53 protein-coding genes and 1 pseudogene (2 of these 54 running past the window's edge) are annotated in these 57,671 nt (G+C 34.2%); 21 read left to right on the top strand and 33 right to left on the bottom strand.

The window, feature by feature from the left end; all coding sequences use genetic code 11:
• A protein-coding gene (locus tag AC5ZCW_RS04420) for a glycosyltransferase (RefSeq protein ID WP_496118210.1) crosses the window boundary here: on the top strand, positions 1 to 870 show its 3' portion. It extends 327 nt beyond the left edge of the window; the window shows 870 of its 1,197 coding nt (coding positions 328-1,197); the start codon falls outside the window, past its left edge; the stop codon is at positions 868 to 870.
• Here AC5ZCW_RS04420 and AC5ZCW_RS04415 read toward each other — a convergent pair.
• The 3 genes from AC5ZCW_RS04415 to AC5ZCW_RS04405 are packed head-to-tail and all read right to left on the bottom strand — an operon-like array spanning position 856 to position 3,970.
• Positions 856 to 2,001 carry a glycosyltransferase gene (locus tag AC5ZCW_RS04415; RefSeq protein ID WP_496118208.1) on the bottom strand — a complete coding sequence of 382 codons (1,146 nt, stop codon included), beginning with the start codon at positions 1,999 to 2,001 and terminating at the stop codon, positions 856 to 858. The genes AC5ZCW_RS04420 and AC5ZCW_RS04415 overlap by 15 nt on opposite strands.
• A 46-nt stretch (positions 2,002 to 2,047) precedes the next feature.
• Positions 2,048 to 3,118 (bottom strand): glycosyltransferase family 4 protein, encoded by a 1,071-nt coding sequence (locus tag AC5ZCW_RS04410; protein WP_496118206.1) that lies wholly within the window; start codon positions 3,116 to 3,118, stop codon positions 2,048 to 2,050.
• Positions 3,119 to 3,148: 30 nt separating this feature from the next.
• Positions 3,149 to 3,970 carry a DUF6492 family protein gene (locus AC5ZCW_RS04405; RefSeq protein WP_496118204.1) on the bottom strand — a complete coding sequence of 274 codons (822 nt, stop codon included), beginning with the start codon at positions 3,968 to 3,970 and terminating at the stop codon, positions 3,149 to 3,151.
• A gap of 141 nt (positions 3,971 to 4,111) precedes the next feature.
• On the opposite strand from AC5ZCW_RS04405, the gene AC5ZCW_RS04400 reads away from it, so the two are divergent.
• Positions 4,112 to 5,272: a lycopene cyclase family protein gene (locus tag AC5ZCW_RS04400; protein ID WP_496118202.1), complete on the top strand. Its 1,161-nt coding sequence runs from the start codon at positions 4,112 to 4,114 to the stop codon at positions 5,270 to 5,272.
• A gap of 153 nt (positions 5,273 to 5,425) precedes the next feature.
• Positions 5,426 to 5,836: a BrxA/BrxB family bacilliredoxin gene (locus AC5ZCW_RS04395; RefSeq protein WP_111284876.1), complete on the top strand. Its 411-nt coding sequence runs from the start codon at positions 5,426 to 5,428 to the stop codon at positions 5,834 to 5,836.
• A 165-nt stretch (positions 5,837 to 6,001) separates the two neighbouring features.
• Here the strand turns inward: AC5ZCW_RS04395 and AC5ZCW_RS04390 are convergent, their stop codons facing one another.
• The 3 genes from AC5ZCW_RS04390 to AC5ZCW_RS04380 are packed head-to-tail and all read right to left on the bottom strand — an operon-like array spanning position 6,002 to position 11,699.
• Positions 6,002 to 7,369: an efflux transporter outer membrane subunit gene (locus AC5ZCW_RS04390; protein WP_496118199.1), complete on the bottom strand. Its 1,368-nt coding sequence runs from the start codon at positions 7,367 to 7,369 to the stop codon at positions 6,002 to 6,004.
• Complete coding sequence (locus AC5ZCW_RS04385) at positions 7,362 to 10,535, bottom strand: efflux RND transporter permease subunit (RefSeq protein ID WP_281634292.1); 3,174 nt, start codon at positions 10,533 to 10,535, stop codon at positions 7,362 to 7,364. Before AC5ZCW_RS04385 ends, AC5ZCW_RS04390 begins: the two co-directional genes overlap by 8 nt.
• Positions 10,536 to 10,553: 18 nt before the next feature.
• Positions 10,554 to 11,699 carry an efflux RND transporter periplasmic adaptor subunit gene (locus AC5ZCW_RS04380; RefSeq protein ID WP_496118197.1) on the bottom strand — a complete coding sequence of 382 codons (1,146 nt, stop codon included), beginning with the start codon at positions 11,697 to 11,699 and terminating at the stop codon, positions 10,554 to 10,556.
• A gap of 259 nt (positions 11,700 to 11,958) precedes the next feature.
• On the opposite strand from AC5ZCW_RS04380, the gene AC5ZCW_RS04375 reads away from it, so the two are divergent.
• The 6 genes and pseudogenes from AC5ZCW_RS04375 (at position 11,959) to AC5ZCW_RS04350 (ending at position 18,581) form a co-directional block, all read left to right on the top strand.
• Complete coding sequence (locus AC5ZCW_RS04375) at positions 11,959 to 12,921, top strand: polyphosphate kinase 2 family protein (RefSeq protein WP_198855146.1); 963 nt, start codon at positions 11,959 to 11,961, stop codon at positions 12,919 to 12,921.
• Positions 12,922 to 12,984: 63 nt separating this feature from the next.
• On the top strand, positions 12,985 to 14,658 hold the full coding sequence (locus tag AC5ZCW_RS04370) for a SulP family inorganic anion transporter (RefSeq protein WP_496118196.1): 1,674 nt from the start codon (positions 12,985 to 12,987) through the stop codon (positions 14,656 to 14,658).
• A 163-nt stretch (positions 14,659 to 14,821) separates the two neighbouring features.
• Positions 14,822 to 16,180 (top strand): oxygen-dependent tRNA uridine(34) hydroxylase TrhO, encoded by a 1,359-nt coding sequence (gene trhO / locus AC5ZCW_RS04365; RefSeq protein WP_496118194.1) that lies wholly within the window; start codon positions 14,822 to 14,824, stop codon positions 16,178 to 16,180.
• 24 nt (positions 16,181 to 16,204) lie between these two features.
• Positions 16,205 to 16,638: pseudogene (gene tnpA / locus AC5ZCW_RS04360) on the top strand (IS200/IS605 family transposase).
• Positions 16,639 to 17,109: 471 nt separating this feature from the next.
• Entirely contained in the window at positions 17,110 to 18,351 is a 1,242-nt protein-coding gene (locus tag AC5ZCW_RS04355) for a peptidase U32 family protein (RefSeq protein WP_496118192.1), read from the top strand.
• A complete protein-coding gene (locus AC5ZCW_RS04350; protein ID WP_177211604.1) occupies positions 18,351 to 18,581 on the top strand; it encodes a ferredoxin in 231 nt (76 codons plus the stop codon). Before AC5ZCW_RS04355 ends, AC5ZCW_RS04350 begins: the two co-directional genes overlap by 1 nt.
• A gap of 88 nt (positions 18,582 to 18,669) precedes the next feature.
• On the opposite strand, the gene AC5ZCW_RS04345 is transcribed toward AC5ZCW_RS04350, so the two are convergent.
• The 6 genes from AC5ZCW_RS04345 to AC5ZCW_RS04320 form a co-directional block, all read right to left on the bottom strand.
• Positions 18,670 to 20,103, bottom strand: a complete 1,434-nt coding sequence (locus tag AC5ZCW_RS04345; RefSeq protein ID WP_496118190.1) for a hypothetical protein — start codon at positions 20,101 to 20,103, stop codon at positions 18,670 to 18,672.
• A gap of 281 nt (positions 20,104 to 20,384) precedes the next feature.
• Entirely contained in the window at positions 20,385 to 21,422 is a 1,038-nt protein-coding gene (locus AC5ZCW_RS04340) for an XAC2610-related protein (protein WP_496118188.1), read from the bottom strand.
• Positions 21,423 to 21,449: 27 nt separating this feature from the next.
• Positions 21,450 to 22,205, bottom strand: a complete 756-nt coding sequence (locus AC5ZCW_RS04335) for a hypothetical protein (protein ID WP_496118186.1) — start codon at positions 22,203 to 22,205, stop codon at positions 21,450 to 21,452.
• Between the two features lie 81 nt (positions 22,206 to 22,286).
• A complete protein-coding gene (locus tag AC5ZCW_RS04330; protein ID WP_496118184.1) occupies positions 22,287 to 22,829 on the bottom strand; it encodes a hypothetical protein in 543 nt (180 codons plus the stop codon).
• Positions 22,830 to 22,847: 18 nt separating this feature from the next.
• Positions 22,848 to 24,194, bottom strand: a complete 1,347-nt coding sequence (locus tag AC5ZCW_RS04325; RefSeq protein ID WP_496118182.1) for an ankyrin repeat domain-containing protein — start codon at positions 24,192 to 24,194, stop codon at positions 22,848 to 22,850.
• 29 nt (positions 24,195 to 24,223) lie between these two features.
• Entirely contained in the window at positions 24,224 to 25,405 is a 1,182-nt protein-coding gene (locus AC5ZCW_RS04320) for an ankyrin repeat domain-containing protein (protein ID WP_496118180.1), read from the bottom strand.
• Positions 25,406 to 25,755: 350 nt separating this feature from the next.
• Here AC5ZCW_RS04320 and AC5ZCW_RS04315 point away from each other — a divergent pair, with 350 nt between their 5' ends.
• From AC5ZCW_RS04315 to AC5ZCW_RS04275, 9 genes are all read left to right on the top strand, one after another.
• Positions 25,756 to 27,159, top strand: a complete 1,404-nt coding sequence (locus tag AC5ZCW_RS04315; protein ID WP_496118178.1) for a PSP1 domain-containing protein — start codon at positions 25,756 to 25,758, stop codon at positions 27,157 to 27,159.
• Positions 27,143 to 27,622: a gliding motility lipoprotein GldH gene (locus AC5ZCW_RS04310; protein ID WP_111377678.1), complete on the top strand. Its 480-nt coding sequence runs from the start codon at positions 27,143 to 27,145 to the stop codon at positions 27,620 to 27,622. Before AC5ZCW_RS04315 ends, AC5ZCW_RS04310 begins: the two co-directional genes overlap by 17 nt.
• Positions 27,623 to 27,632: 10 nt before the next feature.
• Entirely contained in the window at positions 27,633 to 29,939 is a 2,307-nt protein-coding gene (locus AC5ZCW_RS04305; RefSeq protein ID WP_496118176.1) for a penicillin-binding protein 1A, read from the top strand.
• A 266-nt stretch (positions 29,940 to 30,205) separates the two neighbouring features.
• Positions 30,206 to 31,984: a hypothetical protein gene (locus AC5ZCW_RS04300; protein ID WP_496118174.1), complete on the top strand. Its 1,779-nt coding sequence runs from the start codon at positions 30,206 to 30,208 to the stop codon at positions 31,982 to 31,984.
• Positions 31,975 to 32,421, top strand: coding sequence for a hypothetical protein (locus tag AC5ZCW_RS04295; protein ID WP_496118172.1), 447 nt, complete (start codon positions 31,975 to 31,977; stop codon positions 32,419 to 32,421). The genes AC5ZCW_RS04300 and AC5ZCW_RS04295 overlap by 10 nt, the downstream gene beginning before the upstream one ends.
• A gap of 98 nt (positions 32,422 to 32,519) precedes the next feature.
• Positions 32,520 to 32,867, top strand: a complete 348-nt coding sequence (locus tag AC5ZCW_RS04290; RefSeq protein WP_496118170.1) for a hypothetical protein — start codon at positions 32,520 to 32,522, stop codon at positions 32,865 to 32,867.
• Between the two features lie 290 nt (positions 32,868 to 33,157).
• Positions 33,158 to 33,859, top strand: a complete 702-nt coding sequence (locus AC5ZCW_RS04285) for a CoA transferase subunit A (RefSeq protein WP_496118168.1) — start codon at positions 33,158 to 33,160, stop codon at positions 33,857 to 33,859.
• 80 nt (positions 33,860 to 33,939) lie between these two features.
• On the top strand, positions 33,940 to 34,827 hold the full coding sequence (gene bla / locus AC5ZCW_RS04280) for a class A beta-lactamase, subclass A2 (protein WP_496118166.1): 888 nt from the start codon (positions 33,940 to 33,942) through the stop codon (positions 34,825 to 34,827).
• A gap of 106 nt (positions 34,828 to 34,933) precedes the next feature.
• Positions 34,934 to 35,590 (top strand): CoA transferase subunit B, encoded by a 657-nt coding sequence (locus tag AC5ZCW_RS04275; RefSeq protein WP_026727421.1) that lies wholly within the window; start codon positions 34,934 to 34,936, stop codon positions 35,588 to 35,590.
• A gap of 121 nt (positions 35,591 to 35,711) precedes the next feature.
• Here the strand turns inward: AC5ZCW_RS04275 and AC5ZCW_RS04270 are convergent, their stop codons facing one another.
• Both AC5ZCW_RS04270 and AC5ZCW_RS04265 read right to left on the bottom strand, forming a co-directional pair.
• A complete protein-coding gene (locus AC5ZCW_RS04270; protein ID WP_177211615.1) occupies positions 35,712 to 36,239 on the bottom strand; it encodes a DUF6646 family protein in 528 nt (175 codons plus the stop codon).
• A gap of 49 nt (positions 36,240 to 36,288) precedes the next feature.
• Positions 36,289 to 37,023 (bottom strand): metallophosphoesterase family protein, encoded by a 735-nt coding sequence (locus AC5ZCW_RS04265; RefSeq protein WP_496118163.1) that lies wholly within the window; start codon positions 37,021 to 37,023, stop codon positions 36,289 to 36,291.
• A 139-nt stretch (positions 37,024 to 37,162) separates the two neighbouring features.
• Between AC5ZCW_RS04265 and dinB the strand changes: the two genes are divergently transcribed.
• A complete protein-coding gene (gene dinB / locus AC5ZCW_RS04260; protein ID WP_343540863.1) occupies positions 37,163 to 38,245 on the top strand; it encodes a DNA polymerase IV in 1,083 nt (360 codons plus the stop codon).
• A 103-nt stretch (positions 38,246 to 38,348) separates the two neighbouring features.
• On the top strand, positions 38,349 to 38,849 hold the full coding sequence (locus AC5ZCW_RS04255; RefSeq protein WP_343540865.1) for a PAS domain-containing protein: 501 nt from the start codon (positions 38,349 to 38,351) through the stop codon (positions 38,847 to 38,849).
• Between the two features lie 124 nt (positions 38,850 to 38,973).
• Here AC5ZCW_RS04255 and AC5ZCW_RS04250 read toward each other — a convergent pair whose 3' ends face one another.
• The 16 genes from AC5ZCW_RS04250 to AC5ZCW_RS04175 all read right to left on the bottom strand — a co-directional run bounded on the left by AC5ZCW_RS04250 (position 38,974) and on the right by AC5ZCW_RS04175 (position 55,604).
• Positions 38,974 to 40,578, bottom strand: coding sequence for a fumarate hydratase (locus tag AC5ZCW_RS04250; RefSeq protein ID WP_177211619.1), 1,605 nt, complete (start codon positions 40,576 to 40,578; stop codon positions 38,974 to 38,976).
• A gap of 81 nt (positions 40,579 to 40,659) precedes the next feature.
• Positions 40,660 to 41,400 (bottom strand): hypothetical protein, encoded by a 741-nt coding sequence (locus tag AC5ZCW_RS04245; protein ID WP_496118160.1) that lies wholly within the window; start codon positions 41,398 to 41,400, stop codon positions 40,660 to 40,662.
• A gap of 21 nt (positions 41,401 to 41,421) precedes the next feature.
• Positions 41,422 to 42,078: a hypothetical protein gene (locus AC5ZCW_RS04240; protein WP_343540867.1), complete on the bottom strand. Its 657-nt coding sequence runs from the start codon at positions 42,076 to 42,078 to the stop codon at positions 41,422 to 41,424.
• A gap of 216 nt (positions 42,079 to 42,294) precedes the next feature.
• Complete coding sequence (locus AC5ZCW_RS04235; RefSeq protein ID WP_281634271.1) at positions 42,295 to 43,734, bottom strand: nucleoside recognition domain-containing protein; 1,440 nt, start codon at positions 43,732 to 43,734, stop codon at positions 42,295 to 42,297.
• A gap of 287 nt (positions 43,735 to 44,021) precedes the next feature.
• Entirely contained in the window at positions 44,022 to 45,095 is a 1,074-nt protein-coding gene (locus AC5ZCW_RS04230) for a winged helix DNA-binding domain-containing protein (protein WP_496118158.1), read from the bottom strand.
• A 64-nt stretch (positions 45,096 to 45,159) separates the two neighbouring features.
• Positions 45,160 to 45,873, bottom strand: a complete 714-nt coding sequence (locus AC5ZCW_RS04225; protein WP_496118156.1) for a 3'-5' exonuclease — start codon at positions 45,871 to 45,873, stop codon at positions 45,160 to 45,162.
• Between the two features lie 76 nt (positions 45,874 to 45,949).
• Positions 45,950 to 46,174, bottom strand: coding sequence for a hypothetical protein (locus AC5ZCW_RS04220; protein ID WP_496118154.1), 225 nt, complete (start codon positions 46,172 to 46,174; stop codon positions 45,950 to 45,952).
• A gap of 27 nt (positions 46,175 to 46,201) precedes the next feature.
• Positions 46,202 to 46,678, bottom strand: a complete 477-nt coding sequence (locus AC5ZCW_RS04215) for a methylated-DNA--[protein]-cysteine S-methyltransferase (protein ID WP_496118152.1) — start codon at positions 46,676 to 46,678, stop codon at positions 46,202 to 46,204.
• Between the two features lie 89 nt (positions 46,679 to 46,767).
• Positions 46,768 to 48,633: a DUF2207 domain-containing protein gene (locus AC5ZCW_RS04210; protein WP_496118150.1), complete on the bottom strand. Its 1,866-nt coding sequence runs from the start codon at positions 48,631 to 48,633 to the stop codon at positions 46,768 to 46,770.
• Between the two features lie 68 nt (positions 48,634 to 48,701).
• On the bottom strand, positions 48,702 to 49,517 hold the full coding sequence (locus tag AC5ZCW_RS04205; RefSeq protein WP_496118148.1) for an NAD-dependent epimerase/dehydratase family protein: 816 nt from the start codon (positions 49,515 to 49,517) through the stop codon (positions 48,702 to 48,704).
• A 96-nt stretch (positions 49,518 to 49,613) separates the two neighbouring features.
• Complete coding sequence (locus AC5ZCW_RS04200) at positions 49,614 to 50,033, bottom strand: SRPBCC family protein (protein WP_496118146.1); 420 nt, start codon at positions 50,031 to 50,033, stop codon at positions 49,614 to 49,616.
• A 2-nt stretch (positions 50,034 to 50,035) separates the two neighbouring features.
• A complete protein-coding gene (locus AC5ZCW_RS04195) occupies positions 50,036 to 50,905 on the bottom strand; it encodes a tetratricopeptide repeat protein (RefSeq protein ID WP_343540877.1) in 870 nt (289 codons plus the stop codon).
• Positions 50,906 to 50,937: 32 nt separating this feature from the next.
• A complete protein-coding gene (locus AC5ZCW_RS04190; RefSeq protein WP_496118144.1) occupies positions 50,938 to 53,334 on the bottom strand; it encodes a M28 family peptidase in 2,397 nt (798 codons plus the stop codon).
• A 15-nt stretch (positions 53,335 to 53,349) separates the two neighbouring features.
• Positions 53,350 to 53,697, bottom strand: coding sequence for a hypothetical protein (locus tag AC5ZCW_RS04185; protein WP_008465546.1), 348 nt, complete (start codon positions 53,695 to 53,697; stop codon positions 53,350 to 53,352).
• A gap of 9 nt (positions 53,698 to 53,706) precedes the next feature.
• Positions 53,707 to 54,051, bottom strand: coding sequence for a hypothetical protein (locus AC5ZCW_RS04180; protein WP_343540879.1), 345 nt, complete (start codon positions 54,049 to 54,051; stop codon positions 53,707 to 53,709).
• A 23-nt stretch (positions 54,052 to 54,074) separates the two neighbouring features.
• Complete coding sequence (locus tag AC5ZCW_RS04175) at positions 54,075 to 55,604, bottom strand: GNAT family N-acetyltransferase (protein ID WP_343540880.1); 1,530 nt, start codon at positions 55,602 to 55,604, stop codon at positions 54,075 to 54,077.
• Positions 55,605 to 55,781: 177 nt separating this feature from the next.
• On the opposite strand from AC5ZCW_RS04175, the gene AC5ZCW_RS04170 reads away from it, so the two are divergent.
• Positions 55,782 to 56,114 (top strand): single-stranded DNA-binding protein, encoded by a 333-nt coding sequence (locus AC5ZCW_RS04170; RefSeq protein WP_177211631.1) that lies wholly within the window; start codon positions 55,782 to 55,784, stop codon positions 56,112 to 56,114.
• Between the two features lie 78 nt (positions 56,115 to 56,192).
• Here the strand turns inward: AC5ZCW_RS04170 and AC5ZCW_RS04165 are convergent, their stop codons facing one another.
• The 3 genes from AC5ZCW_RS04165 to AC5ZCW_RS04155 form a co-directional block, all read right to left on the bottom strand.
• Positions 56,193 to 56,885: a DUF2461 domain-containing protein gene (locus AC5ZCW_RS04165; protein ID WP_343540882.1), complete on the bottom strand. Its 693-nt coding sequence runs from the start codon at positions 56,883 to 56,885 to the stop codon at positions 56,193 to 56,195.
• An 83-nt stretch (positions 56,886 to 56,968) separates the two neighbouring features.
• Positions 56,969 to 57,154: a hypothetical protein gene (locus AC5ZCW_RS04160; RefSeq protein WP_177211633.1), complete on the bottom strand. Its 186-nt coding sequence runs from the start codon at positions 57,152 to 57,154 to the stop codon at positions 56,969 to 56,971.
• A gap of 82 nt (positions 57,155 to 57,236) precedes the next feature.
• Positions 57,237 to 57,671, bottom strand: the 3' portion of a protein-coding gene (locus AC5ZCW_RS04155) for a ferritin (RefSeq protein WP_008465537.1). Its footprint extends 84 nt past the window's final position; only the last 435 of its 519 coding nucleotides appear in the window; its start codon lies beyond the right edge, outside the window; it ends in the stop codon at positions 57,237 to 57,239.

The raw sequence follows: 57,671 nt of genomic DNA, 5'->3' as shown, positions 1-57,671 counted from the left end.
GCATCACTCCCTAAAGTTGATTTTGTGTGGTATTACGGAGCAAAAGCTTTGGGACGTAATGTAAAAAAAGTATCCAAAATTTTTCCGCTAGCTACGTCACTTTATGATATGGTAGATATTCATTTTCTAAGGTACAAAAGAGCAATTAAGATTAATCCCAGCCGAATTTCATTAACAAAAAACTATTTGAAGTTTTTTTGGATCGAAACAAGACTTGCCAGAAAAGTAGATTTGGTACTGACTATTTCTAATGTCGAAAATGAAATTATGGCAAAGTATATCGATGAACGCAAATTGATGATACTTTCTAATATCCATTATTTAAAAGTCAGTAAAGATCAACTTTTGCCTTTTGAAGATCGTGAAGACTTGCTTTTTATAGGCTCGCAGCATGAACCCAATGTTGACGCTGTCAATTATTTATATCACGAAATAATGCCGCTGGTTTGGAAGACAAATAAAACTATAAAAGTAAATATTATAGGCAATCTTAATGAGAAGCTTAAAAACATTCAAGATTCTAGATTTATTTTTAAAGGTCATGTATGTGATATAAAACCACTATTTAATACAAATAAAATGATGGTTGCTCCTTTGCGATATGGTGCTGGGGTAAAAGGAAAAATAGGGCAGGCTTTTGAGTATTATCTGCCAGTTGTTACGACATCAATTGGTGCGGAAGGCATGAAGCTGGTTCAAGAAAGAAATGCTTTGATTTACGATGCTAAAGAGGAATTTGCTTCGGCGATACTTAATCTATATGGAAACAAATCGCTTTGGCTGGAATTGCAGCAAAACTCTGCAGAAAGTCTTGAACCATTCTCAAATCATGCTTTAGAAGCATTGTTTTTAAAATTAGAATCGCTGTAATTCAAATACATTGTCTAATAAGCTGTAAGTTGCATCAATACTATGATGAGCACTAAAATAGGCATTGGCTTCAGAACTGATTTTAGTATAAAAAACGGCATCGGTTAGTAATGTATTGATCTGATTAGCAAATTCATTCGGATCATTTGAAACCAAACAGCCATTATTAGACTTATTTATTAATCCGTCAACGCCTCTTTCATTGCACACTACCGGAAGTCCAAGAGACAAAGCTTCGATTACCTTGATTTTGATTCCCGTTCCGCTCAGCATTGGACATATTGCGATTTTAGACTGAGCGTAAGCATCATCAAGATTTTCGATAAAACTAATTTTCTCCACATTTGGGTAATCATCTATGAATTTAGTGATTTTTCCAATTACAGCAATTTTTAGTGATTTTGAAAGTAAAGGATAAACATGATCAAAGAACCATTTGGCCGCTTTGGTGTTATGTTCGTTTTCGCTGGCAACATAGATAATGTCGTACTTACTATCTGTTTTTAAATTGCTTTTTTTCGGCAAGCTATGGGTTATCAAGGCGATTTCTTTATCAATAAATTGAGAGAAAAGGTATTTTTCTTCTGGAGAAATCACTAAAATTTTATCATAAGAATTTAAGAGTTTTATTTCTGTTTCAAAAAACTTACCTAATTGGAACTTCTTTTTTTTCTGAAATTGTGAAGTAAGGAAATCGTGCGTATCAATTATTAATTTTGCCTTTTTCAGATACGGATTATTCTTGATTAGCTTTGACCAATACAGATAGGAAATCAAAATAACATCATATTCATTCTCTTTTAAGGCTTGATTAAAAGCAGGAATATGACCGGAACGGATATTATCAAACAAACCAATTTTTCCTTTGATTTTATTCGGAAGGGAGTACTGAAAGAAATACTTCAGCTTATTTTTTTTTCTGATAAAAACAGGAAGAAAATAACCGTTAGAAATTAGTTTTTCTTCTTTGAGTTTGTTGATTTCATTTGTAGTAAATAGGTCTGTTTCAACACCAACAAAATCAACAGTAATATTTCTTGATTTAAAATATTCTAATAATGACAAGGCTCTTGCGTTATTTCCTTTTGCCTTGTGCAGTGGATTTTCGGGATAGAAATATAAAATTCTCATAAGCGATTTTTAAAATCAAAAATATTTGTATTGATAATCAGTTGGTTTAATTAGTAAACTGCTTATCCATTTGTTCAAAATAAGATTCAACGCTAAACTTTTTCATTGTCATTTCATGAATCTCCTCTGGGCTTGTTTTTTTTGAATCTTCAATGCAATGATCAAAAAACTGAAAAATATTGTCATCGATTTGTTTAGGAAGCAAATAAGCGCCAGGCTGATTGTCTTTGACTAATTTTGGAAGAATGCCTACGGCGTTTCCTGCAATTGGTCTTCCGCAAGCAAGCGCTTCGATAGTTACCATTCCAAAACTTTCTGAATAAGAAGGATAGAAAACAATATCTGCCCGTGAATAAGCCAGTTCATTGATATTGTCTATGGTTAATCCAACTAAGATTTCGGTATGATTTAAATTTTTAAAAAGTTCTGTATTTGAAGGATTGTTTGTCGCAATAAGAAGCCTCCAATTGTTTTGCTGTTCAACAAGTCTTGCTAGTTCCTGCAATTCTGAAATGCCTTTTCCGTATTCAAGTCGACCAATATATACAACTGTTTTAAAATTGGTTGAAGTTTTTTTTATGGGATAAAAATTAGTTTTATCAATACAATTTGGCACTACACTTATTTTGTTTTCATTAATTCCATAGTATTGTATTAGATCTTTTTTGACATTGCCTTCAACAGCGATTATTTTCTTGGCATTTTTGCAGGCTATCATTTGCAATTTGGCCACTCTACTTAATCTAGGATCTTTTCTTCCGTAGTCCAGTTCCATTTTATGATAACAACCATGAGAAATTACGTAATCGGTTGGATAATAAGCTGTGGGTTCACCATTGCTAATGACTAATTTATTTGATCGATAATTAAGCCAAAGAAAAGCAGTTGCAAATCTTGCAATATATTTTGCTCTTCGTTTTTCGAAATGTCTTTTATTGAATAATTTCCAGTATAGCTTTCCGATAAAAGTGTTTTTTAAACGATCCTCATTTATTATTTCAGTCAAAATCTTTCGGCTTTTGAGATATTCGTCCAAATAATGAACCATCCGTTCTGCACCGCCGGCATTAGATTTTCCGTTTAGAAATACCAAATAAACTTTACTTGCCTTTATCATCTGAAATTCTTTTGTAGGATAGCATTTTCATTAAAAAAAACGATACCACTTTTTTTTCTTTCTTCGCCAATTGCTTTGGTGAATAAGTCCAAGATAAATTTTGCGCAATTGCTCAAGTTTCAACTGGTTTTTTTCGATTGCATATTGCTTTTTGTAATGATAAACTTTAAAAAGGCTACCAATAGGAAGTATGTCTATTAATCTGGTCTTTAGCAGATATTCTCCATAGATGACACAATCACTTGGGGAATAGCTTTTTTTGTCTATTTCGGTAAAAAATTGATCAAAAGTGAGATTTATTTCTTTTAAGAACACTTCATTAAAATGTTCCCAAACCTTGCAATTCCAGATATAGGGAGATGGACCATAATCCCATTCTTTACCTTTATTTCCAAAAAACGGACGAGTATCTCTCAAAGCTCTTTTAAAAAACAGATTTTCAGAATCCATACCAATTCTTTCTGTCATTTCAAGTAAATCTTTAGATTCCTGCATGATAGTGTATGGCGTATTTTCGTCATACATAAAATCTGAAATGTAAAAGTCCTTTATAAAAACAGCATCAGAATCTATAGCAACATAATTTTCGCAGATATTAAGCTTGTAAACATTGCATTTTATGATTTGCTGATATCTCCATCCTTCGGTAATTGTTGTTTTGCAGATTTCAGAATCGCGATAGACTTTATATTTCTCATGACAGTCCTTTTTTAAGAAACCAAAATGCTCATCGTTTACAGAAATAACTACCGGAATGCTGTCTTTGTTAAACTCATCTATAGAATCTAAAAGCTTATAAACGGTTTTAAAATCAGGTTCATAAGTTTTAATGAAAAGGATCAATTTATGCATAAGGCAGAAATTTTATTTTTTGTACTACTAAAGATAGAATTAAATCATATTGTAAACAAACGGCAAAACGAAATAATAAATTGCGGTCCTTTTATGTTTTTTTTAGAAAAAAGGAAAGAATAAAATTTCTTATTTTTGAGAATGAATTCTTCGCAAATCCCACATTTCGATTACATTTTTACAGGCACAGGACTAGCATCTTTGATGACAGTTTATAAAATGATTCTGTCTGGAAAATTCGCTGATAAAACCATTTTACTGTTAGATCAGGATTTGAAGAAATCCAATGACAGAACTTGGTGTTTCTGGGAAAAAGAAGAAAGCATCTGGGATTCAGTTATTTCAAAAAAATGGGATTCGGCTCTTTTTTCTAATGAGAATTTCAGACGCGATCTAGATTTAAAACCCTATTCATACCAAAAAATCAACGGATTAGATTTTTATAATTTCGTTTTTGAAACTATTTCAAAACAATCGAATATTACGTTTTTAAACGAAAAAGTGACCGACATCAACGAATTGGAAACTCATGTTTTTGTAGGAACAGAAGAAAATAGATTTACCTGCAATTATTTATTCAATAGTATTTATACTAAGGCTTTCGCCGAAGGGCAGAATAAATATCCCGTTTTGCAACAGCATTTTGTGGGTTGGTTTGTAAAAGCGAAAGAGGAAGTTTTCGATCCTGAAGAAGTAACTTTCATGGATTTTTCGGTTGAACAAAGAGGAAATACAAGATTTATGTACGTGCTGCCAACTTCAAAAACGGAAGCTTTGGTAGAACATACGTTGTTTTCAGAAAAACTGCTTGCAAAAGAGGAATATGAAAACGAGATTCAAATGTATTTGAAGAAGATGGGTGTAAGCCAATATCAAATTATTGAAAAAGAGGAGGGAAGCATTCCAATGACATGTTATCCATTTTGGGAAAGAAATACTAAAAGAGTTTTGAATATTGGCTCTGCAGGTGGCTGGACAAAAGCAAGTACAGGTTATACTTTTAAAAACTCAGATAAAAAGTCTACAGAATTGGTGAAATTTATTCAGAATGATGATTTCAAAATGAAAGATTTTCATAAAAAAAGCAGATTCTGGTTTTATGATTTGCTCCTTTTGGATATTCTTTATCGGCATAATGAATTAGGAAGCGCCATTTTTTCTTCGTTATTTAAAAAGGGAAATCCAAAATTGATTTTTAAGTTTTTGGATGAAGAAACGAATCTCATTGAAGATTTTCGAGTGATTATGAAATGCCCAAAATTGCCTTTTCTAAAGGCTTTATTACGGGCGATTTTTACATAAAAGCAGACTGAATTGAGGCTTTCCTGTTTATGACTTTCGAACTTTCGACTAAATCAATCGAACTATAACAAAACTTTATACTTCAAAGTAACTAGTTGCGAGTAAACTTTGTAACTTTGCAGTTCAAAAAGTACAATTTAAAAGACAAAAAATATGTATCCACTAGACATGGTAAAACCAATGGAAGCTGAATTAACAGCTGCAGGTTTTCAAGATTTACATAGTGCTGAAGCTGTTGAGAATGCTATCAAAGCTGAAGGTACCACTTTAGTAGTTGTAAACTCTGTTTGCGGGTGCGCTGCAAGAAATGCACGTCCGGGAGCAAAAATGAGTTTGGATAATGCTAAAAAACCAGATCATTTAATTACTGTTTTTGCAGGTGTAGACAAAGAAGCTGTTGATGCTGCAAGACAACACATGTTCCCATTTCCTCCATCTTCGCCATCTATGGCTTTGTTTAAAAACGGAGAATTGGTTCACATGTTAGAGCGTCACCACATTGAAGGACGTCCAGCTGAATTAATTGCTGAGAATTTACAGGATGCGTTTAACGAGTTCTGCTAATTTAAGGGACTAAGGTTCTGAGTTGCTGAGGTTCTAAGGTTTTAGACACAAAGTAATATAGGCACAAAGAATAACAACAAAAGCACTATGAAAATAGTGCTTTTGTTGTTTATACAATTTTTGAAACTTTAGTACCTTAGAATCTTAGCAACTCAGAACCTTTTCTTAGAGGTTCCATCCTCCACCAAGTGCTTTGTACAATTCAACCATTGAACTTAATTGTCTTTCAGATAATTGAGCTAGACTTAACTGTGCATTGAAAAGGTTGGTTTCTACATCTAAAACTTCCAAGTAAGAAACGTAACCGCTGTCATATCTTTCGTGAGATAGCTTAAAGTTTATCAAAGCCGCTTGCACTTGTCTGTTGCGGGCTTTCCATTCTTCTTGATAAGTTCTAACGTTTTGTATAGATTGTTCTACTTCAGAAACAGCATCAATATATTTTTGTTGATAAAGAAATTTGAACTGTTCTGCTTGTTGTCTGTTTATTTCAACTCTTCTTTTGTTTTTTCCGAATGCAAATATTGGTCCTGCAATTCCGCCAGAAGCATTTTGCATATAGGAGCTTCCGAGAAAAAGATTACTCAAATCGGCACTGGCAAATCCGGCAATTGCAGCTAGATTGATAGACGGAAAACGCATTGCCTGGGCTACGCCAATTCTTTCGTTTGCTGCTGCATATCTTAATTCGGCCGCTTTTACATCGGGTCTGTTTTCTAATAAGGCAGACGGAATTGATAATGGAATTTTGCTCACGATTTGCAATTCGGTATTGCTTTTTCCTCTCGGAATTTCGGTAGGTAGCTGACCTGTAAGCAACGCAATTGCATTTTCTTGATAGGTTATTTGTCTTTCAATGTTAGGAATTGCTGCTTCGGCAATGGCAACCTGCTGTTCAATCTGTACTTTGTCAACTTCAGAGATGTACCCTTTTTCAAATCTCTCACTTATGATTTGATAGTACTTCTCTCTTGTTTCAAGAGTATGCTTGGTTATTTCCAGCTGATCATCAAAATTTCGCATCTGAAAGTACGCTATTGCAATATTGGCAACGATATCAGACAATATTACTTTACGAGCTTCTTCTGTAGCGAGAAGTTCATCTTTGACAGCATTATTTTCATGGCGAAATTTCCCCCAGAAATCTAGTTCCCAAGACATACTTGCACCAGCGGTCGACGGAGTAATGTATTTCTTATTGCTGTTTATGGTAGCTCCATATTGAAAAGCCGGAAATAAATCGGCTTTGGAATAACCTAATTCAGCACGAAACTGTTCAATTCTCGAAACCGCAATTTTTAAATCATAATTATTCTCAAGGCCTTTTTGAATAAGACCTTTTAAAACATCATCATTAAACAAATCAAACCATTTTAAGTTGGTTACCGAAGCGAGACTGTCTAAATTTCTTTCGTTTTTATAAGAATCTGATTTTAACTGCTCAGGTTTTTTATATTTTGGTCCGACCATACATCCCGCCGGAAATAAGGAAAGAACCAATACAATAACGATTATTTTATATTTCTTACTCATGGTCTGTAGTATTTGATTCTACATTGTTTTCTCCTTCTACGATTGTTTCCTCTTTCTTATGTCCAATTCTTTCAATCATAACAAATAGACCTGGTACAATTAATACACCGAGAACTGTAGCGATTAACATTCCGCTAAATACGGCCATTCCCATTACAATACGAGCTTGAGAACCAGCACCTGTAGCGGTTAATAATGGCACAACTCCAAGAATAAAAGCAAAAGCAGTCATCAGAATCGGGCGAAAACGAAGTCTTGCTGCATACATTGCCGATTCGTAAAGCGGTTTCCCTCTTTCGTATTCTTCTTTGGCAAACTCAACAATAAGAATGGCGTTTTTTGCCACTAATCCGATAAGTAAAACGAGTCCGATTTGGGCAAAAACGTTGTTGACATAAGCATCACTTCCAAATCTTGCCAAAAGAAGGCCTAAAAAGGCTCCAAATACTGCAAAAGGCGCTCCAAGCAGTACACTAAATGGAAGTTTCCAACTTTCGTATTGCGCGGCTAAGATTAAGAATACAAAAACCAATGCCATAATAAATACAGAAGATCCACCTGGCGAATGCTTTTCCTGATACGATAAGTTGATGTAATCGAAACTCATGTCTGCAGGTAAGGTCTCTTTGGCGACTTCTTCTAATGCGGTCAGAGCCTGCGAGCTACTATAACCATCATTCGGACTTCCTCCAATTTCTGCAGATCTAAATAAGTTTAAACGATTCGTAAAATCGGGACCAGATACTTTAGTCGCCGTAACCAATGTCGAAACCGGAAGCATATCTCCTTTATTATTTTTTACATAAATCAGGTTTAGGTCTTCTGGTTTTACACGATTAACAGCTTCTCCCTGTACATAAACTTTATATTGACGACCAAACCGGTTAAAATCATTTACATAACTTCCTCCCAAAAAGGCACCGAGGGCTTCGGTAACTTTAGAGACTGGTATTCCTAATTTCATGGCTTTATCATTGTCGATATCCAGTTTAATTTGCGGTGTACCAGCATTAAAAGTGGTGTAAATTCGTTTAATCTCAGGACGTTGCTGCGCGGCGGCAATAAATTTTTGTGTTTGTTCTGCTAAATATTGCGGTGTATTTCCTCCTCGGTCTTGCAGCATCAAACTAAATCCAGCTGAAGCACCCAGACCCTGAATCGCGGGTGGACCAAATGAAAAACAAGTCGCAGTTGTAATTTGAGTAGCTAGTTTTTTATTGAATCGGTCTACAAACTGTTTGGCCGTTTCTGCTCTGTCTTCCCAAGGTTTTAGGGAAATAAAAATAAAAGCGTTATTTGGCTGATAAGAGTTTGTAAGCATACTAAATCCGTTTATCGTGGTATAAGACAGAATAGATTTTTCTTCTTTAAGGAAACTATCTACTTTTTTCGATATTTCATCGGTACGCTGTAATGATGATGCAGGCGGCAACGCAATATTTACCAAAACATATCCTTGATCTTCTTCAGGAATAAATCCTACTGGAATCTTTTTACCTAAAAGCACAATTGAAACAAGAATGACAGCTAGTAAAACAACAATACGCATTGCTTTTTTTGCAAAAAATGTTGCTCCACCAATATATTTTCCAGTAACATTTTCGAAAACCTTATTAAACCAAGTAAAGAATTTAGCAAGCCATCCTTTTTGCTGATCAATAGGTTTTGTGGGTTTTAATAGCATGGCACAAAGTGCCGGACTTAAAGACAAGGCGCTAAATGCAGAAAAGGCGACCGAGACGGCAATGGTTATGGCAAATTGCTGGTAAAAACGTCCCGTAATTCCAGGTGTCATAGCTACTGGAATAAAAACGGCGCATAGAATTAATGCAATCGCTATTACTGGCCCCGAAACCTCTTTCATTGCTTGAACTGTGGCCTCTTTAGGAGTTTTTCCATGCTCGATATGATGTATTACGGCTTCTACAACCACAATCGCATCATCGACCACGATACCAATTGCGAGTACTAATCCTAAAAGCGAAAGGGTATTGATCGAAAATCCTAACATTGGGAAAACGGCAATTGTACCAATAAGCGAAACGGGAACGGTAATTAACGGAATTAAAGTAGCGCGCCAGTTTTGAAGGAATATAAATACTACTATAATAACCAATATAATAGCTTCAAAAAGAGTGTGAACAATATCATCAACCCCTGCAGTAATAGCAAGTGTTGTATCTAAAGATTCTTGGTATTCGATGTCTTGCGGAAATCTTTCAGACAATTGTTTCATGGTGGCTTTTGCAATTTCTGCGACCTCGAGAGCATTACTTCCTGGCATTTGATACATAGCAATAACAGCACTTGGAGAACTGTTTCTTCTGGCTGTTGAGCTGTAATTTTCGGTTCCTAATTCGATTCGGGCAATATCGGCAAGTAAAACCTGTGCTCCATCTTCTTTGCTTCGAACTACGATGTTTCCAAATTCTTTTTCGGTTACCAAGCGGTCTTGAAGTGTTACACCGTATGTGAATTCAGTATTGGGAGGTGCTGGTTCAGCTCCAAATTTTCCTCCTGGACTGATCATGTTTTGTGCGTTTAGCGCATTTTTTACATCTTCAACTGTTACGCCGAGTTTACTCATCATGTCAGCTTTTAGCCAAATACGCATTGAGTAATCACTACCTCCAAAAAGAGCAACCTCTCCAACTCCTTTGATACGAGCCAGCTGGTCAACAACATTGATACTTGCGTAGTTATTTAAAAATTTAGCATCATATTTTGGATTGGTAGATGTAATTGTAAACAACATCATTGGAAACGAAAGCGATTTTTTTACCACAACACCCTGTTGTTTTACACTTGATGGCATAAAGGGAGCAGACTGGTTTTGTCTGTTTTGCGTAAGCATATTAGCGTTGTCCAGATTGGTTCCTACGTCGAAAGTTACCTCGATAGTGCAAGCACCATCAGAAGTGTTGATCGATTTCATGTACAACATGTTTTCAACACCGTTTACCTTTTGCTCAATTGGAGTTGCAACTGCTTGTTCAACATTCAGCGCATTTGCTCCAGTAAAAGAAGTGGTAATTTTTACAACTGGCGGATTAATATCCGGATATTGTGAAATAGGTGTTTTTTGTAATGCCAGTAATCCAAGTATCACAATAATAATACTAATAACAATGGCAACAATTGGTCTTCGGACGAAAAATTCTCCCATAATAGTATGTGATTTAGATTACTTTGCAGCTACAGTTTCTGGATCGCCCAATTGCCATTGAACGATTTTAGGGGTAATGACACTTCCATTCTTCAATAAAGAAGTACCTCCCATGGCTATCTTGTCGCCAGGTTTTAATCCATCTTCAATAATATAACCGTTTTTAACGATAGGGCCTGGTTTTACAATTTGCATTTGCACTTTATTGTCATTACCTACAACATATACTTGATAAATTCCTTGAATTTCAATAACTGCGCGCTGCGGAATTACGATTGCTTCTTTGCGAATATCAGTAAGCAAAGCAAGTTTTACATATTGGCCAGGACGCAATAATTTATCTGGATTAGGAAAAGCGGCTTCAAAAGTGATGGCTCCTGTAGAAGGATCAATTTGTCTGTCGGCAAAACTTACTTTTCCGGTATGCGGATAAGTGGAACCGTCAGATAGTTTTATGGTAACACTTGCTCCAGAGCCTTTTAAAGGAGAATTTGGTTTGTTGAATTCTCTAAAAAGACGCAAAAATTCTTGTTCGCTTATTGTAAATCGAACTCTCACATCGCCAAGATCAGAAATTGTATTTAGAACTGATAACGGTCCAGGCTGTACATAATCGCCTACTCTCACTTTAGACAAACCAATTAATCCTGAAATTGGTGCTAAAATTTGACAGTAGCCCAATTCGATTTTAGCATTTTGAACCGAAGCGTCAGATGCTTTAATCTGTGCTAATGAAGCATTGTACGCCGCTTTTGCTGAAACCAATTCTCTTTGGCTGACAGCATTCATTTTTGCCAACGGAGTAATCATATCCAAATCTGATTTGGTTTTAGATAATCGTGCCTGCGATTCTGCGGCAACTCCCTGTGCTTCGTTAAGTTTCGCTCTATATGGTAAAGGGTCAATTGTATAAAGCACCTGTCCTTTCTTGACAAAACTTCCTTCTTTGAAGTTCATACTTTCAATTATACCATCAACTCGCGGGTTAATTTGTATATCAGATTGACCAAAAGTCTGCCCCGTGTATTCAGATTCTAATTTTACATCTTGCTGTAAAACCGTTGTAACTGAAATTTCTAGTGGTTTGGGTGCTGGAGGTGTTTCTTTTTTGCAAGAAATCATTAAAAGACATAGTAAGACTGCGGAGGAATAGATTTTGTTCATTGTTAAATTCTTTTAGGTAAAATTCATTAAATACAACTAACTAAAAACCAATAAAGTGCAATAGCTAAGTTAGCGTTTTTTTGGTTAGGTGATTAAATATTGTGCGAATTTTGTTAATTTTAGTTAAAATTTTATCTGTCTGTATTTCAATTGATAATACAAATTAGGATGAAATGCCATTTACTGCCGACAAACTGCATTTTTGTAAGAATAAATTATTCAAAAGACTAGTAATAATAATTCAAAAACTTTTATAATCATGTCAAAAAATAACAAGAAAAAACACAAAAAAGAAGAAAGAGATGATAATGATTTAAAAAAATTAACTAAAAAGGAATTATTACATCGGGCAAAAAAATTTTCTGAGCAATATTGTGTTGGAGACGATAAGAACTTCACGTTAAAAGGTAAACCGACTTCTTACGCTATAGAAAATGACAATATCTCGGTTCGAAAAACATTAAAAATGGGAGTTAAGGCTCTAGCTGCCATGCAGGACATTTTGTATGCGCAAGATAAGTGGTCTGTTCTTATTATTTTTCAAGCTATGGATGCAGCTGGAAAAGATGGTGCTATAAAGCATGTAATGTCAGGAATAAATCCGCAGGGTTGTCAGGTTTCTTCTTTTAAAGGACCCAGTTCAGAAGAATTAGATCATGATTATTTATGGCGTTGTCAAAAACATCTTCCAGAAAGAGGAAGAATAGGAATCTTTAATCGTTCTTACTATGAAGAAGTCTTGGTGGTTCGTGTTCATGAACAAATATTGAGAGGGCAAAAACTTCCTGAGAAATTGATTACCAAAGACATTTGGGATAATCGTTTTGAAGACATTCGAAACTTTGAAAAATATCTGAGTAGAAACGGAACCGTTGTCATTAAGTTTTTTCTAAATGTTTCTAAAGAAGAACAAAAGAGAAGATTTATTGAAAGAGTTGATAATCCTGATAAAAACTGGAAATTCAGTGCAGCCGATGCCAAAGAACGAGGCTATTGGGACGATTATATGCATGCGTATGAGGAATTAATTAAAAACACATCGACCAAAAAATCGCCTTGGTATGTAATTCCTGCCGACGATAAATCTTATGCTCGAATTGCGATTGCTTCTGCAATTATTCATGCTTTAGACGAAATGGATTTGGAATATCCTAAAGTAAGTCCAGAGAAAATTGCAGAACTCAATGAGGTTAAGAAAGCATTGTTGGAAGAGAAAGAGTAACCTTTTGCAGCTATAAACATTCATTTATAATTGTGAATTAGTACTATCTTAATCTTTTTTAATATGATTTCTAAGCTTTTACCCTCACTAGATTGGATTAAAAATTATGAAAAACAGAATTTCAAAAGAGATTTCATTGCAGGAGTAACTCTTGCCGCGTATGGAATTCCCGTTTCTCTTGCCTATGCAACTCTTGGTGGTTTGCCTCCACAATATGGAATTTACGGATATCTCATTGGCGGAATATTTTATGCCTTTTTAGGATCTAGCAGACAGCTTGCCATAGGTCCAACATCTGCAATTTCTTTATTGGTAGGCACAACTATATCAGGTATGGCAAACGGAGATGTACAGCGCTGGTCTGAAATCGCTTCACTTACAGCCTTAGTATTTGCAGGAATGGCCATTGTTGCTTATTTGCTGAGGTTAAGTGGAATTATTAATTTTATTAGTGAAACCGTTTTGGTTGGATTCAAAGCAGGCGCTGCGATCACTATCGGTTTAACCCAATTGCCGAAATTATTTGGAGTTAAAGGTGGCGGGGATAATTTCTTGGAACGAATTGTTATTCTTTTCCATCAAATTCCAGACATGAATACAGCTGTTTTTATTTTTGGAATAATTGCTATTCTGATATTAATTATAGGAGAAAAAATAGCACCGCAGTTTCCAGTTGCAATAGTAATTGTCATTTTATCTATTATTCTTATTTCGGCTACATCATTACAATATGCCGAATTCAATACAGTTGGGATTATTCCGACTGGTCTTCCTGAATTTCATCTGCCTTCGCTTCGTATTCGAGATGTTGAGGGAGTTTTGCCACTTGCGATGGCATGTTTTTTATTGTCTTATATCGAAAGCGTTTCTGCTGGGCGAACCTTAGCACAAAAAAACGGATATGTTATCGATCCGCGTCAGGAGCTTCTGGCACTTGGAGTTGCTAATGCGGCTGTTTCATTCGGACACGGTTATCCTGTTGCGGGCGGTTTGTCGCAATCAGCTGTAAACGATGCTGCTGGAGCTAAAACGCCATTGTCACTTTTGTTTGCTTCGGGTACAATTGCTTGCTGTCTCTTGTTTTTAACAGGATATCTTCAAAATCTGCCAACCGTAATTTTGGCCGCCATTGTTCTAGTAGCAATAAGAGGTCTTTTTGATTGGAAAGAAATGCGACATCTTTATAAAATAAACAAACAAGAATTTGCTGTTGTGATGATTGCGCTTGCCGGAGTATTAATCTGGGGAATTCTTGCAGGAGTTTTGCTTGCAACACTCGTAACCTTGTTGCTTTTATTAAAAGCGGCTTCAAAACCTCATGTAGCTTTTTTAGGAAGAATTCCAGGAACGAGAATTTATACGGATCTGAAAAGACATCCCGACAATGAGATAATGGAAAACATATTGATCGTAAGAGTAGAATCGTCCATCTTTTATTTCAATGCTGAGTATATTAAAGAACGGATTTTGGAAAAAATCTACAGCGAACAAGATTCTTTAAAAACAGTAATATTAGATCTCAACTCTTCACCTCGCATCGATATTGCTGGTGCACGTTTCTTAAAGAATTTATTTATTGATTTGCAGGCAAAGAACATTACTCTAAAAATAGCCGAAGCCCGCTCAGATGTTAGAGATAGTCTGCGTGCAGAGAATCTTGAAATTCTCTTTGGGCATATTAGCCGTTCTATTTCTGTAGATGATTTGGTGCAGCATGCTATACAAGATAATAGTTAAGTAAAAAGTGAAGGTTGTTAGGAATAGAATTCTTTTTTCATGTTAAAAAAATCAGATAATTAGGGTAAGATCATTTTTAATCTCAAAATAAACCCTAAATTTGCCGCAGATTTAGAGAAAAATCTAAAAAAACATATATTCTTAACTTAAAACTGTTTATAGCATGCAACTGTATAACACTTTGAGCGCAGAAGAAAGAGCCATCATGATCGATGATGCAGGTAAACAACGACTAACGTTGTCTTTCTATGCGTATGCCAAAATTCAAGATCCACAAAAATTTCGTAATGACTTGTTCGTAGCCTGGAATGCCCTAGATGCATTAGGCCGAATTTATGTTGCCAATGAAGGAATAAATGCTCAAATGAGTATTCCTGCCGAAAATTTGGAGGCTTTTAGAACGACTCTTGAAGCTTACGATTTCATGAAAGGCATTCGTTTGAATGAAGCTGTAGAGCATGATGACCATTCGTTTTTAAAATTAACAATCAAAGTTCGTCACAAAATCGTTGCCGATGGATTAAACGACGACACTTTTGATGTAACCAATATAGGCGTTCACTTGAAAGCCAAAGAATTCAACGAAATCCTTGACGATCCAAATACAATTGTAGTTGATTTTAGAAATCATTACGAAAGTGAGGTGGGACATTTTAAAAATGCGATTACTCCAGATGTTGAGACATTTAGAGAAAGTTTGCCAATTATCAACGATCAGCTTAAAGATCACAAAGACGATAAAAATCTGGTAATGTATTGTACTGGAGGTATTCGTTGCGAAAAAGCGAGTGCTTACTTCAAACACCAAGGTTTCAAAAACGTTTATCAGTTGGAAGGCGGAATTATTAATTACGCTAAACAATTGAAAGAAGAAGGTTTAGAAAGCAAATTCATTGGTAAAAACTTTGTATTTGATAATCGTCTGGGCGAAAGAATAACGGATGATATTATCTCGCAATGCCACCAATGCGGAAAACCTTGCGATAATCACACAAATTGTGAAAATGACGGTTGTCATTTATTGTTTATTCAGTGTGATGAATGTAAAGCAGCAATGGAAAACTGCTGTTCTACAGAATGTTTAGAAATCATCCACATGCCTTTAGTTGATCAAGTTCGTTTAAGAACTGGAAAACAAGTTGGAAATAAAGTATTCAGAAAAGGTAAATCTGAAAACTTGAAATTCAAACATTCAGGAGAATTACCAGAAACTGCTTTGGCTACAGCTCAAAAGCCAGCAGATATCCGTCAGAAAATAAAAGTAAAAAAAGTACTTCTTGGGAAAGCTGAACATTATTATGTAAAAGCGCAAGTTGGACAATTTACAGTAGAAAATCACGAATTAAACAGAGGTGATAGAATACTTATTTCTGGGCCGACAACAGGTGATCAGGAATTGGTTTTAGACAAAATCATTGTTAATGGCGCAGAAGCTCAATCTGCAAAAGTTGGTGATAAGGTTACTTTTGAGGTTCCATTTCGTATTCGTTTGTCAGATAAATTGTATAAAATTGTAAATTAGCAAAATTTTTATGCTAATTTATTTATGTCACAATCGTTTACCAAATTATGGATCCATGTAATTTGGGCTACCAAAATCGTAAGGATTTGATTGATTTTTCAATTGAGAAAACGCTCTACGATTATATTTGGCAAGAGTTAACAGAACTTGGATGCCCAGTTAGAATCATTAACGGAATGCCAGACCATGTACATGTTTTATTTTTACAAAATCCACAAAAAACTATCACAGATATTGTAAAGCAAGTAAAAGGAAGTTCTTCTCATTTTATGAATAGAGGAGAATTTATCCTTGAAAAATTTGCATGGCAAACTGGGTTTGGTGCATTCTCTGTCAGCGAATCTCAGTTAAATGCCGTTTACAATTATATTAAAAATCAAAAACAACATCATCTTAAGAAAAATGGACAAGATGAATTTGATGATTTTGTAAAATTACATGGGTTAGAAGGCAAATGATTTTAGCTCAACGGAGCGTTTTTATGGTTTGAAATGGATAACAATACGTTTCCCGTGGTTTAAACCACGGGCTATATTGAAAAACATAACGAATAAAACATAGCCTGCGGTTTCAACCGCGGGAACGCAAAGCAAATCCGCAACGATTTACAAGCTGTAGAAATTTTCTAATCTATACGTTCGCCATGGTTTAAACCACGGGTTATATTTGAAAAACATAAAGAATAAAACATAGCCTGCGGTTTCAACCGCCGGAACGCAAAGAATGTTCTCAACGATACGTTTCCCGTGGTTAAAACCACGTGCTATATTTGAGAAAACATACGTAAAGAAAAACAAAGCCCACGGTTTTAATCGTGGGCTTTTTTAATAATATACTGCGAATAATTTTTAAAATATAGACTATGATATATATCATAGAAATCTAATCTATACCCACATTAATTTTGTCATTTGAATAATAAATCGAAAATGACAATTAACAATACAATTGAACTCATGTCTCCAGCTGGAGATTTTGAGTCGCTTCAGGCTGCTTTAGATAATGGCTGTGATTCAGTATATTTTGGAGTTGAACAGCTCAACATGCGAGCACGTTCAACGGTGAATTTTACTATTGACGATTTAAAAGAAATTGCCAATCGATGTGAAGCCAAAAAAGTTAGAAGCTATTTGACATTAAATACCATTATTTACGATCACGATTTATCTGTCGTAAAAACATTATTGACAAAAGCTAAAGAAGCCAATATTACAGCGGTAATAGCTTCTGACCAAGCTGTAATAGCTATGGCAAGATCGATTGGAATGGAAGTTCATATTTCAACTCAATTGAATGTAACGAATATTGAAACCATTAAATTTTACAGTCTATTTGCCGACACAATGGTTTTAAGCCGTGAATTGAGTTTGCGTCAAGTAAAAAACATCACAGACCAAATTGAGAAAGAGCAGATAAAAGGACCAAATGGAAACTTAGTCGAAATCGAAATTTTTGGTCACGGAGCTTTGTGTATGGCGGTTTCAGGAAAATGTTATTTGAGCCTGCATTCGCATAATTCATCTGCAAATCGTGGCGCATGCAAACAAAACTGCCGAAAAAAATATACCGTTATCGATCAGGAAACAGGTTTTGAAATCGAATTGGATAACGAATACATGATGTCACCAAAAGATTTATGTACATTGGATTTCTTAGATCAGGTTATCGATTCTGGAATTAAGGTTTTGAAAATCGAAGGACGTGGCCGTGCGCCAGAATATGTGGCAACGGTAACCAAAACCTATCGTGAAGCGATTGATTCTTACTATGAAGGCACTTTTTCAAAAGAAAAAACTGCAGAATGGATGAAAGCTTTGGAAACAGTTTATAATCGCGGTTTCTGGTCTGGGTATTATTTAGGACAAGAATTAGGAGAATGGAGCGATATTCCAGGATCTGCAGCGACTCAGAAAAAGGTTTATGTTGGAAGAGGAACGCATTATTTCCCGAAAGCAGAAGTAGGGCAATTTAAGATTGAAGCTTACGACATTAAAATTGGCGATAAAATTTTAGTAACGGGACCAAGTACAGGAGCACAGGAAATGATTATCGACGAAATGTTTGTGAATGATGCTGCTGGTGAAAAAGCCACAAAAGGAGATGATTGCAGTTTCAAATTGCCATTCAGAATCAGAATGTCGGACAAATTATATAAAATTGTTGAGGCATAATGGTTATTGTAACATTACAAAGAGATAAGTGCATTGGCTGTAATTACTGTGTCGAGATGGATCCTATTCATTTTCAAATGTCAAAAAAAGACGGAAAATCGGTTCTCATTCATTCGCAGAATGCAAAAGGATTTTTTACTTTAAAATCTCCTAATCATGCGATTGTGGAAAGCTGTGAATTGGCAGCAAAGGCTTGTCCAGTAAAGATTATTACGGTTAAAGAAACTTAGGGGTATTTTAATTACATCAAAAAGAGCCGCACATTTGCGACTCTTTTTGGTTAAATACGTTGTGACAATTGTATTAATGTGCTGTTGTTTATGCTTCTTCAATTTTTACTGTTTCGATATTCTCATCAATTTCAGTCCATTCTGGAGCTTCCCAAAATATAGCAATATGAAGATTATATATTCCAATTGCGGCATAAGCGAGAATGCAGAAATAATAGAAACCGTTAGGGCGATCTTGAAATAAAAAGAATAAGAATCCCATAGCTAATAGTGCAAAACCTATCCAGACACCTTTTCTAAAGTATATTATAAAAATATACAACAAGATAACTAATCCACTTAAATAAATTAAGTCCTGACGGTTTAATTCAAGCCTTATAAATTTGTAAATGGCATAGGCACTCAGTAATAACAAAAGAAATACTTGAAAGTATGATTTCCTTTGATTTTCATCTTCTTCGATTTCCAAATATTCTTCATTCGTTAAAGGAGTGTTTTTGCGGAAAAAGAATAGAAAAGGAATTAAGTTAATTACAGGTATAAAACTCAACAGGTAAATCCAAAAAGGTCTTCTGCGTAAAGCAGCTAATTGCGAAAGCAATAGTTGGGAGAATAATAAATAGACAAATGTAATTTGAAAAATGACACGAATAACAGTATAGATATTGTTGTAAATTCCTGAAATATTTGGACCTGAAGAATTGAACCAATTGACTGAAAACTGTTCTGTAAAAACCAAATGAACAGCAAGGAAAGAAGTAAACAATAGAGAAAAATGTATCGTGAATTTTTTATAGCTAAGAAAAGTAGCTGTAGGCATTTTTATAAAATTCCTAAAAGAAAATCCAGCATCTAATAGAAATATAAAATAGAAAAAAGTCAATATCGAAAATAATCTAAAAAACACTACTTCATAAGGCGAAGCAGAGCCGTAAAAATCGCTAAAAGTTAATACAGAAACTGTTTTTTGATATAAAGCCTCGATGCTTATAGAAGTAAACATTCCGATTAGATAGCCTAAGAAGCCAATTTCTTTACTATAAAGTATTTTTCCTCTTAAGAGACCATACAAGGCATATGGTTGCAAATAACCTAAAGCAAAATAAAGTATAAAAAAGGGACTATTAGCATAAGATTCGCGAAGATCTGAAAAAGTAAAGATTATGTCTGATAGTATTGCTGGCAGACATAGCAAAAGGAGATATTTTAGTTTATCGAATTTCTTTTCATTAACCGCTTCCCAGCAAAGAGCTATTATTATAATTAGGGCATTAATTATTGTGTTCAAAACATTTGCCCACAAAGGTAGGTTTTGGGGTCCTCGAAAAGGGATTAGCATACCTGATAATCCAGATCCTCCAACACTAGAAATGGAAAAATTATTGATGATAAATTGTTTTATAATAAGAAGGAAGGCAATAATGGCAAGAGGGAAAGCGATCGCCTTAAATTTTGAAAAGTTAAAACGGTAAAAATAATTTATTTCCTCTTTTGGTTGGTTTGGTAAAACTTCGGTGTTCATTTGTGGCGGTTTGTTTTGGGTTAGTTTAAATCTCAAAATTTTGGTACGAGTAAACTTAACAAATTTTAATTCTTTTGAAATAAAAAAATGACCCTATTTTGTGTAGTCGTCGCTACTGCACGAAACCCGATAGCGCAGATTTGCAATCCATGCCCGTTTCAATTGGCAAATCTTATTTATTCTCACAGTTTTTATTTTTTCTCTCTCTTTCACTTTGTTAATATACTTTACGTGCACGGATTGCAAATCCGCGCTATCGGGTCTTTCTTTTTACAATAAATTTATTCTTTGACCATATTTTTGAAACTACTACTTGATAATAAAGATAAACTTCCTTTTTTAGAAGTTCCTTGCCAATCAGATAGTTTTCCGTTTACATAAATTTTGATTCCAATGTCTGTAGCGCTTTCATAAATTATATATTTTATGCTGCCACTATTAAATTCCAATTCATAAACTGTGTTTTGTTTTCGAAATTTAAATCCTGCTTTGTCTGCTTTTTCAGGACTTGATGGGTGAGCAAACGAAACAAACTCATACTCATCATTTTGTCGAAATGCATAGTACAAAATAGCATTATATTTAAATAGAATTATGTGGCCTTTACCATTTTTAGTATCAAAAGAAACTACTTTGTCTAGGTTTGGTTGATAGACAGATAAAGTCGAAAAAGGTATGAAATCATTACCTTTTCGTTTTTTGCCTGTTATTTTTAAAAAAGGAAAAGAATAGCCATCTTCCTCAAAAGTGCATTCTTCTTCAGCTTCCAAACCAGAAACGCTATAATAGGAACAAACATGAAGCGCTGCGCCACCGCTACTCGAGGTTATAAGACGTCTGTTTTTAGCGTCAATTTCAAATGCGCCACCTCTTACACAAAAGGAATTGTAATATAAGTCGCTAATACTATTGCTTAGCACAAAAGAATTTGCCAAATTAATAAAGATATATGCTGTTGGCTGAGGTGTGTAACAACCTTCATCGTCATTTTTCTCATTGTTAAAAATGATAATGTCGGTACGTCCATCAAAGTTGACATCTCCTAAAACTCGAATATTAGATTCAGGAATACTTTTGAAAGAAGTGATTTTAGCCGTTTTTAGCGGTTCTGAATTAGAAAATTCTTTAGCGCCATATTCGAGTACCGTTTTCTTGGTTTGATTCTCTGTAAGTTTATAATATTCTTTTATTTCTGAATTCTTAGTTTGTTTCAGAAAATATAAAGTATAACCTTTTAAAAAATCATGACTCATATATGCTTTCTGGGCATTTGAGATGTACACCTGTGCAATTAGAAAAAGGAGAAGCTTTATTTTCATGCTTAATTCGGGATAAGGTTTATGAAACTATTCATCAAAAAAACGAAGTTCATCAAAATCTTTAATTCCTGATAATTTCAGAAGTTTAGTTCTTGCAATTTTTGTTTCGGTTTTTTCGAACACTTCTTCACCGCTGTCTGCATCATCATTTGTGTTTACATTGGTAATCTTTTTTCTGGTAAGGAAGTTTATACTGGTTTCGACATTTACTACAGGACCATTGTTACTGCTAGAATCATAACCAATAAGAGCTAAATCATTATCTTGAAGCCTAAACATATATTGCCAGTAACCGTATCTTCCATACGCGTAACTTATAAATAGTTTTTCTTTCGTTATTTCTACTTCTAACTCAGGGGCATAATAAGCGCCACCATCTTCATTTTCGGAAGAAAAACAGCTTTCATTTTTTGTAAACAATTCGTAACTGCCTTTTTTGTTAAGGAGAACAATAATACCTCTTCGGTTTCGATCTAATTCGCCACGATATTCATCTGTAATTACTTTGCTTTTATCAGTGCCTTTAATAATTAGTACACAATCGTCTAATCCGTCTTTATTTAAATCGCCGTAAATAGTGTCAAAAGCCACAAAGTTTTTAGGAATAAAGTCAATTGGATTCTTTTTGGTCACAACAGTAGTTTCATCTACTTCTGGGATTTCTTGTAAATCTGTGATTTCGGCATTATTTGATTTTTTATTACTGCTTTTATCATCTTTACAGCTAGTGGTAATTGCTAGCAATGCAAATGTTCCAATAATTAGAGAGTATTTTTTTATCATATTTTTTGAGCTTGTTTTACAATTTTCTTGCTAAAATCTAATGCTGGCGCTAGTATAAAATTTGCGCCAGCAGGAGAAAATTTAGATTCCAATTTTAGCATTGATATTATGCTTGTCAACATAAGTTTGTGCCACATTCATCAATTTGCTAAATTTTGCCTCTATTTCGCTTTGAGTTGAAGCATCAAAATCAGTAATTGCTTTTTCAATTTGTTCTGGAGAAGCTTTTTCGTCTTTCAATTTTGCGATTGGTACATAACCTTCCTTTTGTTTCGCAATTGCATAAGAAAACAAGTCTTTTGAGGCCTGAAGAAGTTCTTTATTATCTTCATCTTCTGGTATGTCCTGAATCGTTTTTAATCTAGCTTCTAAATTAGTTATATCGTATTTAAAAGAATCTTGATAAGTAGACGGAATCATTTTCTTTTGTGTTTCATCATAAACCTGAGGCTCAGATTGAAGCTTTTCATTAATTTCCTTACTTCCAAAACGAGATAACAAATTCGAATTTAAAGCGGCAATTTCAAAGGTTTTTTCTGGAGAGAGGTTGGTGCAAGAACTAGAAACAATAGCTGTAGCGATTAATACTAAAAATAGAGTTGTGGTATTTAAGATTTTTTTCATTGTGGGTTTATTTATTATTTATCCTTTTAATATTTTACTTTTCTCAGCGTCAAATTCTTCCGAAGTCAAAATTCCAGCATCTAGAAGTTCTTTTAAATCTAATAATGCCTTTTTCTTTGCTTCCATCGAATTTGAAGCTTCAGTTTTTGGTGTTTCTTGCGGAACATTTATGGAGGTTACAACAGTTCCAGACGGAGCGTATTTCAGAATTAGTTCTGTAATTTCATTAAAGCCTTTTACATTCGAGTAATCAATCGCTTTTTGTTCTTTTACGTTTACGATTGAAGCATCGGCTTTGTTGTCTAATAAATATTTTACAACATCTTTCTTACCATTAGCGGCACTGTAATGCAAAGGCGTATTTCCAGATTCGTCTTGAATGTTAATGTTTGCTCCAGCTTCAATAAGCAGTTTCACCATACTTAAATTTCCTTTTTTGGTAGCTACGTGCAACAGGCTTTCGCCGCCATAAGTATAAGAATTGTTAAGTGTAAAAGTAGATTCGTTTGAGATGTTTGTTGCGCTTACAATCCAATCCAAATAATCATTCATAGATGAAGTATCGCTGGCGACGGGCTTGCTATAGTTCACATCAACTCCGTTTTCTAAAAACAAGGCCACAATCTCCTTTTGATTATTCGCGCAAGCGTACCAAATCGGAGAATATCCATTATTGCTTGAAGTAAATACATCTGAACCTCTTTCAATCAATAATTTAGCTAACATTCTGTTGGTTTCGTAACAGGCAATTAAAAGCGCATTTTCGCCAGAATGATTAGTGTGGTTTATCTCAGCGCCATTGTCCAAGAGCAAAGTCACCATCGGAATGGATTTGGTATAACAAGCATAAATAAGTGGCGTATTTCCCTGTTTATCGGTTACGTTAATATCGGCTCCATTGTCTAAAAGCAGTTGGATAATTTCTCTGTTTAATTTTATTGAGGCCAATATTAAAGGGGTTTCTCCATTGTTATTCAGTAGATTAACATCAGTTCCGGCTTGAAGCAACTTTGTTGCGATTTCGATTTGAGCCGTTTGAACGACTAAATGAAGGAGACTATTTCCGTATTTATCATTCTTTGTGATTTCTGCTCCATTTTCTAAAAGATAAAGTGCAGTTTGTTTCTGTTTTTGAAGACAGGCAAAGTGCAAAGACGTTTCTCCCTGATGATCTTCGTAATTAATATCGGCACCTTCTTCATGTAGAATTTTTACGATATCAAGATAACCGCGGTGCGCGGCATAATGAATCGCAGTTCTTCCTTTTTCATCAGTATATTTTACGTCTACTTCTTTGTTTTGAAGCAGCAATTCGGCTATTTTTCGGTTCCCATTTTCGCAGGCAACTATAAATGACATTGACATCTTTGAGTAATTTTAAGTAAATGATCGTTTTATTGTTTCATTAAAAGTTCGACGGTTTTAATTTTGAGGTTATCTCCAGAGGCAAGCATTAAAGCAGTTTCGTCTTTGTCGTTTGTAATAGAAATATCTGCACCTTGATCTAATAACAGTTTTACTTTTCTATACGTTTCTTTTGCCATTTCTGCATCGTAATTGACATTATAAGCACATACTTTGTGCAAAATGGTGTTTCCTTGATTGTCTTGTTCATTCACATCTAAAGAAACATTTTCTAAAACAGATTTTAAGATATCCGATTTCTTTTCGACAATAAAATCAATTCCCGATTTTGGCTGTCCGTAATATTGTGCACAGAAATTTACATCGACGCCATCAGACAGTAATCTTTCTATGAATGAAATATCACTTGCAGAACCCGAAGCAGAACTGATAAAACTAGTAAATAGAGTTCGGCCGTCTTTATTTACAATATTAAAATTAGGAGAAGAAATTGAAGTTAAAGCATCGTACATATCAAATGAAAGTTGCTCAGCAACAGCATAATAAAAAGCAGTATTGTTGAGGTTGTCAGTTTCGTTTGGATCTGCACCGTTTTCTAGTAAAAAAGGGACTAGTTCTTTTCGGTTTCTTTTTACGGCACATAAAAGCGGAGTGGTTCCAACGATATTTTTTTTGTTGATGTCAACTCCGCTATTTGTCAAAATGGCTATGTACTCTTTCACTTTTTCAGGATCTAGTCCGTAAACATTCAAAACAGCATGAATGAAATTTTCGTCTGCATTGTTCTTATACTGAGTGTTAGCCCCAAAATCATCAACTAAAACTTGAACTATTTTTGGCGAAACACCTTTTTCTAGAAAATAACCAAGAAGGGTTTTATCGCTTATTTCATCGTTGATGTTATCCATTTTCGACATCAATTCCTTGAAAAAAGCAATTGACTCTTCATCATCTTTTAAATATAAACTTAAAGGTTTGAAAATAGATTGATCAAAACTATCCAATTCGTAAATATCAGTTTCAATAAATTCGGCTTTTATTAATTTTTCTATAAAATCAATTTCTTTGGCATCAATGATTTTACCAGCAATCTGCGAAAAATTGTTTTTTAGATATTGTTCGTCAAATTTTTCTCCGTTATTTAGGCATTCTCTGGCGTCGTCAAATTTTCCCTGAAAAAGGAAATTTTCAATCTGGTTTTGTGTTTGCATTTTGATGAATTTTAAAATGAAAGATTAAGATTTGAAAGTGCCTAAAATTGGGCTTTTTCAAACACTGTTGTAAGATAAAACATAAAAATGCTAAATATATTTCAGGATAAAAAGTAAAATTACCATTTTAGGTCATAAAACTTACAGAATAAGGTTTTTTCGAAAAATATTTTAAATAGAAGATGAAGAGTTGTGTAATTTGGTAAAAAATTGCGTACAAAAAAACCGGTTTTTTAATTTAACAGGCCTTTAGTTTTTATGCATAAAAAGCAAAATAAAAAAAATACTATCTTTACCGATCAAACGTTTATGAACTTAAGCTGCATTCTGGCAGCACTACATATATAATTATGGCATGTACAAGTTGTTCAACCTCAGACGGTGGCGCACCAAAAGGTTGTAAAAATAATGGGACTTGCGGCACCGATAGCTGCAATAAATTGACTGTTTTTGACTGGCTTTCGAACATGAGTCCGTCTAATGGAGAGGCGGTTTTTGATTGTGTTGAGGTTCGTTTTAAAAACGGACGCAAGGAATTTTTTAGAAATTCGGAGAGATTAACTTTAAGTATTGGCGACATTGTAGCAACTGTTGCTTCGCCAGGACATGATATTGGAATTGTGACTCTTACAGGAGAGTTGGTAAAGATTCAAATGAAGAAAAAAGGAGTGAATTACGAAAGTAATGATGTTCCAAAAATTTATAGAAAAGCATCTCAAAAAGATATTGATATCTGGTCTGTAGCGCGTGATCGTGAAGAACCAATGAAAGTTCGTGCTCGCGAATTGGCAATTCAGCATAAATTGGAAATGAAAATTTCGGATATCGAATTTCAAGGAGACGGTTCTAAAGCGACTTTTTACTATACAGCAAATGATCGTGTCGATTTTAGAATGCTGATTAAAGATTTTGCGAAAGAATTCAGTACTAGAGTAGAGATGAAGCAAGTTGGTTTCCGTCAGGAAGCGGCTCGTTTAGGTGGAGTTGGTTCTTGCGGACGTGAACTTTGCTGTTCTACTTGGTTAACAGATTTTAGAAGTGTAAATACTTCTGCAGCTCGTTATCAGCAATTGTCATTGAATCCGCAGAAATTGGCGGGGCAATGCGGTAAATTAAAATGCTGTCTAAACTATGAGTTAGATACTTACATGGACGCATTAAAGGATTTTCCTGATTACGATACAAAATTAGTAACGGAAAAAGGAGATGCTGTTTGCCAAAAACAAGATATTTTTAAAGGATTAATGTGGTTTGCTTACACCAATAATTTCGCAAACTGGCATGTTTTAAAAATTGATCAGGTAAAAGAAATTATTGCCGAAAATAAACAGAAAAACAAAGTTTCATCTCTAGAAGATTTTGCTGTTGAGGTAGTTGCAGAACCAGAAAAAGACTTTAATAATGCAATGGGACAAGAGAGTTTGACTCGTTTTGACCAGCCAAAAAGAAAGAAAAAACCAAATCGCAAACGCAAACAAAGTACGGAAACGGCTGGCGTTGCAACTCCGGTAAAACCACAGCAGGAGAAAAACACGAATAACAATGCTAAACCAGTAGGAAATAATAATCCAAACAACGCTGGAAACGCGAATAATGCTAATGCTGGGACTAAACCAAACAATCCAAATAAGCCAAATCATAAGAAAAAGCATAATTCGAATAAAAACAATCCGAATAAGCAAAATTCAAATGAAAATAAACCTGCTGAACCTAGGAAACCAATAACGAATACTAAAAATGAGAATAAAAAATAGCGGGATTCTTCTCTTGGCAGCAATACTTCTTTTTTCTTGTGATAAAAAAAGAGTATTTGATGAGTATAAATCTGTTGGAAGTGCGTGGCATAAAGACAGTATTATAAGCTTTGATCTGCCGGTTTTAGATTCTACAAAAAAATACAATGCCTTTGTAAACATACGAGATAACAACAATTATCCGTTTAATAATTTGTTTTTGATTGTGGCTCTAGAAACCCCAAGCGGTTTCACAAAAGTAGATACGTTAGAATATCAAATGGCAGCGCCAGACGGGACTTTATTAGGAAATGGATTTTCTGATATAAAAGAAAGCAAACTCTTTTACAAGGAAGATGTAAAATTTACAGGAAAATATAAAGTTCATATCAAACAAGCTGTTAGACAATCAGGTAAAATTCCTGGAGTTGAAGCTTTACAAGGAATTACAGACGTTGGTTTTAGAATAGAACAAAAAGATTAGAAAAATAGTTATGGCTGCTAAAAAAAACAATCCATCAAATAAAACTAAGGATATTAATTATTACAAGAAGAAATTCTGGAGGGTATTTGCTTACTCTTTATTAGGAGTTTTAGCTTTCTTCTTATTTGCCTCATGGGGTTTATTTGGCTCTATGCCTTCGTTTGAAGATTTAGAAAATCCAGATTCAAACCTTGCTACAGAGATTATTTCTTCTGACGGAGTAGTGTTGGGTAAATATTTCAAAACCAACAGATCTCAACTTAAATATTCAGATTTACCTAAAAATCTGGTTGAAGCGCTTGTTGCAACTGAAGATGCACGTTTCTACGAACATTCAGGAATTGACGGACGCGGAACGTTAAGAGCCGTTTTTAGTTTAGGAACAAACGGAGGTGCAAGTACATTGACACAACAGCTTGCAAAACAGTTGTTTCATGGAGAAGGATCTAAATTTCTTCCTTTCAGGATTGTACAAAAAATAAAAGAATGGATTATCGCTATTCGTTTGGAAAGGCAATATACCAAGAATGAAATTTTGGCGATGTATTGCAATGTTTACGACTTCGGAAATTATTCTGTTGGAGTAAGTTCTGCTGCACAGACTTATTTTTCTAAAGATCCAAAAGACTTGACTGTTGACGAATCGGCCATTTTGGTCGGAATGTTCAAAAACTCGGGTTTATACAATCCCGTTAGAAATCCAGAAGGAGTAAAAAACCGTCGTAATGTGGTTTTATCTCAAATGGCAAAAGCAAAAATGATTTCAGAGGCGGAGAAAGAAAGACTTCAAGCTTTGCCAATTACTTTGAAATTTAAACTGGAAAGCCACCGTGAAGGTATAGCGACTTATTTTAGAGAATATCTTCGTGATTACATGAAGAAATGGGTTGCAGAAAATAAAAAACCAGACGGATCGGATTACGATATTTACAAAGACGGACTTAAAATATATACTACTATAGATTCTAGAATGCAAACTTATGCAGAAGAAGCTGTTGCAGCACATATGCAAAATCTTCAACAGCAGTTTTTTATTGATCAAAAAAACAATAAAAATGCTCCTTTCGTAAATATTACACAAGCTGAGACAGATAGAATCATGATGCAGGCGATGAAGAATTCTGTTCGCTGGGCACAAATGAAAGAAATGGACAAAAGCGAAGATGATATTATTGCTTCATTCAAAGTAAAAACAAAAATGCGTGTCTTTACTTGGAAGGGAGAAAGAGATACAGTAATGACGCCATTAGATTCTATTCGTTACTACAAGCACTTTTTACAATCTGGTTTAATGTCAATGGAGCCTCAAACGGGGGCAATTAAAGCTTGGGTTGGAGGTATCAATTACAAATATTTCCAATACGATCACGTTGGGCAAGGAGCAAGACAGGTTGGTTCTACTTTCAAACCTTTCGTTTATGCAACGGCAATCGAAGAATTGAATATGTCGCCTTGCGATTCTATTCTTGACGGACCGTTTATGATTCATAAAGGGCGTCACCACGTAACAGAAGATTGGGAGCCAAGAAACTCCGATTACAAATACCGCGGAATGGTGACTTTGAAGCAAGCTTTAGCCGCTTCTATTAATACAGTTTCGGCTAAATTAATCGACAGAACGGGTCCAGAAGCGGTTGTTGAATTGACAAAAAAATTAGGTGTTAAGACTGAAATTCCAGTGCAACCTTCAATTGCGCTTGGAGCAGTTGATATTACGGTTGAAGATATGGTTGCGGCTTACAGTACATTCGCAAATCAAGGAGTTTATGTAAAACCACAATTTTTAAGCCGTATCGAGAATAAAAGCGGAGAGGTTATTTATGAGCCAATTCCAGAGTCTCACGACGTTTTAAATAAAGATATCGCTTTTGCAGTAATCAAATTGCTTCAAGGGGTAACAGAAAGTGGTTCTGGTGTACGTTTACGTACGCAAGGCGGTGGAAGCGGAGATAACCGTTGGACAGGATATCCATACATGTTTACAAATCCAATTGCTGGTAAAACCGGTACAACGCAAAACCAGTCTGACGGTTGGTTTATGGGAATGGTTCCGAACTTAGTTACTGGAGTTTGGGTTGGATGCGAAGATCGTTCAGCACGTTTCAAAAGTTTGACTTACGGACAAGGAGCAACAGCAGCTTTACCTGTTTGGGGGTATTACATGAAAAAGTGTTATGCGGATAAAGATCTTCAGATTTCAAAATCTGAATTTGAACGTCCGGCAAATCTTTCTATTAAAGTAGATTGCTATCAAAGACCTGCTGTTGTAAAAGATACCACACAGACTGAACAAAATACTGATGAGTTTGAATTGTAAAAGGATAAACTTTTCTTCGAAAAAGAGGCTAAATCATGAATGTGTGATTTAGCCTCTTTTTTTTATAAATAAAACTTATTTTTTTACATGTGTAAAAAACTTACAAATTTAACATTTTATTGTGAGATTATTTGTATATTCGACAATGTGATTTTGTAAAAGATATATCCAAAAACATATTAAATACCACGCTTAAAATAGCGGGAATCAATAAATCCTTTTTAGCCCAGCATAATGCAAAATAAAAAGGTAAAAAGATTTTTAATATGAATACAAAAATGAAATGGGTTTATCTGTTTACTTTAATTTCTTTTACTTTTCAAAGCTGTGAAAAAGATTTGAATGAAGAACTACCCACAAAAGAGCAGAGTAAAGAAGCTAAAATTAATCATCTGACAATTAAGGATGCTCCTTTTTTACGACCAAATATTGAAACTTATCAGTCGAGTAATTCAATAACTAACAAAACTTCAGGTAACAACGTCGACGAAGTAGAACTTGATCTCGAGCACATAATTGAATATGAAGGCGCAGATGATTTCAAGAGTTATACGGTGCCAGTTATAGGTAAAGCAACTGAAATGGAAGATTATTATTTTGAAAATCTTCATGTTCTGAAAGATGGGGACAAGTATGAATCTTTTATTGTAAGATACTTTCCAGAAGATAAAACGAAAAAGTTTGAGTTAAATCAATTTACAGGAAGAATGCAATTCTTTGATTATGCTAAAAAGTTGAGGAGCACTTTGTATTTTGAAAATGGCAATGTCAAAAGAGTAGAGGCAGCGTCAATAAACAATATAACGGGAAAATTACCAGATCAAATAGAAGATAATGATGATGGCTGTGGATGTAAAGGAGGTGGAGGTAGTTTATTGTCACAATTTTTTAGCTGGATTCGCGGGCTATTTAGTAATATTAATATTTCATTTGGTTCTGGAGATTATTATAGTGGTGGAGATTACTACGCTGGGGACTATTTTCTTAGCATAAGCCCTCCTAACGGAGGAGGTGATTATTATTCAGGTTATGGAAATTCTTATTATGGTAATAGTAGTAGTGGTAGTAGTTCCAACCCTGTAGTTTTTGTTCCCACTCAGGCACAATCGGAGTATCATCGTATGCAAGTTGGAGATATTGTTAGAAAGTTAGGTACTACAGATTCTATAGTATTATTATGGATGATGGATTATAATAATGTTGAGCATGTTAACAATATATATTATTTTTTAAATAAGTTTGAAAATACACCTGAAACATTAGATTTTTTTAGAGAAGCTGTTTTTACTCTTAAAGATGGTGGAGGAGCTGATTACGGGTTTAGAATAATTGAAGACAAATCGTTTACGCAAAATCCTTGTCTTAGCGGGGTTTATAATAAACTTGGACAAGGATCAAAATTTGATAGTTATTTAAAAAAATTTGATGGAAATTTTTCAGTAGCTAATTTGAGGTTGAGTGCTGGTGTGGATCCTAATTATCCAAAAGTAAATGCAGTAACTTATTCACCAGTTGATTATTTAATTGAAATAAAATTTAATTCTGAAAAGCTAAATAGACCAGCATTAGATATTGCACGAACATTTATTCATGAATTAATTCATGCTGAAATTTACAGAAAATTATTAAGCTGCTCCAGATTGCCTCATGTCAATGTTGGTAAAATGACAGATGCACAGTGGCAGATTTACATTCATAATTTAAAAAATGATTTTCCAACTCTTTTTGAGTACTATATGAGATATATGTATAATATTCCTCCCAATCAACAGATTTCCGATCCGCACCACGAATTAATGGCGCAGCATTATAGACAAATTGTTGTCCAAGTATTAAAGCAATATGACGGTAATGCACAGTCAGATGAGCTTTATAATGCATTAGCATGGATTGGACTTATGGGAGAAGGAGAATTACCGATTGATAGTCCTACAGGATTACCTCCAGTTCCTACTGTAGCGTGGAAAAATGTCCCTCAATCTCAAAGACTGCAAATTTTATTAACCTACAGAAACTTTTTAAACACTAATGCGTCATGTCAATAATCAAGCAAATATTTATCTATGTTGTGATAATATCATCAAATATGATTTTTTCACAAAATAAAAAATGCCATAATGATCTTCCGCTTCTTGTAACGATAGATGATCCCTTAATAGCTTATTATTCTGTTAGTAAAGATACTTCTAGAATGTCTATAAGCTTTTATGTAAATGGATATGAATCAAAACAAAAAAGGGATAAAGCAATTAAAGCACGTCAAGACGAATGGAATAAACAAAAAAGGAGAGATTACATTAGACTTCCTACGTTTTCTGTTAATTATTTTGATATTGGAAAACCCGAAAAGATAATAACTTTAAATTTTGCTTATCAGACTTTAAATGAATTCAAGGTGTTTTCGTCTCAGTTTTGTTTAATAATAAAGCAAGATGATGGTACCTATTTAAAATGGTCACCTGTAAATTTTCCAGAAGAGTAATTGAAAATGAAGTTTTGGAAAAATGTAAGAGAGGCAAAAATGCCATTTTATGAATTTCCAAATTTTAAATTATATCTATGAATTTTAAAATAATTAATATGATGAAAAGAATTATAATAATATCCCTGATTTGTTTAAGCTCGTGTATTACTTATCAAAAAAATGATTATAATAAAGATAATAATTCTTGGATAGCTTCATTTCAAGATAATGTCTTTTTTTGGAGCTTAAAAGAGAGTATTCAAAATGATACTATTTTTCAAATGTTAGAGATAAAAAACGTTTACAATCCTAATGGTGCTTTAAGTGTTGATGAAATAAACGAAGCAAGAGGAATAGCAAAAGAATTTATTAAAAATATGCCAAAGCCAGTATGTGAAAATTGTGAAGAGGACAAATATTATATATGGCAAATTGTTTGCATTATTATGCTAGTTGTGAGTTAGAGTTTATTGCGAAAGAAGCTTATAAAAAACATTTGAGTCTGAAAAAGGAATCTCTTACAAATTAAGGAACTATTTTTTAAAATACTTTGCAAACGGAACAAAATACTGACGAGTTTGAATTGTAACAACGTTGCAATAAAGCTTATCTGATTATATCTCAATCCCTTTACGACTCTTTTTAGAAGATGAGTAAAGGGATTTTATTTTGGTTTTATTTTTACGAAATCGTTATAATTTAATCTAAAAATCTTATTTTTATCAAAAATATTCAGCAATAAAGATAGTTTGTTATGATAACAAAAAAAGTAAATAGGGTTCAGGAAGCTATTGAAGGAATTAAAAACGGCATGACCATCATGTTTGGTGGTTTCGGATTATGCGGTATTCCTGAAAATACAATTGCAGCGTTGGTAAACACCTCAATTTCAGATTTAACCTGTATTTCAAATAATGCGGGAGTTGATGATTTTGGTTTAGGATTATTGCTGCAAAAAAAGCAAATCAAAAAAATGATTTCTTCTTATGTGGGAGAAAATGCAGAATTCGAACGTCAGATGCTTTCTGGAGAATTGGAAGTTGAATTAACTCCACAAGGAACTCTTGCAGAACGCTGTCGTGCAGCTCAGGCAGGAATTCCAGCATTCTTTACTCCAGCAGGTTACGGAACAGAAGTGGCAGAAGGAAAAGAAGCACGCGAATTCAACGGAAAAATGCATATTATGGAAGAAGCTTTCAAAGCCGATTTTGCTATTGTAAAAGCATGGAAAGGTGATGAAGCAGGAAATCTGATTTTTAAAGGAACAGCCAGAAACTTTAATGCTTGTATGGCTGGAGCTGGGAAAATTACAATTGCAGAAGTAGAAGAATTGGTTCCAGTTGGAACTTTAGATCCAAATCAGATTCATATTCCGGGAATCATGGTACAGCGTATCTTTCAGGGAGAAAAATTTGAGAAGAGAATCGAACAACGAACTGTAAGAGCTAGAAATTAGATAATTAGAAAATGAGGTAATTAGATAATTGTTTTGGCATTATCTAATTATCAAATTGACTAATTGACACATTAAAAAATATGGCAAAACTTTCTATACTGCTAATTTCGTTTTTAACTTTTCAGGCTTTTTCTCAGACAACGTCTGATCTTCGAAAAGAACTAAATCAAATTATTGGAAATAAGAATGCAACAGTTGGAATTTCTATTAAAAGTATTGAAGATAAGGATACTTTAAGCATTAACGGACATTTAAAAATGCCGATGATGAGTGTGTTTAAATTTCATATTGCTTTGGCGGTTTTGCATAAAGTTGATGAAGGAAAACTTAATCTTACTCAGGAAATCTTTATAAAAAAGAAAGATTTAAAGGAAGATACATGGAGTCCGATGAAAGTAGATTATCCAGAGGGAAATGTGAATTTGACTTTAGATAAAATACTTCGTTATGCGGTTTCGCATAGTGATAATAACGGATGCGACATTTTGATCAATTTAGTTGGAGGTACAAAATACATTCAAAAGTTTATAAATGATCAGGGCATCAAAGATTTCGTTATTAAAATGAACGAAGACCAAATGAAGACGTGGAAAAATCTTTATGTCAATACCACAACTCCGATAGCAACAACAGAATTGCTTGAGAAGTTTTTTAAAGGTGAGGTTTTAAAAGAAGAAACAACAAAGTATTTGTATCAAATAATGGTTGAAACTTCACGAGGTCTTACTTGGATGAAGGCTGGACTTCCTGAGGGAACTGAACTGGCACACAGAACGGGAATTTCGGGAACAAATGATAATAACTTGAGAGTTGCAATGAACGACATTGGAATTGTTAAACTTCCAAACGGAAAACATTTTATTCTTTCTATTTATTTAAAAGAGATTACTGAAACTAAAGAAAATACTGAAAAAATAATTGCAGATATAGCTAAAGTGACTTGGAATTATTTCGCGAATAAAAATTAGATAATTGAGATAATTTGTCAATTAGATAATTAATTTAGATTGTGTTAAGCATTTTCTAATGATCAAATTGACTAATTGGCACATTAAAAAGATACATTAAAAAATTATGGCACTTAGTAAAGAAGATATAGCAAAACGAATTGCTAAAGAAGTAAAAGACCGATACTTCGTTAATTTAGGAATTGGAATTCCGACGTTAGTAGCGAATTATGTTCGAGAAGATATTGCAGTAGAATTTCAAAGTGAAAATGGAGTTCTCGGAATGGGACCTTTTCCGTTTGAAGGAGAAGAAGATGCAGATATTATCAATGCAGGAAAACAAACCATCACAACACTTCCGGGCGCAAGTTTTTTTGATTCGGCTTTCAGTTTTGGAATGATCAGAAGCCAGAAAGTAGATTTGACGATTCTTGGAGCAATGGAAGTTTCTGAAAACGGAGACATCGCAAATTGGAAGATTCCGGGTAAAATGGTAAAAGGAATGGGAGGCGCAATGGATTTGGTGGCTTCCGCCGAAAACATCATCGTTGCCATGATGCACGTAAACAAAGCAGGAGAGTCCAAAATCTTAAAAAGATGCACTTTGCCATTAACGGGCGTAGGATGTGTTAAAAAGGTTGTAACTGAGCTTGCGGTACTCGAAGTGACTGAAAAAGGTTTTAAGCTCTTAGAACGAGCGCCAGGTGTCTCAGTAGAGCACATCATCGCTTCAACTGAAGCCGATTTGATTATTGAAGGTGAAATTCCTGAGATGTCGATTTAGAGGGAATTGCCACAAAGGCACAAAGACTCAAAGATTTTTTAAGTAAAAATAAAAACCGCCCTTTTGGACGGTTTTTTATTTAATAAACTTTGAGTCTTTGTGCCTTTGTGGCAAAAAAATATTATAAGTTGAACGAAGCTCCTAAACTAAAAGTAGCTTGATTATTCAAATGATAAAAAGGATCATTGTTTGAACCATATTTTGCAATTGGGAATCCGATTTCTGTGAAAACACCAAATCCGTCAGTGAAGAAATAACGACCTCCAACATGGCCACCAAAATTATGTAAACCTAGACTTAATCCAGGGTAAACGTCTAATTCTTTTACGCCAATTACACTAGATAAGTTAGCGTTGATTCTTGCTTTTGCATCAAAACGATCTGAGAAATCTGGTTCAGCATCATAATAAGCACTTGAACTACCGTGGTAGAAACCATTAAAATTATCAAATCCTAGGATATAGTTGGCAACAAAACCAAAAGAGAAATTTTCTCCTAAACCAAAATCAACAGAACCTTGAATTCCAGAACCACCATCTTGTAAATTAGCTCCTACGTTTACTTTAATATCTCCCTTTCCTTTGAAAGCTTCTTGAGCATTAACAAATCCGAATGTCACTAAAAACAAAAGTGTAATAACCTTTTTCATAAAAATTTAATATTAATTATTTGGGCAGCAAATGTAACTTTTAAAGAAATTAATTCCTACCTTTTTCGTTAAAATAGAGTTCGTTCAACGGTTCACTTTGCCAGTATTCCTTGGTGTTGACATCTAAAATCGTGAGCGGACCTCTAAATGCTGCGCCTGTATCTACATTCCAAACACAAGCTCTATTTACAGGAACCGTTTCGCCGATTCGGGTAACCGGGGTATGACCAATATAAACTTCCTTATAAACGGTAAATCTTTTAGGATAGTGTATGTCGTCTTCGTTTAATTTTGGGTCTAATGATAAGGCTGTTTCCCAAAGAGTTCTGTCCCAATAAAATAGCTTTGAAAAATATTCCCATTTTACACCATTTAAATTCGTGAATCCAGCATGAACAAATAATCGATTTTGATCATCAAGATAATAATCCTGAAGATTTTCTAGAAATTGAATATGGGTTTTCTTTTTCTCGTCAGAAATTTTAGAGTAGCCTTCAACAGTAGCTTTTCCGCCATGTTTGTACCACATTTCTTCGTCAAAATCATCATGTCTGTTCTCCAGCCAGTCCAAAGCCAGTTGGTCGTGGTTTCCTCGTATGCAGATGCAGTTTTGTTTGCTTTTTAAATCGATCAAATAGTCAATTACTTCAACAGACTGACTCCAGCCGTCAACATAATCGCCCAAAAAAATTAGAGTATCCTCTGTGGTAACTTTAGCTCTCTCGATTACTTGTTCAAGTGCAAGTAATCCGCCATGAATGTCACCTATAACAAATGTTCGCATTATTTAATTTTTCGAGTAGAAGAACAAAAATAGAAAGAATAATTGGTTTGGACTCAACGAATTTATATTCTTTAAAGATTGGTATTATTTATAACTATTTGAAGCGCTTTTTTATTGCTTTCCTTTTTAAATTTGTAACATGTCTGAAACACCAACATATCGTAAAATAATTCATATTGATATGGATGCATTTTATGCGTCGGTAGAGCAGATGGACAATCCAGAATTAAGAGGAAAACCCGTTGCAGTTGGCGGTTCAGAGAATCGCGGTGTGGTTTCGGCAGCAAGTTATGAAGCTAGAAAATTTGGTGTAAGAAGTGCTCTTAGCGGCGCTTTAGCCAAAAAATACTGTCCAGAAATTATCTTTGTTAGACCAAGATTTGATCGCTACAAAGAGATTTCATCAAAAATCCACAAAATTTTCCATGAATATACCGATTTGGTTGAGCCTCTTTCACTTGACGAAGCTTATTTGGATGTCACTAAAAATAAAAGAGGAAATCCAAGTGCAAGTCTTCTCGCACAGGAAATTAGAGCAAGGATTCTTAGTGAAGTGGGACTGACAGCATCTGCAGGTATTTCAGTCAATAAATTTGTTGCCAAAATTGCGAGTGATTATAATAAACCAAACGGGCAAAAAACGGTTAACCCTGACGAAGTTGAAGCTTTTTTGGAAGATCTGCCCATTCGTAAATTTTATGGAGTCGGTAAAGTTACTACAGAAAAAATGTATCAGCTTGGAATTTTTACAGGAACCGATTTGAAAAGCAAATCTTTAGAGTTTTTAGAGAAACATTTCGGAAAATCAGGAGCATTTTATTACCATGTCGTTAGAGGTATTCACAATAGTGAAGTGAAATCTTCTCGAATTGCTAAATCTGTAGCAGCAGAACATACTTTTGATGTGAACTTGTCTTCCGAAATTTTTATGATGGAACAATTAGAACGAATTGCAGGTTCGTTAGAAAAACGCTTGAAGAGACATAATGTTTCTGGAAAAACAATTACACTCAAGATTAAATACAGCGATTTTTCGCAGCAGACAAGAAGTAAAACCCTGCCTTATTTTATTTCTGATAAAAGTTTGATTATGGAAAATGTCGAAGAACTATTGTATCAGGAAAAAATGAAAGATTCGGTAAGATTGCTTGGAATTTCATTGAGTAACTTGAATACAGAAGTGAAGAAAGCAGTTGTAGTCCAATTAAAATTTACATTTTGATAATGCTTTTCAATGCTATATTAAGATTTAGGTCTTTTAATAACAAGATTTTTCTTGTATCTTTGAGAAAAAAGATCCATCAACATCCTGAATTAATTTTGATATGAAAAATAAAAATTCTGATGATTCACTGCAGCGAAATTCAGTCCCAATCCTATCTTGGGATTTTCATTACGAGTATCTAAATGAGTTAAAAGGACTAAGCGCTGATTTGAAAAGAATGAGCAAAATTTCAGATGAATTTATCTGGGATGAAAAAAAGCTGAATATTCAGGAAAGAATCAAAAATGAAGTAGTTCTAGTAACAGATTTGGATCTAAGAATAGTTTTCGCGTCAAGCGGAATAAAAAGAATGACAGGTTACAAAGAAGAAGAAGTCTTAGGGAAAACTCCAAAAATGTTTCAAGGACCAGCAACCTCGCAAAAAGACTTAAAAGATATTAGAGAAGCAGTAAAAAAGCAGATTCCGTTTGCAAAAACACTCGAAAATTATAGAAAAAACGGACAGACTTATAAATGTAAAATAGATGCTTCGCCAGTTTATAACTTGAAAGGCGAAATATCGCATTTTATAGCTTTTGAAAAACAGGATTTAAGTGCGTAGTTATTTTGCCACAAAGGCACTAAGACGCGAAGATTTTTTTAAAAGAAGGGAAAAAGAAAGCCACCAATAGGTGGCTTTTATTATAAAAAACTTTGTGTCTTAGTGACTTTGTGGCAAAACACTTTTATAAATTAGCAAAGAAATCATTTCCTTTATCATCAGTAATAATGAATGCAGGGAAATCTTTAACTGTAATTTTACGAACGGCTTCCATTCCTAGTTCTTCAAAGTCAACAACTTCAACTTTTAAGATGTTGTCTTGAGCTAGAATAGCAGCAGGGCCTCCGATTGAACCTAAATAGAATCCGCCGTATTTGTTGCAAGCATCAGTAACTTGTTTAGTACGGTTTCCTTTTGCAAGCATAATCATACTTCCGCCATTTTTCTGGAATTCATCCACATAAACGTCCATACGTCCTGCGGTTGTTGGTCCGAAACTTCCAGAAGCCATTCCGTCTGGAGTTTTTGCTGGGCCAGCATAATACACTGGGTGATTTTTGAAATAGTCAGGCATTGGTTTTCCAGCGTCTAACAATTCTTTGATTTTTGCGTGAGCGATATCTCTAGCAACAATTACGGTTCCGTTTAGTTTTAAACGAGTTTTAACAGGATATTGAGACAATTTAGCCAAAATATCTGCCATTGGCTGATCTAAATCAATTTCTACAGGAGCTTCTAAGTGTGGAGCTGTTTCTGGTAAAAACTGTTTCGGATTTGTTTCTAATTGCTCAACAAAGATTCCGTCTTTAGTGATTTTTCCTTTAATGTTTCTGTCGGCAGAACAAGAAACTCCTAATCCAACTGGGCAAGAAGCCGCGTGGCGAGGCAAACGGATTACACGTACGTCATGAGTGAAATATTTTCCTCCAAATTGAGCACCGATTGCACTTTCTTGGCAGATTTTTTGAACTCTTTCTTCCCATTCAAGATCACGGAAAGCTTGACCAGCCATGTTTCCTGAAGTTGGAAGATTGTCGTAATATCCAGCAGAAGCTTTTTTAACAGCACTTAAGTTAGCTTCGGCAGATGTTCCACCAATAACCAATGCTAAGTGGTACGGAGGACAAGCAGAAGTTCCTAAATCTTTGATTTTTGTGCGAATGAATTCGTCCATCGATTTTTCATTCAATAAAGATTTTGTCTGTTGGTATAAATAAGTTTTGTTAGCAGATCCTCCGCCTTTTGCCATAAACAAAAAGTCATAAGAAGTTCCTTTTTTAGCATAAATATCAATCTGTGCTGGAAGATTTGAACCAGAATTCTTTTCTTCAAACATCGAAATCGGAACAATCTGAGAATAACGTAAATTTCTTTTTTGATAAGTATTAAAAATACCGCGGCTTAACCATTCTGCATCATCAACACCAGTAAAAATACTTTCACCTTTTTTTGCCATTACAATTGCAGTTCCAGTATCCTGGCAGCTTGGTAACTGACCTTCAGCAGCTACAGATGCGTTTTGAAGTAAATTGTAAGCTACAAATCGATCATTGTCCGTTGCTTCTGGATCGTCTAGAATTTTTCTCAATTTTTGCAAATGAGAAGTTCTCAACATAAACGAAACATCAGTCAGAGCTTCTTCAGCCAATAATTCCAAACCTTTTGGGTCAACGGTTAAAACTTCGCGTTCTCCAAATTTTTCAACTTTCACAAAATCAGAAGTGATTTTGCGGTACTGCGTATCGTCCTTTAAGATCGGATAAGGATCTTGGTATATAAAATCAATCATTAGTTTTGTTTTTTTACAAATTTAGAAATTATTTACCTAAGAAAGAATTTGAATAAGGACTCATTTGACAGTTTTATGATTTTATTCGACGCTATTGAATTGATCAAACGTCATCTTTTTTTCAAAGTAAGGTTTGTCTTTAACAGAAAGTAAAACTTTTTTCCATTTGCTGTCTTTTAATTCAAAAGATATTGAGTCTGAGTGTGTAAGGATTCCCATGTCTACGTTCTCATCTTCGTCTGCAGGCACAAACGCAACAGTTTTGCAATAAAAAGATTTTGGGTCAGAATTGGTAGAAGGGTTTTCAATTTCTACCCAACTTCCCCAGCCGCTATCAGTCATTGTGCTCCATTGGTGCACTAATTGTAATGCCTTGTTTTTTAGGTAATACAGATAGTGGTCATGAGAATAACCGCATGCAGGATATCCGAGTGAGATTTGTATAAATGGAGAATTTTTTGAACTTTCAGATGTCAATCCGTACGAAGCCATCCATTCTGATCCTTTCTGAAAACCTTTGATAGCGATTTTTGAAGATGCAGTTTTATTTTTATTCTGATAAAAATCCAATCGATATTTTACTGTAACAATACTGTCCTTATCTGCCTGCTGATCTACTAAATGCGCTAAGACATAATCTGTAGAAGATTCTGTTCCGTTAGTGTAAATAGACACAGTGTCGGTTTTGATGATTTTTTCATCGTTTGTCACCTCTAAAGTTTCTTGAGGCTCAATGATTTCTGCAACAGATGTGGCATCTGTTGGTTTTGTTTTTTGGCATCCTATTAAAACAAGCAGGAAAAAAAGAGTGTGGATTTTCATAATTATAATTCAAATATGATTTTATTCAACAGATAGAACTAAAAGTTTCTTTTTTTGATAAAGTTCTGCTAATGAGATTTTTTCTCCGTTAAGATAAAAAAGCTGGTCTTCGTATTTTACTTCATATGGATCAATCAAAAAGCAATAATTATCGCGATCATTTAAAACGCTAAGATTGTCGTGATTCAATTCCACTATTTCAACATAATTTATTATATTAAGTTTGTAGGCTTCTTCTAAAGTGACAGGAGTGGTCTCATCATATCTGAAAAAGAATTTTTCGCCACCTCCAGGCATTCCAAACCACGGCATCGCTTTTCCTGAAACTAGCGAAATATAATCTGGCACTTCATTGATAATAAACAATTTCTGTTCCATAGTTTCAAAAAACTCTGGAAGAGATTTGTTTTCAAAAGCTTCTTTTTCTCTCCAAAAGTATAATCCTTGATTTTGCCAAGAAGGATCCTGAGGATCTTTTGTTGTGGTGGAATCAGAATAGTGCATAAATAATTCGCGAGGCATAAAGGCAAGAAGCGAGTCATTAATGAGCCAGTCTATTTTGTTCGTATCGAATTTATTTTGCGCGACAGGTATTTCTGTAGGTTTTGGCTCTTTGGCGCATTCGATTTTTTCGGGACTCTTAGAGTCCTTTTTTTTACTTAAAAACCATTTAAACATATTTGGGGGAATATTTAATTGTTTTATTTATGTTAGAAGGCTAAAGTATAAAATTATAAGAGGTTTTTTATAAAAAATGAAAAAATAATGTAGGATAATGCGCCTAATTCATAGAGGTAACTTATATAAAAACTTTAAAACGACAATCTTTATTTGTTGTTTTAAAGAGATTTACAAAAAATAAGAAGTTATTAATTTGATTGTTTTTAGCTTCTTTTAGAAAAACCAAGTTGCCACAAAAATAGCTGTAATAACGCAGACCAAATCGACCAAAAGCATTGTGCCTAGCGCATAACGAGTATTTTTAATGTTTACAGAACCAAAATAAACGGCAATAACATAAAATGTGCTTTCGGCACTGCATTGGAAAATACTGCTCAATCTAGCGGTTAAAGAATCGGCTCCAAATGTATTCATAGAATCAATTAAGAAACCTCTAGAACCAGCAGAACTAAATGGGCGTAACATAGCAACAGGAAGTGCATTTGTAATTTCTTTACTTACGCCTAGATTTGAGAAAACAAATCCGATTGCATCACTGATGATTTCAAATAAACCGCTGTTTCTAAATAATGAGATTGCAACTAACATTCCTAAAACGTAAGGGAAAATAGTTACTCCCGTTTTCACTCCGTTATTGGCGCCTACGACAAAAGTGTCAAAAACTGTAGTATCTGCTTCTCTGAATTTTTTCTCATGTCTGAAAGAAAAAATCAGTGTAAATACTATAATTGCAAGTAAGATTAATCCAGAAAGGTTAGAAGTGAAGTAGTTTTTTCCAATTAAATCTAAATGATTTACATACATCAGCAATCCAACAATTGCTGCAATTAATCCCATTAAACCAATTAAAAGAGAAGCACTTTTGAAATTAATTTTCTGTTTGACTCCGACAATTAAAAAAGCCGCAATGGTTCCGATAAATGAAGTGATGATACATGGCAGCATCACATCGGCAGGATTACTTGCATTTGCTGCAGCGCGATACCCGATAATTGAAGTTGCAATTAATGTTAAACCAGAAGCATGAAGACACATAAACATGATTTGTGCATCGCTGGCTTTATCTTTTTCAGGGTTTATTTCCTGTAAACTTTCCATGGCTTTCAATCCGAATGGTGTCGCAGCAGAATCTAATCCCAAGAAATTGGCAGCGAAGTTTAAAGTCATGTACGATATCGAAGGATGGTTTTTAGGAATACTTGGAAATACCTTTACAAACACCGGACTTAAAGCTTTTGCCAGGTTTCCAGAAGCTCCAGAAACGATTAGAAGTTCCATTAATCCGCAGAAAAAAGCTAGATAGGCAATAAGCGGCAAAATTAAATCGACTAAAGTGCTTTTACAAGTTGGCAATAAACCATCAGATTTTTGAAGACCGCTATAAATTTTTACGGTTTTGTTTTTGTAAACATAAGTCGTGTCAGCATTTAGCGTATCACGATTGATAATCATCGTCTGATCTGGCGCTTTTTTTATGCTGTCTTTTAAGAAAGCAGGAAGCTCTTCGATGTATTTTTCAGAAACTAAAACAGGATCGTCTTTTTTTCCATTTAAAACAGAGTCAATGGTATAAGTATTGGCAGTAAATAAACTGACTACAATAAAAAGAATCGAAGAAATAAAAATAACTAACCAAAATCTGCTCAATACCATAATTACATTTTTTTGTAAATGTAATTATTTAGCAATAAAATGCATAAATATTTTATGTATTGAGGTTGGAATTTGAGTTGATATACCGCCCCGCTGGGGCTTTTTTAAATAGGGAAATTTCATTTACTATAGATATTTCGCTCTTCCAGAGCTATTAAACTTTATTAAATAAAATTATATGCAAATGAAAAAGCTCGAGAACAGCGAAATATCTAGAGAAATCAAACAGGTTATAATTGAAAAAGTCCCAGCGGTGAGAAATCTAATTTATTTATTTTTAAAATTGATTATTCAATCACAACTTTGGTTTCCAAATAAGTTTCAAAAGCTTTAATTCCTTCAAACAAAATCTCTTTTTTCGAACTTTCAGTTTCATTAAAGAATTCCGTTTCAATTTTTACGTGATCTTTTTTAATGGTTCGTTTCCAGATTCCAATTACTTTTCCATTTTCTAAAATGATAGGTTTAAAAATGCCATTATTGGTGAAAGTTTTAGATTGATGATCTCCAGTAAATGAAGCTTCGCGCGTTTTATATGAAATTAAAATCTCATCAAATGCGGGCAAAAAATGTACGCTTTCGCGAAAGTTATTTTCTAATGCATCATCTTTTTTAAACCAAAAAGTCTGATTATCAATAGTGATAGAGCTTAATTGCAACTCTATTGCGTTAATTGCGTTTTTGCAAAAAGTCGGCGCGAAACCTGACCACCACGAAAAATCGAGTAATGTTGCCGGACCATGACTTTCAAAATAACGGAGAGCGAGTTTGGCCAAACCTTCTTCTTTGCTCAATTTGGTTTTAGGCTTTTCTACGCGCTCTTCAAGTAAAGCATACGTAATTTGTTTGCCTTTCATTCTTCCGTTGCATACCAAACCATCAAGTTCGGCATGCATCATAATGGCAGCGCTTAAAAAATCTTCTTTGGAAGTTCTTTTAATATCAAGTTCCAGCATGATTTCATCCCGAGTCAAATGGTTATTGCCCGATAACAGCTTTTGGATTTTATTATTGATCTGATCCAATTTTTTCAAATCATAATCAAATTTTTTAGCGGCAGAAATAGTAAATCTTTGTACCTGTGGAGCAGAAAGATCAAGCATCCAATAGATATCATCAGCAGAAACGAAATGCCAAGTTGGACGCAGAATATGAGTTCTGATTATTTTTGCTGAATTAACGGCTTCTTCAATTTCCTTTTCTGAGGAATTGCAACGTGAACCAATTGCCCATTTTGCCATAGCATAATCCTGAGCCTGCATAGCGCCAAAATGCTGCACAATTTCTTGAGGAAAACATTGATTTTCGTGATAAAGCTTCTGAGAAGCCATACGATGATGTGAAATTTCGGAATGAATCATTTTAAACCATATAAGTTATATAAGTTCATGCAACAGGCTCTCAGAATCTTAGCATCTAAAGAAGTTATACATGAATTATTTCATCATCAATTAGCAAATCTTCTCGGCGAAGGCGCAAGAAAATCTGAGCTACAGCAATGGTGTCTTTTTCGCAATAGGTAATAATTCGGTCGATATCTTTTTCGACATAATAGACATGAGCAACCTGACTTCCGTCGATGTCTCCTTTAGGAGAAGGAACTCCTAAGATTTTAGTCAATAATTTTAAAGAAGTATAATGTTTATAATCGCCAAACTTCCATAATTCTAAAGTATCTAAATGCGGAACTTCCCAAGGCTTTTTACCAAATAAATTCAGTTTATCTGGAATTGGCATTTGGTTGATAATCATTCTTCGGGCAATAAACGGAATATCAAATTCTTTCGAATTATGTCCGCACAGCAAATGCTGAGGCTGATTAAAATGATTGTTAATCAGATTCGAAAAGTCTTTTAGGATTTTCTTTTCTTCACCAAAAAATGAAGTCACTCTAAAATTGCGAACATCTCCTTTGATGGTAAAATACCCAACAGAAATACAGATTATCTTTCCGAATTCGGCCCAGATTCCAGCACGGTCATAAAATTCTTCTGGAGAAAACTCATCTTTTCGTTGGTATTGCGTTTTCAAATCCCAAAGTGACTGCATTTCCGCGTCAAGCGAATTGAAGTTTTCTTCTTCTGGAACGGTTTCTATATCGAGAAATAAAATGTTATTGAGATTTATTTTTTCAATCATATTTTAGAGTTCTTAGATATTAGACTTTTGAATTTATATTTACAAATATGCGTAAAATTCCTACTGTTTTTGAGTTTTATTTTATTAATCGACAATTGATTCCAAGTTTGTCTGCTTCTTTCAAAAAACATTTAGCCAAATTTTCATCATCAACTTCGAGGGTTATTTGAATATCATCTAAAAGGTTGTCAAAATTAGCTTTACTTTCTTTCAAACCTATTTCTAAGATTTCATTTTGCAATTTTATAAACGAAATTCCTTTTGTACCTTCTCTCCAACTTTCCAGAATTACTTTTGCCATAATTTTTAAACAAATTAATGAGTTCTGCTAAAATAAACTTTGTTGAAGAGACGGTGATTCATGTTCTAAAAGCCATTTTTTACGGGATAAACCTCCAGCATATCCGGTCAAAGATCCGTTTGTGCCGATAACGCGATGACAAGGAACCACAATCCACAGTGGATTTTTACCATTTGCTGATGCAACGGCGCGAATTGCTTTTATATCTACCAGCTTTTTGGTCTGATCCATATAGCTTACCGTTTTTCCGTATGGAATTTCAAGAAGTGATTTCCAGACTTTCTGTTGAAATTCGGTTCCTTGCGGATTCAGTTTTAGGTCAAAATCAGTTCTTTTGCCTTCAAAGTATTCATTTAACTGCGAAACGGCTTCTTGTAATACTTCTGGAATTTCTTTAGAAACTTCATTGGTTCCAACATCAGAAACAGAAATTACGGCAATACCATTTTCATCTCCAATTATTTTGGTGATTCCTAAAGGTGAATTGATATAGGCTGTTTCCATAATTTTTAACCGCAAAGGCAAAAGTTTATCGCGAAGTTCGCAAAGTTTTTTTAAATCAATAAATTATATAAGTTAAATCTTAGAGGATTTTACCAGCCACCGCCGCCTCCGCCACCGCCACCTCCGCCAGAGCTTCCGCCACCAGAACTTCCGCTGCTGGAACTGCTAGAAAATGAATCGTAAGAAGAGCTAAAATGGGTAACTGATCTTAAAGTAAATTGTGAAGAGCTGCTGCCAGTTGTTTTGATCCAATTATTTTTATAATTCAGTTTTTCTAAAATAGTTGCAAATTTTGAATTCCACTCTTCTTCAATTCCCAAGGCAAATACATAAGGCAGGTTTTCTTCATAAACGCTTATTGCAGAGCTTTCTTCTGGTTTATAATCAAGCAGTTCTTTTTTCCATCTTTCGATTTCAAATTTGATCTCGGCGCCTAATTTAGTATACTTGCCGATTATGCTTAAATAAAAGCTAAATCCTGAAATTATTAAGAACAGTACAATCAAATTTAAGACGGAGTAGCTTTTGTCTAAGTTGACTGCAGCGAATAATCCATAGCAAAAACCACCGGTAAAAATGGAGAAAAAAATACAAAGCAAAGCCATTCCGAAATCTTTTGTGAAAGATTGAATGATTACTTTAAAAAGCAATGCCGTAATTATTAGAAGGATAAAACCAAAGATAGCAGCCCAAAATATAGTTCCTTTATCAATGTAACAATAGCTTAATAAAGCTGTTATTGTAATAATAAAACCTATAAGAATTTGTTTGGAGTTACTTAAAAAATAATCGGCTAAGTTATATTGCTTTTCTAATTTTTTTTCAAGGGCTTCTTTTGCTTTATCGAAAATCAAATACGTTTCTTTGTCAAGCTCAAATGAATCGTTTTCTCTAAATAAGGCTTCTAAAACTGCGGTTTCTTCCTGAGATAAATGAAACGTTTCTTTTCCTTTTTTAAGTGAATATTTAAAATCATCGGCCCAAACTTTTTTCCCATTGTCAAAAATTTCGAGAGCACCTTTTATAGAAAGATTGATTATTGTGATTAGTAGCGTTTTCGAATCAACGCCTTTGTCTTTTATGTATTGTAGAGCTGTTGCAGAATAAAGGCTTTTTAAATCTATTTTCTTGGTTTTATCCAATAAAGGATCTTCTCCATGACTTTTCCAAGAAAAATAGTAAAAAGCAAAACAAAAAGCGACGAAAGCTAGAGCAAGTAATACTTTGTTTGGAGATAAAAATTCATCCATTTTATAATGCGGACGAAAAAAAGGCTGATGAACAAATCCTTTAGGAAAACCAGCCGCGACGGTAAAACCTTCTCCTTTTTTTAGATTTTTAGAAGTAAAATAAATCGAATTGTCTATAACTTTTGAATTGCAATCGTGTGCTTTTGAACCTAAAAGACCTGTGTAGCAAGCGGTCTGAAATGCTTTTGCAGATTTCGGTAAAGTTATTTTTGCAGTGACATTTTCAATATCAAACTCCCAATAATTTCCTGTAATATTCCAGTAAACTTCATCAAAATCGCTATAAGAATGTATTTGTGCTTCAATTTCATACGTCAATTTATAAGTATAAGTCCCTTCTGGCAGATATATTTCTTCATCCCCAATGTAGATTCCAAATTTTTCGGAGTCTATATTTAAGTGATATGGTTCTTTCGAATTACCTCTGTATACGCTTAGAACTTTATAGAAATTGGTTTTAGAAACTTTCGGTGAATTGCTTTCCATCGGAAGCTCTCTATAAATTCCGTGATTTATGAATAGTTCAGCAGCATAAACAGTAATGTTTTCTGTAACGATAAGGTTCCCATTTTTCTTAACAACGATATCAGCGTGAAATTGTTTTATTTTTTCTGATTTCTCGGGAATAGAATCGTTTTGGGAGTAACTTTGGAAAAAAGTAAACAGTAAAATACTGATTGAAAACAGAAACCTGAATTTTTTCATTTGGAAAAACAGTTATTTTTTATGAAGGAAAAATAGTGTTTTTTATTTAAATCTGTGGTTCGAAAATTTTAATATTCGTCTAAGTTAAATTTATAGTTTAAAGTGCATTCTATTTTCTCACTCGAAATTATTTTTTTGATATTAGATTGCTGAGAACTGAATTTCGGTTCTGATAAATTCATCTCAATTGATTTTTGAGTATAATATTCCTCTCTAGTTGGATGATAAGGCGCAACAGCATTAAAAACCTCATTCCATTTAGATTTGTTTATGATTTCTTCAATAATACCGATACAATCAGTTTGATGAATTAGGTTAACGGGAGCATCTGGATTTTCAATGTTTTCTTTTCCAGCTAAAAACTTAACAGGATGACGATCTTCGCCAATTAATCCGCCAAAACGTAAAATTGTGGTTTCGAAGTTTTGATTTTCAAGAAGGAGATTTTCGGCTAAAAGCAATTGTTTACCGCTTTCAGTTTCTGGATTCGGAATAGTTTCTTCTGTTACAAGACCATTATCATCACCATAAACAGAGGTTGAACTTACAAAAAGCACCTTTTTAATCGTTGATTTTTCTATAAAAGGAATTAGATTCTTGATTTTTTCTACAAATGCTTTCTTCTCAGAACTTGGATCGACAGCTCTTAGTTTTGGCGGAATATCTATAATTAAGATTTCGCTTTCTTCTAAAAAATCAGTAATGTTTTCGGAAATTCCGTCACTTTCAACACTTACTAAAAACGGATTTATTCCTGCGTCTTTTAAAAATGGAAGTTTGTTTTCTGAGGTTGTTGATCCGTTTATTGAAATTCCTTTTTTAAGTAATGCTTTTGCTAAAGGAAATCCCAGCCAGCCACAGCCAAGTATGCTTATTTTTGTCATTTTTTGAGATTCAAAGGAACAAAGTTACAGAGTCAGAAAGTTTTTTTGACTATGAATCAAATAAAAAGAGCAGATTAACAAATCTGCTCTTTTTATTTAAGATTCTATTATGGCTTTTAATGCCTGTAGAATTGGATTTTCTTCTCCTTGCGGTTTCTCCTGGACTGCTCCCGGACGATTATCTTCCTGAATTATTTCGAGTTTTGTTTTCTGATTTTCTTCAGATAAAACATAATTCATTATGAAATAATTCTCGGGTTTATCTTCCAATCCAGGTCTTGGGAAAAACAAAGAATATTTTATTTTTTGATTTGGAAGAACATCTAAAACAGTTCCCCATTGCTCAAAAACTTGGCCTTCCCATTCATTTCTAAAGCGTATTTCATTGCCGATTTTCCAATCTGTAATTAAATCACTTCCATACTGCCATTGCTTGACTAATTCTGGCTGTGTTAGTGCGTTCCATACTTTTTCAACTGGTGCATTCAAAACGATTTTAGAAATATTTGTTGCCATATTTATTCTATTTTAATATTGTTTTTCTCAGCAATTTTTTTGAATAAAGCTTCCTTATTTTCTGATTTCATTTTCTGGTAAAGAGCACCAATAAGCTGTTCAGAATCTTTTGCATATTCTGAATTTTCATTGGTGTAGATTATATGGGCCAAAAAAAGATTATCTAATGCTTTTTCATCATCTTTCATCATGAAATAGTTTTTTCCAGCACCAAAATAGCCTTCAGCATTGTTGGGATGGTATTGAATAAGTTTTTCATAATAACTTATGGCCGTTTTATAATCAGATTTAAAAGTATACACAACACCAATGTTCATTAATGCAAAATTTCCTTCGGGATAAACTTCAAGCGATTTCTTATAATATTTAATTGCATTATCGTAATCGTTCAATTGCCTGTAAGAAACTGCTATGTCATCAAGTGCAAGAACAAAGTTTGGATCTTCTTTTAAAGCAAGTTGAAAGCTTTCAATAGCCATTTTGTAGTTGTTCTGTCGCATAAAATCTTTTGCGATGACATAAGAATTCTGTGCATTTTTGTTTTTTGATTCGCTATAAAAAACATTGTCTTTGTTTTCAATTAATTCAGGCATCAAGTTTGGACATTTCTTTGAAATTACAGCTTGAACTTTCAGAACCATATTTTGAATTCCATCAACGGTATTTATAGATTCTCTGACTTTTGGATCTTTGTCTGTTAAAATTAACTCACCCATTGGGCTTGTTAAACATTCTCTGAAAACATCTTCTGTAATTTTTGAACTTTTCTCTAAACACTCGCATGCTTTTGCAGCGATTTTTTCTTCTACAGTTTGTGCATTCAATGCTAAAAAGTTGCTAAAAGTCAAAAATAACAAGAAGTTTTTCTTCATTTTAAAAGATTAAGGGTTATTGTAATTTATTACTATTCTGGTTTGCTAACGGCAGGTTTTAAGCTGTCTTTTGGAACAGCCAAACTATCACTTGGCACCATAACAGGTTCAAGTGGTTTTATTGGCGGTGTATATCTTTTGATTTTCTGCTGAATCAATACGGCATCATTCAATACAAATGGCGTTGGCATCATCCAATTATCTCTAGGCTTAACTTTTAAAAGCGGATTGGTCATCAAATCGAATGAACTTTCAATTAAATCCATATCAAAAACAGAAGATTTGTTTATGTAGAAATCCATTTCCAGCGGTTCGTTGCCTACTACATAATAGCATAAAATTTTGCTGTCTTCTCTTTCAAGACGATTTCCTTTTTCGCCAGAAGTTGACACTCCATTTGCTTTAAAGTTATAAAATGTCATTTTTGGATTTGCATAAATATCATAACGGTTTACTTTTCTATTTGGAGTAATCCTGATTTTCAAATATCTATTATTTCCTATAACGCTATCTCTTAAAAATTGAATTGTAGGTTTCGGAACATCGACAACTGGTGCGATAGCGCTGTACGTAAAAGAGGTGTTGTATTTGCTTGAAAGAGGCAATGAATTTAAACCAACAGCCTTTTGATTTTTCTCGCCTAAATACGATTTAGTCCATTCGTCTAAATTTTTGTCATAAGTGGTCCATACAGCAGAATTGTTGTCGGCATTGTAAACGTATAATAAACTGTTTGATTTGGCTTTGCCATATTCGTAACCTGAATGATATCCTGCGTAAACGAAAAATGAAATAGAAGCAATAAAGAAAACCACGATCCAAGCACCTTTTTTGGCAAATGCACCGAAAATTGGAAGTAATAATCCGAATAATAAAACGGTTAGAATAGCGCTTCCGTATAAGATTTTAAGGCCGAGACCAATTGGAAACATTATGATAAAAGGCGCAACAATTGCCAAGGCAGGAATAGAGAATATTAGATTCATTCCTAAACTGTAATGCTGTGTAAACACAAATATTCCGAATAATAATATTCCGAAATAAACAGGAATTATTAAGAAACCAGCTCCCGTTAGGCTATTGGCTAAAAATGCGTTAATGATAATCCAAACCAATAAAGGAGCTACAAAATGGTTCATGGTAGTTTTAGCTTCAGAGAAATGATGATAGAAAGCAAAACAAATTGCGATGCTCAACGTAACAAAAGCGCCAATATAAGCATGTCCATTATAAGTAAATCCGTTTAGAAGATCAGAGTATTGAGGATAAATTTCGAGAATAAGTTTCCATCCTAAAAAGGTTACTAATCCTGCAATTATAAGAGATCCTAATAGCGGCACAAAACCTTTGAAAATTTCTGTGAAAGTGATGATTCTTTTTACTCTTCCAACAAAAATGAACAAAAACAATAATCCGAAAGCAATTATGGTCATCGGCATTACCCAAGTAAACGGATAACTAATAAATGAAAATGGAGCGCTAAAATAAACATTGTCTTCGGTAGACTCTGTTTGATTCAAATCAATGTTTGTAAAATATTTTAGCAAAGGCATAATATATGTGCCTTGATGCGCTAGGGTAGTTTTGTTTAAATGTTGAATATCATCCTGCTGCGTATGATAGTTGAAATGACCATCGATAAAAGCAAAATTAAATCCTTGAATATTTCCTTGTTCTCTAAAAACAGTTAAATCGGTATCATTTGGAAGCATTTTGTAAATGCTGTACATCAAAGAATTGGAAACAGGATGAGAAGGTTTTGCTTTAGTAAATTCTTCAACCAATGCCTGATTCCCTTTATTGGTTTCCATTAACATATAGCTTGGACCAGAAGTTCCTCTTGCTTCAAAGTTTAAAACCAAACCAACATCTTTTGCCCAAGGATGCTGGTTTACAAATAAAGCAGCTCCGTTTAATCCTAATTCTTCGGCATCAGAGAATAATATAATAATATCGTTTTTTTGAGGATGTTTAGAATATAAAAAGGCACGTACACCTTCTAAAATTGTTGCAACTCCAGAAGCATCATCGCTTGCTCCTTTTGAGAAAGAATGCGGTGCGCTATCATAATGAGAAAGAAGTAAAAGTGCTTTTGTATTGTTTGTTCCTTTAATGCGAGCCAAAATATTTTTTGACTTTACCAAAAGACCTTTATCATTTAGTGTAAAACCTTCCTGAACACTCGTTTCTAACCCGATTCTATTTAATTCTAGTTTAAGATAATTAGCAACCAGTTCGTGATTGGTCGATCCGACATAGTGCGGTTTCTGCGCTATAATCTCAACCTGGTTAAAAGCTCTTTCGGTCGAAAACTCAGCAAGCGCTTCATCGTCCTTAGAGATTCCTTGCGGCATCATCGTGGCATATATAATGCCAAGTAACGCTAAAATGCAGACTATGGCTAGAATTGAGGTTTGGTTTTTTCTCATGGTAAATAATACTAACTATATTTCTTTTTTAACAAGCATAAAATAATCATTGTCCAAGGAACGGTATCCTTGATCATACAAGAAATAATATGTGTTTCCTGTTTTGGTTTGTAAAATGTTTGTAAAGAACTCAAAATCAAAGCCTTTTGTGAGTAATTTGTCTCTAGAAGCTTTGGATTTTCCGTCTACATTTAACTCTGCCAAAATACGGTAATTTTTGCGTAACTTGTTGTTTATATTTCGCATGAAATTCGTGCTATCTTTATTTATTTTGTTATTGTAGGCATTTCGACAGCTATCGGAACAGAATTTCTTGTCTTCTCGTCCGAAAATTTTGGCTGAGCATTCGAGGCATGTTTTCATTTAACATTTTTATTTTGTTGATAAACTAGGTTTTTCATTTACACTTTTAATAATTACCTGATTAATTTCGTAGATTAAAACCTCCACTTTTTTAATGTCACAGTCGGTTAAAACAATATCCTTAAAATCATTTTCTAAATTGATCCTTAGTTCGCAAGATTTTGTAGGGACATTTAGTCCAAATGTTATTTCAATGATTTTATTAATGAAAGATAAATGTCTTATTAATTCTAAGCTTAAAATGCTGTCAATTTCAAATATGGCATTATCCTTTCTGAAATCGGTATTGTTAATTACGAGGTGATCATTTTTAATATAAATTTCAAATAGCGGATTTTTTCGAATGACACTCATTGATTGTTAATTTAAAAAGGTCTTTATGAATTCAATTTTTTAATTTCGTAAAGATCTGTTCTTCTGTCTTTTAATGTTTTTACGCTTCCATGTTCGTGAAGCTCTTTCAATAAATTTAAATCAACATCAACAATAAGCGTCATTTCTGTGTTTGGAGTAGCTTCTGCTTTGATTCCGTTACTTGGAAAAGCAAAATCGGATGGCGTGAATACAGAAGACTGCGCATATTGGATATCCATATTGTTCACTTTTGGAAGATTTCCAACGCAACCTGCTATGGCTACATAACATTCATTTTCGATGGCGCGAGCTTGCGAACAATGTTTTACGCGAGTATATCCGTTTTGCGTATCGGTTAAAAATGGTACAAACAAAATGTTCATTCCTTCATCAGCCAGAAGTCTGGAAATTTCTGGGAATTCGACATCGTAGCAAATTAAAATTCCAATTTTACCACAATCGGTATCAAAGGTTTTAAATTCCGATCCGCCTTTCATTCCCCAATGTATAACTTCGTTTGGCGTGATATGAATTTTGGTATACATTTCTGAAGTTCCGTCTCTTTTGCATAAGAAACCAACATTGTAAAGATTTCCGCCTTCTAAATAAGGCATACTTCCTGTAATAATGTTGATGTTATATGAAATGGCAAATTCCTGAAATTTTTTTCTAATAGGGTCAGAGTGACGAGCAAGTTCGCGAATAGCTTCTGCTTCAGACAGATGATTATAATCGGCCATTAATGGCGCAATAAACAATTCTGGAAACAAAGCAAAATCAGACCCATAACCCGAAACGGCATCAATAAAAAATTCTGCTTGTTCAAAAAGGGCTTCAACATTATTCAGCGGACGCATCTGCCACTGAATTAATCCTAAACGAATAATGTTTTTCTTTAAATTAATCAGTTTCGGACTATCATCATAGTAAATATTATTCCATTCCAATAGAACCGCAAATTCTTTCGATTCTTCGTCACCTTCCAGATAATTTTTGATGATTCTCAAAACGTGAAAATCATTGCTTAACTGAAAAGAAAGAACCGGATCGTACAATTCTTTGGTACGCACTTTTTCGATATACGTTTTTGGAGACATCTTTTTGGCATGTTCTCTATAGTTCGGAATTCTCCCTGCAAAGACAATCGCCTTGAGGTTCAATTGTTCGCAAAGTTCCTTTCTTGCATCATACAAACGGCGCCCTAAACGCAAGCCTCTATAATTGGGGTGAATAAAAACATCTATTCCGTATAAAATTTCAGCATTTGGATTGTGTGTCGAAAAGGTATAATCGCCACTAATCTGCTGATAGTTATGTCTTTTTTCTACTAATTTTTCGTCAACGATAAGAGATAGGGCAGAGCCAACAACTTTTCCGTCAACCAAAATCACCAGCTGTCCTTCTGGAAAAATTGCAAGAAGTCTTTCTATATCCTCAGATCTCCAATAAGAATCTGCCATTTCTGGATACGATTCGATCATTGATTTCTTTAATTGTTTATAGTCTTCTATTTCAAGATTTCTTAACTCTACTTTTTTAATTTTTGCTTGCATATCGTAAGATTTATCTCAAATATACAAAAAACAAATTCCATTTACAAACGCTTACAAATAGTTACAGTCGATAGTAAATAGTTAATAACCGACTGTCAATGTTGTGGTTTGGCATCTTTGCAGTGTTGAATTCGATAAACGATTCAATTTAATAATAACATTAAAACAGTATACGCCATGAGTGCAATTAGAAACAAAGTACAATTAATCGGGAATGTTGGTAATGATCCAGAAATTAAAACATTAGAAAGCGGTAGAAAACTTGCTCATCTTACAATCGCAACAAATGAGATTTATAGAAATGATAAAGGCGAAAAAGTAGAGCAAACCGAGTGGCATCGCATAACTGCTTGGGGGAAAACAGCAGAAATTATCGAAAAGTATGTTGTAAAAGGGAAAGAAATCGCTGTTGAAGGGAAACTAACGCACAGAAGCTACGATGATAAAAATGGAGAGAAACGTTATATAACGGAAGTGGTCGTAAATGAAATTTTACTATTGAGTAAATAACGTTTTAACGAATATCGTTGGTTAAACCCGACAGGTTTTTAAAACCTGTCGGGTTTTATACTTTACGGAAAATTGTTTTTATAAAATTGATACACCATTAGCATCAGTAGTAAGAACTTCGCTCATATAATCAAAAAAAGGTCTCATGTTTTTGAAAGCGTCCAAAGCCAGTTCTAAAAATTGCGGACTTAATACTTCCTCATCAGTAAAACGTTTTATGACCAAAAATTGTTTGAAACGAAGCAAATCAATAGCTGGATGATCAACATCAAAACCTTTTGGTTTTGTTTTAAGCTGTTCGCCTTGCAAAGTGCCAAAATTGCTTTTAAAAGATTCTGAATTCAATATTTTCTGAAAGGTTTCAGGATCTTGAGCAAATTCGGTTCTTATTCGTTTTAAATCTGAGGCATTTGGTCCCCAGAAACCGCCTGCAAAAAAGCTATTTCCTTTTTCCAGATGAAAGTAATAACCGCCGCGTCGTGCTGCGGTTGCTCGAGTATAACTTCCGCCCCAATAATGTTTAAAAGGTGTTTTATCTTTAGAAAAACGAATATCACGATAGATTCTATACACACTTTTTTTACCCGAAGCGTTTTCTAAAACATCGGTTTTAGAAAGTTCCTTAAGCAGTGCGCCTGCAAAATTTTCAATATGATTAAGTTCTATTAAATATTGCGGTTTATGTTCTTCAAACCAGGGTTTGTTGTTGTTTTGTTTTAGCTCAACCAAAAAATCGAGACTAGATTTGGGAATTGTAATAGCGTTTTCCATAATAGAATTTAAAAGTCGAAAGTGACTGCAATTTAAAACTAAAAAACCCACCAGAGAAATCTGATGGGTTTTTCTATATCGCGTTAAGCAGTTTTTTTGAATAAATCAAACATAGGACAGCGTGAGCAGCGTTTCTTTTCGCTCTTTTTATATTTCTCACAGCAAGAAGATTTACAGTTTTCAATCTTCTTAATTTTATCAAGGATAGCAGCGTTTTTCTTTTTCTTTTTATCCTTTTTTTTATCCTTGTCTTTTTCTTTCTTGCTCACTTTTTCCTCTGAATTTTAAAAACAGAGACAAATATAAACCAAAAAAGTTATTTTTAAATATTCTAAATAAACTTTAACTTTTTTATTTAGGATTGATAGCAATTGAACTCGTAACTGTTAATTGCTGAATATCACGATCAAACAAATAAAGTCCGCCTTTATCATCACCAATTAAGTTGATTTTATCTAAGATAGACTTAGCTGTAGCTTCTTCTTCAATTTGTTCAGAAACGTACCATTGCAAGAAATTGTGTGTCGCGTAATCTCTTTCTTCAAAAGTAATATGAACCAATTCGTTGATAGATTTCGAAACAAAAAGTTCGTGATTGTAAAGCTCCTCAAACATTTCTTTGAAAGTAGTATAAGTTGTTTTTGGTGCTTTAAGATCTGTAACCTGAGCGTGTCCTCCGCGTTCGTTTACATACTTAACTAGTTTAAGCATATGTGCGCGCTCTTCGTCTGACTGCGTGTACATAAATTGGGAGATTCCCTCTAATCCTTGTACTTCAGCCCAACA

Source organism: Flavobacterium sp. PLA-DH12 (assembly GCF_059511845.1).
Note: the sequence above shows the minus strand (reverse complement) of the source record. Positions and strands in the feature narration are given on the sequence as shown.

Bases quoted from the DNA above. Each gene is read 5' to 3' on its own strand.
- AC5ZCW_RS04415 (WP_496118208.1), bottom strand. From the start codon at position 2,001: ATGAGAATTTTATATTTCTATCCCGAAAATCCACTGCACAAGGCAAAA.
- AC5ZCW_RS04410 (WP_496118206.1), bottom strand. From the start codon at position 3,118: ATGATAAAGGCAAGTAAAGTTTATTTGGTATTTCTAAACGGAAAATCT.
- AC5ZCW_RS04405 (WP_496118204.1), bottom strand. From the start codon at position 3,970: ATGCATAAATTGATCCTTTTCATTAAAACTTATGAACCTGATTTTAAA.
- AC5ZCW_RS04400 (WP_496118202.1), top strand. From the start codon at position 4,112: ATGAATTCTTCGCAAATCCCACATTTCGATTACATTTTTACAGGCACA.
- AC5ZCW_RS04395 (WP_111284876.1), top strand. From the start codon at position 5,426: ATGTATCCACTAGACATGGTAAAACCAATGGAAGCTGAATTAACAGCT.
- AC5ZCW_RS04390 (WP_496118199.1), bottom strand. From the start codon at position 7,369: ATGAGTAAGAAATATAAAATAATCGTTATTGTATTGGTTCTTTCCTTA.
- AC5ZCW_RS04385 (WP_281634292.1), bottom strand. From the start codon at position 10,535: ATGGGAGAATTTTTCGTCCGAAGACCAATTGTTGCCATTGTTATTAGT.
- AC5ZCW_RS04380 (WP_496118197.1), bottom strand. From the start codon at position 11,699: ATGAACAAAATCTATTCCTCCGCAGTCTTACTATGTCTTTTAATGATT.
- AC5ZCW_RS04375 (WP_198855146.1), top strand. From the start codon at position 11,959: ATGTCAAAAAATAACAAGAAAAAACACAAAAAAGAAGAAAGAGATGAT.
- AC5ZCW_RS04370 (WP_496118196.1), top strand. From the start codon at position 12,985: ATGATTTCTAAGCTTTTACCCTCACTAGATTGGATTAAAAATTATGAA.
- trhO (WP_496118194.1), top strand. From the start codon at position 14,822: ATGCAACTGTATAACACTTTGAGCGCAGAAGAAAGAGCCATCATGATC.
- AC5ZCW_RS04355 (WP_496118192.1), top strand. From the start codon at position 17,110: ATGACAATTAACAATACAATTGAACTCATGTCTCCAGCTGGAGATTTT.
- AC5ZCW_RS04350 (WP_177211604.1), top strand. From the start codon at position 18,351: ATGGTTATTGTAACATTACAAAGAGATAAGTGCATTGGCTGTAATTAC.
- AC5ZCW_RS04345 (WP_496118190.1), bottom strand. From the start codon at position 20,103: ATGAACACCGAAGTTTTACCAAACCAACCAAAAGAGGAAATAAATTAT.
- AC5ZCW_RS04340 (WP_496118188.1), bottom strand. From the start codon at position 21,422: ATGAAAATAAAGCTTCTCCTTTTTCTAATTGCACAGGTGTACATCTCA.
- AC5ZCW_RS04335 (WP_496118186.1), bottom strand. From the start codon at position 22,205: ATGATAAAAAAATACTCTCTAATTATTGGAACATTTGCATTGCTAGCA.
- AC5ZCW_RS04330 (WP_496118184.1), bottom strand. From the start codon at position 22,829: ATGAAAAAAATCTTAAATACCACAACTCTATTTTTAGTATTAATCGCT.
- AC5ZCW_RS04325 (WP_496118182.1), bottom strand. From the start codon at position 24,194: ATGTCAATGTCATTTATAGTTGCCTGCGAAAATGGGAACCGAAAAATA.
- AC5ZCW_RS04320 (WP_496118180.1), bottom strand. From the start codon at position 25,405: ATGCAAACACAAAACCAGATTGAAAATTTCCTTTTTCAGGGAAAATTT.
- AC5ZCW_RS04315 (WP_496118178.1), top strand. From the start codon at position 25,756: ATGGCATGTACAAGTTGTTCAACCTCAGACGGTGGCGCACCAAAAGGT.
- AC5ZCW_RS04310 (WP_111377678.1), top strand. From the start codon at position 27,143: ATGAGAATAAAAAATAGCGGGATTCTTCTCTTGGCAGCAATACTTCTT.
- AC5ZCW_RS04305 (WP_496118176.1), top strand. From the start codon at position 27,633: ATGGCTGCTAAAAAAAACAATCCATCAAATAAAACTAAGGATATTAAT.
- AC5ZCW_RS04300 (WP_496118174.1), top strand. From the start codon at position 30,206: ATGAATACAAAAATGAAATGGGTTTATCTGTTTACTTTAATTTCTTTT.
- AC5ZCW_RS04295 (WP_496118172.1), top strand. From the start codon at position 31,975: ATGTCAATAATCAAGCAAATATTTATCTATGTTGTGATAATATCATCA.
- AC5ZCW_RS04290 (WP_496118170.1), top strand. From the start codon at position 32,520: ATGATGAAAAGAATTATAATAATATCCCTGATTTGTTTAAGCTCGTGT.
- AC5ZCW_RS04285 (WP_496118168.1), top strand. From the start codon at position 33,158: ATGATAACAAAAAAAGTAAATAGGGTTCAGGAAGCTATTGAAGGAATT.
- bla (WP_496118166.1), top strand. From the start codon at position 33,940: ATGGCAAAACTTTCTATACTGCTAATTTCGTTTTTAACTTTTCAGGCT.
- AC5ZCW_RS04275 (WP_026727421.1), top strand. From the start codon at position 34,934: ATGGCACTTAGTAAAGAAGATATAGCAAAACGAATTGCTAAAGAAGTA.
- AC5ZCW_RS04270 (WP_177211615.1), bottom strand. From the start codon at position 36,239: ATGAAAAAGGTTATTACACTTTTGTTTTTAGTGACATTCGGATTTGTT.
- AC5ZCW_RS04265 (WP_496118163.1), bottom strand. From the start codon at position 37,023: ATGCGAACATTTGTTATAGGTGACATTCATGGCGGATTACTTGCACTT.
- dinB (WP_343540863.1), top strand. From the start codon at position 37,163: ATGTCTGAAACACCAACATATCGTAAAATAATTCATATTGATATGGAT.
- AC5ZCW_RS04255 (WP_343540865.1), top strand. From the start codon at position 38,349: ATGAAAAATAAAAATTCTGATGATTCACTGCAGCGAAATTCAGTCCCA.
- AC5ZCW_RS04250 (WP_177211619.1), bottom strand. From the start codon at position 40,578: ATGATTGATTTTATATACCAAGATCCTTATCCGATCTTAAAGGACGAT.
- AC5ZCW_RS04245 (WP_496118160.1), bottom strand. From the start codon at position 41,400: ATGAAAATCCACACTCTTTTTTTCCTGCTTGTTTTAATAGGATGCCAA.
- AC5ZCW_RS04240 (WP_343540867.1), bottom strand. From the start codon at position 42,078: ATGTTTAAATGGTTTTTAAGTAAAAAAAAGGACTCTAAGAGTCCCGAA.
- AC5ZCW_RS04235 (WP_281634271.1), bottom strand. From the start codon at position 43,734: ATGGTATTGAGCAGATTTTGGTTAGTTATTTTTATTTCTTCGATTCTT.
- AC5ZCW_RS04230 (WP_496118158.1), bottom strand. From the start codon at position 45,095: ATGATTCATTCCGAAATTTCACATCATCGTATGGCTTCTCAGAAGCTT.
- AC5ZCW_RS04225 (WP_496118156.1), bottom strand. From the start codon at position 45,873: ATGATTGAAAAAATAAATCTCAATAACATTTTATTTCTCGATATAGAA.
- AC5ZCW_RS04220 (WP_496118154.1), bottom strand. From the start codon at position 46,174: ATGGCAAAAGTAATTCTGGAAAGTTGGAGAGAAGGTACAAAAGGAATT.
- AC5ZCW_RS04215 (WP_496118152.1), bottom strand. From the start codon at position 46,678: ATGGAAACAGCCTATATCAATTCACCTTTAGGAATCACCAAAATAATT.
- AC5ZCW_RS04210 (WP_496118150.1), bottom strand. From the start codon at position 48,633: ATGAAAAAATTCAGGTTTCTGTTTTCAATCAGTATTTTACTGTTTACT.
- AC5ZCW_RS04205 (WP_496118148.1), bottom strand. From the start codon at position 49,517: ATGACAAAAATAAGCATACTTGGCTGTGGCTGGCTGGGATTTCCTTTA.
- AC5ZCW_RS04200 (WP_496118146.1), bottom strand. From the start codon at position 50,033: ATGGCAACAAATATTTCTAAAATCGTTTTGAATGCACCAGTTGAAAAA.
- AC5ZCW_RS04195 (WP_343540877.1), bottom strand. From the start codon at position 50,905: ATGAAGAAAAACTTCTTGTTATTTTTGACTTTTAGCAACTTTTTAGCA.
- AC5ZCW_RS04190 (WP_496118144.1), bottom strand. From the start codon at position 53,334: ATGAGAAAAAACCAAACCTCAATTCTAGCCATAGTCTGCATTTTAGCG.
- AC5ZCW_RS04185 (WP_008465546.1), bottom strand. From the start codon at position 53,697: ATGAAAACATGCCTCGAATGCTCAGCCAAAATTTTCGGACGAGAAGAC.
- AC5ZCW_RS04180 (WP_343540879.1), bottom strand. From the start codon at position 54,051: ATGAGTGTCATTCGAAAAAATCCGCTATTTGAAATTTATATTAAAAAT.
- AC5ZCW_RS04175 (WP_343540880.1), bottom strand. From the start codon at position 55,604: ATGCAAGCAAAAATTAAAAAAGTAGAGTTAAGAAATCTTGAAATAGAA.
- AC5ZCW_RS04170 (WP_177211631.1), top strand. From the start codon at position 55,782: ATGAGTGCAATTAGAAACAAAGTACAATTAATCGGGAATGTTGGTAAT.
- AC5ZCW_RS04165 (WP_343540882.1), bottom strand. From the start codon at position 56,885: ATGGAAAACGCTATTACAATTCCCAAATCTAGTCTCGATTTTTTGGTT.